At 66.3% G+C, this 55,567-nt stretch carries 56 protein-coding genes (1 of these 56 cut by a window edge); 28 read left to right on the forward strand and 28 right to left on the reverse strand.

Annotation, left to right across the window (positions count from 1 at the left end):
* The 9 genes from ACODSU_RS21715 to ACODSU_RS21755 all read right to left on the reverse strand — a co-directional run.
* On the reverse strand, positions 1-94 hold a 94-nt coding region (locus ACODSU_RS21715), incomplete at its 3' end, for a GTP-binding protein (RefSeq protein WP_005434227.1).
* A 142-nt stretch (positions 95-236) separates the two neighbouring features.
* Positions 237-2,339, reverse strand: a complete 2,103-nt coding sequence (gene fusA, locus ACODSU_RS21720; RefSeq protein WP_488844721.1) for an elongation factor G — start codon at positions 2,337-2,339, stop codon at positions 237-239.
* A gap of 147 nt (positions 2,340-2,486) precedes the next feature.
* Positions 2,487-2,960: a 30S ribosomal protein S7 gene (rpsG, locus tag ACODSU_RS21725; protein WP_005798541.1), complete on the reverse strand. Its 474-nt coding sequence runs from the start codon at positions 2,958-2,960 to the stop codon at positions 2,487-2,489.
* Between the two features lie 175 nt (positions 2,961-3,135).
* On the reverse strand, positions 3,136-3,513 hold the full coding sequence (gene rpsL / locus ACODSU_RS21730) for a 30S ribosomal protein S12 (protein WP_015012185.1): 378 nt from the start codon (positions 3,511-3,513) through the stop codon (positions 3,136-3,138).
* Between the two features lie 266 nt (positions 3,514-3,779).
* Positions 3,780-4,949: a D-alanyl-D-alanine carboxypeptidase family protein gene (locus tag ACODSU_RS21735; RefSeq protein WP_488844722.1), complete on the reverse strand. Its 1,170-nt coding sequence runs from the start codon at positions 4,947-4,949 to the stop codon at positions 3,780-3,782.
* A 97-nt stretch (positions 4,950-5,046) separates the two neighbouring features.
* On the reverse strand, positions 5,047-5,697 hold the full coding sequence (locus tag ACODSU_RS21740; protein WP_488844723.1) for an alpha/beta hydrolase: 651 nt from the start codon (positions 5,695-5,697) through the stop codon (positions 5,047-5,049).
* 87 nt (positions 5,698-5,784) lie between these two features.
* Positions 5,785-6,144 (reverse strand): (2Fe-2S) ferredoxin domain-containing protein, encoded by a 360-nt coding sequence (locus ACODSU_RS21745; protein WP_110960415.1) that lies wholly within the window; start codon positions 6,142-6,144, stop codon positions 5,785-5,787.
* A 98-nt stretch (positions 6,145-6,242) separates the two neighbouring features.
* Positions 6,243-7,346 carry a VanZ family protein gene (locus ACODSU_RS21750; RefSeq protein ID WP_488844724.1) on the reverse strand — a complete coding sequence of 368 codons (1,104 nt, stop codon included), beginning with the start codon at positions 7,344-7,346 and terminating at the stop codon, positions 6,243-6,245.
* A gap of 18 nt (positions 7,347-7,364) precedes the next feature.
* The gene (locus tag ACODSU_RS21755; RefSeq protein WP_015012180.1) at positions 7,365-7,793 is read right to left on the reverse strand and encodes a CopD family protein; all 429 of its coding nucleotides are present in this window, start codon (positions 7,791-7,793) and stop codon (positions 7,365-7,367) included.
* A 288-nt stretch (positions 7,794-8,081) separates the two neighbouring features.
* On the opposite strand from ACODSU_RS21755, the gene hemB reads away from it, so the two are divergent.
* Entirely contained in the window at positions 8,082-9,089 is a 1,008-nt protein-coding gene (hemB, locus tag ACODSU_RS21760; protein WP_056643000.1) for a porphobilinogen synthase, read from the forward strand.
* 58 nt (positions 9,090-9,147) lie between these two features.
* Positions 9,148-10,401: a magnesium transporter CorA family protein gene (locus tag ACODSU_RS21765; RefSeq protein WP_488844725.1), complete on the forward strand. Its 1,254-nt coding sequence runs from the start codon at positions 9,148-9,150 to the stop codon at positions 10,399-10,401.
* A 189-nt stretch (positions 10,402-10,590) separates the two neighbouring features.
* On the opposite strand, the gene ACODSU_RS21770 is transcribed toward ACODSU_RS21765, so the two are convergent.
* Positions 10,591-11,451 (reverse strand): amidohydrolase, encoded by an 861-nt coding sequence (locus ACODSU_RS21770; RefSeq protein ID WP_488844726.1) that lies wholly within the window; start codon positions 11,449-11,451, stop codon positions 10,591-10,593.
* 107 nt (positions 11,452-11,558) lie between these two features.
* Complete coding sequence (locus ACODSU_RS21775; RefSeq protein WP_488844727.1) at positions 11,559-12,248, reverse strand: dienelactone hydrolase family protein; 690 nt, start codon at positions 12,246-12,248, stop codon at positions 11,559-11,561.
* Positions 12,249-12,381: 133 nt separating this feature from the next.
* Here ACODSU_RS21775 and ACODSU_RS21780 point away from each other — a divergent pair, with 133 nt between their 5' ends.
* From ACODSU_RS21780 to creC, 4 genes are all read left to right on the forward strand, one after another.
* On the forward strand, positions 12,382-13,128 hold the full coding sequence (locus ACODSU_RS21780; protein WP_488844728.1) for an SDR family oxidoreductase: 747 nt from the start codon (positions 12,382-12,384) through the stop codon (positions 13,126-13,128).
* A 175-nt stretch (positions 13,129-13,303) separates the two neighbouring features.
* On the forward strand, positions 13,304-13,939 hold the full coding sequence (locus ACODSU_RS21785) for a MarC family protein (protein WP_055402029.1): 636 nt from the start codon (positions 13,304-13,306) through the stop codon (positions 13,937-13,939).
* Between the two features lie 6 nt (positions 13,940-13,945).
* Positions 13,946-14,650, forward strand: coding sequence for a winged helix-turn-helix domain-containing protein (locus tag ACODSU_RS21790; protein ID WP_488844729.1), 705 nt, complete (start codon positions 13,946-13,948; stop codon positions 14,648-14,650).
* Between the two features lie 66 nt (positions 14,651-14,716).
* Positions 14,717-16,183: a two-component system sensor histidine kinase CreC gene (gene creC / locus ACODSU_RS21795; RefSeq protein ID WP_488844730.1), complete on the forward strand. Its 1,467-nt coding sequence runs from the start codon at positions 14,717-14,719 to the stop codon at positions 16,181-16,183.
* Here creC and ACODSU_RS21800 read toward each other — a convergent pair.
* Complete coding sequence (locus ACODSU_RS21800) at positions 16,180-16,683, reverse strand: hypothetical protein (RefSeq protein WP_488844731.1); 504 nt, start codon at positions 16,681-16,683, stop codon at positions 16,180-16,182. The two genes, creC and ACODSU_RS21800, sit on opposite strands and share 4 nt — an antisense overlap.
* Before the next feature lie 194 nt (positions 16,684-16,877).
* Here ACODSU_RS21800 and creD point away from each other — a divergent pair, with 194 nt between their 5' ends.
* Entirely contained in the window at positions 16,878-18,314 is a 1,437-nt protein-coding gene (gene creD / locus ACODSU_RS21805; protein ID WP_488844733.1) for a cell envelope integrity protein CreD, read from the forward strand.
* Positions 18,311-18,673: a hypothetical protein gene (locus tag ACODSU_RS21810; protein WP_488844735.1), complete on the forward strand. Its 363-nt coding sequence runs from the start codon at positions 18,311-18,313 to the stop codon at positions 18,671-18,673. The genes creD and ACODSU_RS21810 overlap by 4 nt, the downstream gene beginning before the upstream one ends.
* Positions 18,674-18,780: 107 nt before the next feature.
* On the opposite strand, the gene ACODSU_RS21815 is transcribed toward ACODSU_RS21810, so the two are convergent.
* The 4 genes from ACODSU_RS21815 to ACODSU_RS21830 form a co-directional block, all read right to left on the reverse strand.
* Complete coding sequence (locus ACODSU_RS21815) at positions 18,781-19,827, reverse strand: GGDEF domain-containing protein (RefSeq protein ID WP_488844737.1); 1,047 nt, start codon at positions 19,825-19,827, stop codon at positions 18,781-18,783.
* Between the two features lie 184 nt (positions 19,828-20,011).
* Positions 20,012-20,548, reverse strand: a complete 537-nt coding sequence (locus ACODSU_RS21820; RefSeq protein ID WP_488844739.1) for a hemerythrin domain-containing protein — start codon at positions 20,546-20,548, stop codon at positions 20,012-20,014.
* A 184-nt stretch (positions 20,549-20,732) separates the two neighbouring features.
* Complete coding sequence (locus ACODSU_RS21825) at positions 20,733-21,314, reverse strand: hypothetical protein (protein WP_060985338.1); 582 nt, start codon at positions 21,312-21,314, stop codon at positions 20,733-20,735.
* 120 nt (positions 21,315-21,434) lie between these two features.
* On the reverse strand, positions 21,435-21,653 hold the full coding sequence (locus ACODSU_RS21830; protein WP_015012165.1) for a CsbD family protein: 219 nt from the start codon (positions 21,651-21,653) through the stop codon (positions 21,435-21,437).
* A 374-nt stretch (positions 21,654-22,027) separates the two neighbouring features.
* Between ACODSU_RS21830 and ACODSU_RS21835 the strand changes: the two genes are divergently transcribed.
* The 3 genes from ACODSU_RS21835 to ACODSU_RS21845 all read left to right on the forward strand — a co-directional run bounded on the left by ACODSU_RS21835 (position 22,028) and on the right by ACODSU_RS21845 (position 26,832).
* On the forward strand, positions 22,028-23,905 hold the full coding sequence (locus tag ACODSU_RS21835; protein WP_488844741.1) for a DUF1800 domain-containing protein: 1,878 nt from the start codon (positions 22,028-22,030) through the stop codon (positions 23,903-23,905).
* 8 nt (positions 23,906-23,913) lie between these two features.
* Positions 23,914-25,368 carry a DUF1501 domain-containing protein gene (locus tag ACODSU_RS21840; protein WP_488844743.1) on the forward strand — a complete coding sequence of 485 codons (1,455 nt, stop codon included), beginning with the start codon at positions 23,914-23,916 and terminating at the stop codon, positions 25,366-25,368.
* A gap of 87 nt (positions 25,369-25,455) precedes the next feature.
* The gene (locus tag ACODSU_RS21845; RefSeq protein WP_488844745.1) at positions 25,456-26,832 is read left to right on the forward strand and encodes an NAD(P)/FAD-dependent oxidoreductase; all 1,377 of its coding nucleotides are present in this window, start codon (positions 25,456-25,458) and stop codon (positions 26,830-26,832) included.
* A gap of 76 nt (positions 26,833-26,908) precedes the next feature.
* Here the strand turns inward: ACODSU_RS21845 and ACODSU_RS21850 are convergent, their stop codons facing one another.
* From ACODSU_RS21850 to ACODSU_RS21865, 4 genes are read right to left on the reverse strand one after another with little or no spacing between them, the layout of a single operon-like run.
* Positions 26,909-27,598 (reverse strand): ABC-type transport auxiliary lipoprotein family protein, encoded by a 690-nt coding sequence (locus ACODSU_RS21850; protein WP_488844747.1) that lies wholly within the window; start codon positions 27,596-27,598, stop codon positions 26,909-26,911.
* A gap of 56 nt (positions 27,599-27,654) precedes the next feature.
* The gene (locus ACODSU_RS21855) at positions 27,655-28,623 is read right to left on the reverse strand and encodes an MlaD family protein (protein WP_488844749.1); all 969 of its coding nucleotides are present in this window, start codon (positions 28,621-28,623) and stop codon (positions 27,655-27,657) included.
* Positions 28,623-29,498: an ABC transporter ATP-binding protein gene (locus ACODSU_RS21860; RefSeq protein ID WP_060987698.1), complete on the reverse strand. Its 876-nt coding sequence runs from the start codon at positions 29,496-29,498 to the stop codon at positions 28,623-28,625. Before ACODSU_RS21860 ends, ACODSU_RS21855 begins: the two co-directional genes overlap by 1 nt.
* Positions 29,495-30,619 carry an MlaE family ABC transporter permease gene (locus tag ACODSU_RS21865; protein WP_488844751.1) on the reverse strand — a complete coding sequence of 375 codons (1,125 nt, stop codon included), beginning with the start codon at positions 30,617-30,619 and terminating at the stop codon, positions 29,495-29,497. Before ACODSU_RS21865 ends, ACODSU_RS21860 begins: the two co-directional genes overlap by 4 nt.
* Positions 30,620-30,905: 286 nt before the next feature.
* Between ACODSU_RS21865 and ACODSU_RS21870 the strand changes: the two genes are divergently transcribed.
* Positions 30,906-32,597 carry a GMC family oxidoreductase gene (locus ACODSU_RS21870; RefSeq protein WP_488844754.1) on the forward strand — a complete coding sequence of 564 codons (1,692 nt, stop codon included), beginning with the start codon at positions 30,906-30,908 and terminating at the stop codon, positions 32,595-32,597.
* Between the two features lie 14 nt (positions 32,598-32,611).
* On the forward strand, positions 32,612-32,962 hold the full coding sequence (locus ACODSU_RS21875) for an antibiotic biosynthesis monooxygenase family protein (protein WP_488844821.1): 351 nt from the start codon (positions 32,612-32,614) through the stop codon (positions 32,960-32,962).
* A gap of 36 nt (positions 32,963-32,998) precedes the next feature.
* On the opposite strand, the gene ACODSU_RS21880 is transcribed toward ACODSU_RS21875, so the two are convergent.
* Both ACODSU_RS21880 and ACODSU_RS21885 read right to left on the reverse strand, forming a co-directional pair.
* A complete protein-coding gene (locus tag ACODSU_RS21880) occupies positions 32,999-33,328 on the reverse strand; it encodes a hypothetical protein (protein WP_116748640.1) in 330 nt (109 codons plus the stop codon).
* A gap of 78 nt (positions 33,329-33,406) precedes the next feature.
* Positions 33,407-34,759 carry an ammonium transporter gene (locus tag ACODSU_RS21885; protein ID WP_488844756.1) on the reverse strand — a complete coding sequence of 451 codons (1,353 nt, stop codon included), beginning with the start codon at positions 34,757-34,759 and terminating at the stop codon, positions 33,407-33,409.
* 351 nt (positions 34,760-35,110) lie between these two features.
* Here ACODSU_RS21885 and ACODSU_RS21890 point away from each other — a divergent pair, with 351 nt between their 5' ends.
* From ACODSU_RS21890 to ACODSU_RS21910, 5 genes are all read left to right on the forward strand, one after another.
* Positions 35,111-35,869 carry a sulfite exporter TauE/SafE family protein gene (locus ACODSU_RS21890; RefSeq protein ID WP_015012153.1) on the forward strand — a complete coding sequence of 253 codons (759 nt, stop codon included), beginning with the start codon at positions 35,111-35,113 and terminating at the stop codon, positions 35,867-35,869.
* Positions 35,870-36,130: 261 nt separating this feature from the next.
* Entirely contained in the window at positions 36,131-36,895 is a 765-nt protein-coding gene (locus ACODSU_RS21895; RefSeq protein WP_488844759.1) for an ABC transporter substrate-binding protein, read from the forward strand.
* Between the two features lie 131 nt (positions 36,896-37,026).
* Complete coding sequence (locus ACODSU_RS21900) at positions 37,027-37,809, forward strand: amino acid ABC transporter permease (protein WP_110960436.1); 783 nt, start codon at positions 37,027-37,029, stop codon at positions 37,807-37,809.
* On the forward strand, positions 37,806-38,561 hold the full coding sequence (locus ACODSU_RS21905) for an amino acid ABC transporter ATP-binding protein (protein ID WP_015012150.1): 756 nt from the start codon (positions 37,806-37,808) through the stop codon (positions 38,559-38,561). The genes ACODSU_RS21900 and ACODSU_RS21905 overlap by 4 nt, the downstream gene beginning before the upstream one ends.
* A gap of 79 nt (positions 38,562-38,640) precedes the next feature.
* Complete coding sequence (locus tag ACODSU_RS21910; RefSeq protein WP_488844761.1) at positions 38,641-39,528, forward strand: DMT family transporter; 888 nt, start codon at positions 38,641-38,643, stop codon at positions 39,526-39,528.
* Positions 39,529-39,612: 84 nt separating this feature from the next.
* Here the strand turns inward: ACODSU_RS21910 and mrdA are convergent, their stop codons facing one another.
* The 4 genes from mrdA to ACODSU_RS21930 form a co-directional block, all read right to left on the reverse strand.
* A complete protein-coding gene (gene mrdA, locus ACODSU_RS21915) occupies positions 39,613-41,553 on the reverse strand; it encodes a penicillin-binding protein 2 (protein WP_488844763.1) in 1,941 nt (646 codons plus the stop codon).
* Positions 41,554-41,625: 72 nt separating this feature from the next.
* The gene (gene mreD / locus ACODSU_RS21920; RefSeq protein ID WP_488844765.1) at positions 41,626-42,144 is read right to left on the reverse strand and encodes a rod shape-determining protein MreD; all 519 of its coding nucleotides are present in this window, start codon (positions 42,142-42,144) and stop codon (positions 41,626-41,628) included.
* 43 nt (positions 42,145-42,187) lie between these two features.
* A complete protein-coding gene (gene mreC / locus ACODSU_RS21925) occupies positions 42,188-43,111 on the reverse strand; it encodes a rod shape-determining protein MreC (RefSeq protein ID WP_488844767.1) in 924 nt (307 codons plus the stop codon).
* Positions 43,112-43,242: 131 nt separating this feature from the next.
* The gene (locus tag ACODSU_RS21930) at positions 43,243-44,286 is read right to left on the reverse strand and encodes a rod shape-determining protein (protein ID WP_008907364.1); all 1,044 of its coding nucleotides are present in this window, start codon (positions 44,284-44,286) and stop codon (positions 43,243-43,245) included.
* Between the two features lie 207 nt (positions 44,287-44,493).
* On the opposite strand from ACODSU_RS21930, the gene gatC reads away from it, so the two are divergent.
* The 3 genes from gatC to gatB are packed head-to-tail and all read left to right on the forward strand — an operon-like array spanning position 44,494 to position 47,749.
* Positions 44,494-44,793 carry an Asp-tRNA(Asn)/Glu-tRNA(Gln) amidotransferase subunit GatC gene (gatC, locus tag ACODSU_RS21935; RefSeq protein WP_015012145.1) on the forward strand — a complete coding sequence of 100 codons (300 nt, stop codon included), beginning with the start codon at positions 44,494-44,496 and terminating at the stop codon, positions 44,791-44,793.
* Between the two features lie 12 nt (positions 44,794-44,805).
* A complete protein-coding gene (gatA, locus tag ACODSU_RS21940; RefSeq protein WP_488844770.1) occupies positions 44,806-46,299 on the forward strand; it encodes an Asp-tRNA(Asn)/Glu-tRNA(Gln) amidotransferase subunit GatA in 1,494 nt (497 codons plus the stop codon).
* 1 nt (position 46,300) lies between these two features.
* Complete coding sequence (gene gatB / locus ACODSU_RS21945; protein ID WP_476016377.1) at positions 46,301-47,749, forward strand: Asp-tRNA(Asn)/Glu-tRNA(Gln) amidotransferase subunit GatB; 1,449 nt, start codon at positions 46,301-46,303, stop codon at positions 47,747-47,749.
* 110 nt (positions 47,750-47,859) lie between these two features.
* Here the strand turns inward: gatB and ACODSU_RS21950 are convergent, their stop codons facing one another.
* Entirely contained in the window at positions 47,860-48,558 is a 699-nt protein-coding gene (locus ACODSU_RS21950; protein ID WP_488844772.1) for a DUF4124 domain-containing protein, read from the reverse strand.
* A 5-nt stretch (positions 48,559-48,563) separates the two neighbouring features.
* Complete coding sequence (gene pyrE / locus ACODSU_RS21955; protein WP_060986588.1) at positions 48,564-49,262, reverse strand: orotate phosphoribosyltransferase; 699 nt, start codon at positions 49,260-49,262, stop codon at positions 48,564-48,566.
* A gap of 10 nt (positions 49,263-49,272) precedes the next feature.
* Between pyrE and ACODSU_RS21960 the strand changes: the two genes are divergently transcribed.
* From ACODSU_RS21960 to ACODSU_RS21990, 7 genes are all read left to right on the forward strand, one after another.
* Positions 49,273-50,076, forward strand: a complete 804-nt coding sequence (locus tag ACODSU_RS21960; RefSeq protein WP_488844774.1) for an exodeoxyribonuclease III — start codon at positions 49,273-49,275, stop codon at positions 50,074-50,076.
* A gap of 24 nt (positions 50,077-50,100) precedes the next feature.
* Positions 50,101-52,008 carry a GspE/PulE family protein gene (locus ACODSU_RS21965; RefSeq protein ID WP_488844776.1) on the forward strand — a complete coding sequence of 636 codons (1,908 nt, stop codon included), beginning with the start codon at positions 50,101-50,103 and terminating at the stop codon, positions 52,006-52,008.
* A 197-nt stretch (positions 52,009-52,205) separates the two neighbouring features.
* Positions 52,206-52,754 (forward strand): putative pterin-binding protein, encoded by a 549-nt coding sequence (locus ACODSU_RS21970; protein ID WP_488844778.1) that lies wholly within the window; start codon positions 52,206-52,208, stop codon positions 52,752-52,754.
* Positions 52,735-54,396, forward strand: coding sequence for a GGDEF domain-containing protein (locus tag ACODSU_RS21975; RefSeq protein ID WP_488844780.1), 1,662 nt, complete (start codon positions 52,735-52,737; stop codon positions 54,394-54,396). Before ACODSU_RS21970 ends, ACODSU_RS21975 begins: the two co-directional genes overlap by 20 nt.
* A gap of 23 nt (positions 54,397-54,419) precedes the next feature.
* Positions 54,420-54,782 carry a response regulator gene (locus ACODSU_RS21980; RefSeq protein WP_488844782.1) on the forward strand — a complete coding sequence of 121 codons (363 nt, stop codon included), beginning with the start codon at positions 54,420-54,422 and terminating at the stop codon, positions 54,780-54,782.
* Between the two features lies 1 nt (position 54,783).
* Positions 54,784-55,398: a chemotaxis protein CheC gene (locus ACODSU_RS21985; RefSeq protein WP_488844784.1), complete on the forward strand. Its 615-nt coding sequence runs from the start codon at positions 54,784-54,786 to the stop codon at positions 55,396-55,398.
* A gap of 168 nt (positions 55,399-55,566) precedes the next feature.
* Position 55,567 carries a 1-nt sliver of an MBL fold metallo-hydrolase gene (locus tag ACODSU_RS21990; protein WP_488844786.1) on the forward strand. It continues 638 nt past the right edge of the window, so a 1-nt sliver of its 639-nt coding sequence is all that appears in the window; the start codon is cut by the window's right edge — 1 of its three bases falls inside, at position 55,567; its stop codon lies off the right edge, out of view.

The following is a 55,567-nucleotide window of genomic DNA, read 5'->3' on the forward strand; positions in this document are numbered from 1 at the left end:
TAGCTGCCGTCAGCGTCGTCTTGCCATGGTCCACGTGACCGATCGTGCCCACGTTGACGTGGGGCTTGGTGCGTTCAAACTTACCTTTTGCCATTTCAATTCTCCAAAGAGCAATCCCTGTGTAGTGGTTTTACGTCTGCATCTGGTTGCTGATTCACTCCGCACAGGGAACAGAGTGGCACCGGATCGCAGACAAAACAAAGCCCGGACCAAAACGGCCCGGGCGAAATGCTTACTTACTTGGCGCGTGCTGCCATGATTGCTTCCGACACGTTGCGAGGTGCTTCGCTGTAGTGCTTGAATTCCATCGTGTAGGTGGCGCGGCCTTGCGACATGGAGCGCAGGGTCGTGGAGTAGCCGAACATTTCGGACAGGGGCACTTCAGCTTTGATGGCCTTGCCGCCACCGACCATGTCGTCCATGCCTTGCACCATGCCGCGACGGCTGGACAGATCGCCCATCACGTTGCCGGCGTAGTCTTCAGGCGTTTCCACTTCCACGGCCATCATGGGTTCCAGAATGACCGGACCGGCCTTCTTGCAACCTTCCTTGAAGCCGAAGATGGCAGCCATCTTGAACGCCAGTTCGTTCGAGTCAACATCGTGGTACGAACCGAAGTGCAGCGTGACCTTGACGTCCACCACGGGGTAGCCAGCCAGCACGCCTTGCGTCACGGCTTCGTTGATACCCTTTTCCACCGCTGGGATGAATTCGCGAGGCACCACACCGCCCTTGATCGCGTCCACAAACTCGATGCCCTTGCCGGCTTCGTTGGGTTCGATCTTGAGCACAACGTGACCGTACTGGCCCTTACCACCGGACTGGCGCACGAACTTGCCTTCGGCCTCTTCCACCGTCTTGCGGATGGTTTCGCGGTATGCCACCTGGGGCTTGCCCACGTTGGCTTCCACGCCGAATTCACGCTTCATGCGGTCCACGATGATTTCGAGGTGCAGTTCGCCCATACCACCGATGATGGTCTGGCCGGATTCTTCGTCGGTCTGCACGCGGAACGATGGATCTTCTGCAGCCAGGCGCGACAGGGCGATGCCCATCTTTTCCTGGTCGGCCTTGGACTTGGGTTCCACAGCCTGACGGATCACAGGCTCGGGGAACACCATGCGCTCCAGCGTCACCACGGCGGCGGGATCACACAGGGTTTCACCCGTGGTCACGTCCTTCAGGCCCACGCAAGCAGCGATGTCACCGGCACGGATTTCGTCCACTTCCTGGCGCTCGTTGGCGTGCATCTGCACGATACGGCCGATACGTTCCTTCTTGCCACGCACGGGGTTGTACACGGTGTCGCCCTTGGAGAGAACGCCGGAGTACACACGCACGAACGTCAGCTGACCCACGAACGGGTCGGTCATCAGCTTGAACGCCAGGGCCGAGAACTTCTCGTTGTCGTCCGCCTTGCGGGTGACTTCCTTGTCGTCTTCGTCGAAGCCGGGCACGGGAGGCACGTCCAGGGGCGAAGGCATGAGTTCGATCACGGCGTCCAGCATGCGCTGCACACCCTTGTTCTTGAACGCCGTGCCGCACAGCATGGGCTGGATTTCGCCGTTGATGGTGCGCATACGCAGGCCTTGGGTGATCTCTTCTTCCGACAGATCGCCCTCTTCCAGGTACTTGTTCATCAGGTCTTCGGAGGCTTCAGCAGCCGCTTCGACCATCTTCTCGCGCCATTCCTTGGCCACTTCGACCAGGTCAGCCGGGATGTCTTCGAAGGTGAACTTCATGCCCTGGGAGGCTTCGTCCCAGATGATGGCCTTCATCTTGCGCAGGTCGACCACGCCCTTGAAGTTGTCTTCGGCACCGATCGGGATCACGATGGGCACAGGGTTGGCCTTCAGGCGCAGCTTCATCTGGTCCACGACCTTGAAGAAGTTGGCACCGGTACGGTCCATCTTGTTCACAAAGGCCAGACGAGGCACCTTGTACTTGTTGGCCTGGCGCCAGACGGTTTCCGACTGGGGCTGCACGCCGCCCACGGCGCAGTACACCATGCAGGCGCCGTCCAGCACGCGCATGGAACGCTCCACTTCAATCGTGAAGTCCACGTGGCCGGGGGTGTCGATGATGTTGATGCGGTGCTCGGGGAAGGACATGTCCATGCCCTTCCAGAAGCAGGTGGTGGCCGCCGAGGTGATCGTGATGCCACGCTCTTGCTCTTGCTCCATCCAGTCCATGGTGGCCGCGCCGTCGTGCACTTCACCAATCTTGTGGTTCACGCCGGTGTAGAAAAGAATACGCTCGGTTGTGGTGGTCTTGCCAGCGTCAATGTGGGCCGAGATACCGATATTGCGGTAACGCTCGAGGGGGGTCTTGCGAGCCATGGTGGATCCTTGGATGGTTCGTGTTTTCGGGGGCGGGCCCAGCATTCTGGCGCTGCAACCCGTCAATTTTGTGACTGCCTGAAATCGACACAAGGCTGCAGGCAAAACGCCAGCAGCCTTGGGCCTATATCAGGGCAAATCCGCGTTTTAGAAGCGGAAGTGGCTGAATGCCTTGTTGGCTTCGGCCATGCGGTGCACTTCGTCACGCTTCTTCATGGCGCCGCCACGGCCTTCGGTGGCTTCCAGCAGTTCGTTGGCCAGGCGTTGGGCCATCGACTTTTCACCGCGCTTGCGGGCGGCTTCCTTGATCCAGCGCATGGACAGGGCCAGACGACGGACGGGACGCACTTCCACAGGCACCTGGTAGTTGGCACCGCCGACGCGACGGGACTTCACTTCCACCATGGGCTTCACGTTGTTGATGGCAACGGTGAAGGCTTCCAGAGGGTCCTTATCGGGGTGCTTCTTCTCGATCAGTTCCAGGGCGCCGTAAATGATGCGCTCTGCAACTGCCTTCTTGCCGCCTTCCATGATCACGTTCATGAATTTGGACAGCTCTACATTGCCGAACTTGGGATCCGGCAGGATTTCACGTTTGGGGACTTCGCGACGACGTGGCATTTTTTACCTCTATCTTTGCTTCAGTTGGCATCTTTTCAGACACCGCGAGAGCCAATCTCTGGACTCCCACTTACTCGACCCGCGCAGAACACCTGCGTTTGGGGTCACTACGCTGCAACTCCGCGCCACGCGGAAAAACAGCACCGAAAATTCTTCAGACCGGAAAAACCAGGGCTTACTTGGCCTTTGGCTTCTTCGCGCCGTACTTGGAGCGGGCTTGCTTGCGGTCTTTCACGCCTTGCAAGTCCAGCGAACCACGCACGATGTGGTAACGCACACCGGGCAAGTCCTTGACACGACCGCCGCGAACCAGCACCACGCTGTGTTCTTGCAGGTTGTGGCCTTCACCGCCGATGTAGGAGATCACCTCAAAACCGTTGGTCAGGCGCACCTTGGCGACCTTACGCAGAGCGGAGTTAGGCTTCTTAGGCGTCGTGGTGTACACACGGGTGCACACGCCACGGCGCTGTGGAGAGTTTTCCATCGCAGGGCTCTTGGACTTGGTCTTTTCGACCTCGCGCCCCTGACGGACCAGTTGATTAATGGTTGGCATGAAATACGTCCCTAAACGTGAATTTGCTTCGTGAAAGCGAAAACGTGAATCCCTTCGGAAATTCCGAAAAGCCTTCTAATGTAGCAGGACGCCCCCTGGAAGGCAAGCCTGCTGCGGCTTGCGGCGATCCAGGGCACCTGCTGCGATTCCGGTAACTGGCAGGTATTGGCTGCAAAAACAGAGGCCAAAACCAGGCCCGGCGCTTGCCGGACCTGCGCAGCCAGCTATGGTTTCAGAAGTGCCCTCTTAATTTCGGCAATCCAGCCTCACTTGATCCAGAGGCGGATGGCGTCCCAGGCGCGGCCCAGAATGCCGGCCTGCTCCACCGCCTCCAGCGCCACCAGGGGCACTTCGCCGATGGACTGGTCGCCCAGCATGACCTTGAGGGTGCCGATGGCCTGGCCCTTGGTGTAGGGCGCCACGAGCGGATCGGGGCGGGCGATCTGGGTGGTGATCTTGCCGGCGCTGCCTGCGGGCACGGCGACCACGATGGCTTCTTCGCGGCCGATCTTCAGCACACTGTCCTTGCCCTTCCAGACGGCAGGCGTCGCCACGGGCTTGCCCGCGTCAAACAGCTTGACCGCCTCGAACGCGGTGTAGCCCCAGTTCAGCAGCTTCTGGCTTTCGTTCGCGCGCGCGTTTTCGCTTGCGGCACCCAGCACGATGGACAGCAGGCGGCGCTGACCCACACCGGGGAATTCACGCTTGGACGTGGCCACCAGGCAGTAGCCCGCAGCGGCGGTGTGGCCGGTCTTGAGGCCGTCCACCGTGGGGTCGCGGAACAGCAGCGAATTGCGGTTGCTGCCATTCGATGCCGGGGTGCCCGGATAGCTGTACTGCTTGGTGGAGTAGTAATGCATGTACTCCGGGAAGTCTTTCATCAGCCGCATGGCCAGCACGGAGAGGTCGCGCGCCGTGGTGGTGTGGCCCGGTTCGGTCAGGCCTTCGGGGTTCTTGTAGCTCGTGCCCTTCATGCCCAGCGCCTGCGCCTGGTCGTTCATGAGCTTGACGAAGTTCTCGGCCGTGCCGCCCACACCTTCGGCCAGGGCCATGGTGGCGTCGTTGCCGGACTGCACGATCATGCCCTTGATGAGGTCTTCGACCGGCACCTGCATCTTGGGGTCGATGAACATGCGCGAACCGGGCATCTTCCAGGCGCGCACGCTCACGGGCAGCTTCTGGTCCAGCGAGATCTTCTTGGAGCGCAGCGCGTCAAACACCAGGTAGCCCGTCATGAGCTTGGTGAGCGAGGCCTGCTCCACCGGCGCGTCGATGTCCTTGGCGGCCAGCACCTGGTTGGCGGTGACATCCACCAGCATGTAGGTGCGCGCGGCGATTTCAGGCGGCTGGGGCGCCTGGGCAAAAGCGCCAAAGGCAGCCGGGGCCACCGCAGCAAAGACGGCCAGGGATCGCAACGCAGACAGGATTCGTTTCATGGGTCAGGAGGGGGCTGGAGAGGCTCGAAAAAAGGATGGGAGAAAAGGCGGGAGAGGGAGAACGGCAGACGGCCGGAGCCGGTCCGGGCGGCGCCCCTCAGGCGCCCGATTGCAGGTGGCGGACCACCAGGTTCTTCAGAAGCGGCAATTGTCCGTGAAAGAAATGACCGCCCGCGGGGACGACTGTGACAGGCAGTATCTGGGGCCGGGCCCAGTCCATCACGGCCGACAGAGGCACGGTGTCGTCCTGCTCGCCGTGCACGACCAGCGTGCGCAGGTGGGCGTCGGGCGGCACCGGGGCCACCGTGAAGCGGCTGGCAGCCGTGCCGACCAGCACGGCCTTCTCCACGCGCTGCGTGGGCCAGAGGGCCTCCAGGGCGTGGCTGGTGACAAACGCCCCGAAAGAAAACCCCGCCAGCGCCAGGGGTTGACCCACAGCGGCGGGAGCCACCTGCTCCACCACGGCCAGCAGGTCTTGCAACTCGCCCCGGCCTTCGTCATACACGCCAGCCGTGGCGCCCACGCCGCGGAAGTTGAAGCGCACCGCCGTCCAGCCACACTGCACAAACGCACGCGCCAGGGTCTGCACCACCTTGTTGTCCATGGTGCCGCCAAACAGCGGATGGGGGTGGGCAATGATGGCGATGCCACGGGGCGCCGCGCCATCGGCCAGGGTGGCGCTGTCGCGCACGGCCTCAATGGCGCCTGCGGGGCCGGACAGGGTCAGGCGTTCGGTCTGGGCATTCACGGATTTGCTACTCAATCAATAGCGGCAGGGGCATGATCCACTGGCGCCTGCTGCCAAAATCGTTCCAAGACAGGGATGGAGCCGCGCTCAGCGGCCAAGTTCCGCGGGCGTGACCAGGCGTTCCACCACCTGGCCGTTCTTGAGGTGCGATTCGACGATTTCGTCGATGTCCGCCGCGTCCACATAGGTGTACCAGGTGCCCTCGGGGTAGACCACAGCCACAGGGCCGCCCGCGCAGCGGTCCAGGCAACCGGCCTTGTTCACACGCACCTTGCCGGCACCCGCCAGCCCGGCGGCCTTGACCTGGGCCTTGCAGCGGTCAAAACCCGCCTGCGCGTTGTGGTGGGCGCAGCTGTCTTCACCGTTGGTGCGCTCGTTGAGGCAGAAGAAGATGTGGCGCTGGTAGTAACCGGGCGCTGCGGCCGGTGCGGTAGGGGTGTCGCTCATCCCCGCATTTTAAGGACACCCACCTTCCAGACCGGGCGGAGCGCAGCCCCAAACCCCTGGGCGGCCATACAGAACGCCAGAGGCCGTCGCCCGGTGAATCAGACTCCAGCGTCTCGCCGCGACACCCGAAACACCACGTACAGCAGCGTCACATAGGGCCACAGCCAGCCCAGCCACTGGCCCAGGCCATAAAAGCGGATGAACCGGCCCTGCTCCCAGATCTGCAGGGTCTGGGCAAAGTAGGCGCTGGTGGGCGCCTGGTTCAGCAGCGCCAGGTGCCAGGTCAACGCCAGCAGCAGCACGGCAGCGCAGGCCCGGCGCGGCAGGGCCATCATCAGCAGGGCCAGCCCCAGCGCCGCCCACACGCCCACGCGCACGGGCAGGTCCATCCACTCCCAGGCGTGCACGGGGCCCCAGCTGAGTGCGGCCGACAGTGCGGTCAGCACGATGCCCACCCCCACCACCGCCAGCGCAAACAGGGCGCGCCGCCCCATCTGGCGGATCACGCAATACCCCAGCAGGCAGGGAATCAGCAGCCCCAGGGTGACGCAGAGCAGCTCGCCGCTGGGCGACAGCGGGTCCAGCTCGGTCTCGCGCAGGGGCAGCCATTCCAGGAACGGCGTATCGGCCAGCAGGTCGATGAGTGCGGCCTCCAGCCGCTCCAGCACCTGGCCCAGGCCAAACGGCACGGCGGCCGGAAACAGCAGCGCCAGCGGCCACAGCGCCAGCAGCACCATGCCGCCCGACGCGTCGGACACAAACCAGCGCGCCCTGAAGTTGCTCCAGCGGTCCAGCGCGCCCAGTCGCTCCAGCAGTGCGGCGCTGAGCGCACCGGCCAGCGTGCCCAGCGCATTGAGCGCCAGGTCCAGGTTGGAAGGCACGCGCCGGGGCAGGTAGATCTGCAGAAACTCCATGCACAGCGACAGCAGCGTGCCCGCCAGCGTGGCCAGCGCCACCGCCCACAGCACATGCCGCCAGCCCGAGCGCAACAGGCCCAGCACCAGCAGGAAGCCCAGGGGCGCGTAGCCCACGAGGTTGGTCACCACGTCAAACCCCGTCCAGTACGGCGGGGGGATCCGCGCAAACAAAAAGACCAGGGGGTCAATGCCCTGTTCGCGCCACCCGTCAAACGGGAACAGGCTGGCAAAGACGATCAGCGCCGTGTACGTCAGCGCGAGCGGCCAGGCAGAGGTTTTGTGCATGCGCCCTCTGCGTCTCCGTCAGAAGGGCTTGACCACCACCAGCACCACGGCCACCAGCAGCAGCAGCACGGGTGCTTCGTTGAACCAGCGGAACCACACATGGCTGCGGCGGCTGGTGCCGTCGGCCAGCTTGCGCAGCAGCACGCTGCACGCGTGGTGGTAGCCGATGACCAGCACCACCACGGCCAGCTTGGCGTGCATCCAGCCATTGCCCGGGCCCCGGCCAATACCGTAGCCCAGCCACAGCCACAGCCCCAGTGCAATGGCGGGCACGGCCAGCAAGGTGGTAAAGCGCATCAGCTTGCGCGCCATGAGCAGCAGGCGGTCGCGCTCGGCGGCCGAGCCGGGCGCCACCATCGCCAGATTGACGAAGATGCGCGGCAAATAGAACAGGCCCGCAAACCAGCTGGCCACGAAAACGATGTGAAAGGCTTTGACCCAGAGCATGGGGGCAGTTTACGGGCCTACGCCACTCTGACGGGACAACCCCAAAAAAAAGCCCGGCAGATCCGCCGGGCCGGGAAAGCCTGTGCCGCATCGCTGCAGCCCAGGTCCCGCTCAGGGAGGAAAAGCGGGGGGCGGCAAGCCGCCCGGCCCCAATCTAGCACTGGGCCTGGGCGGTTACAAGCGGCTTTTCCACAGCGCGCCCGAAGCGCCAACCACCGCCGCCCGTCCTCCTGCCACCGGGGCGCGAGCCGGTGCACAGCGCCACAGGGAGGGATTCATAATCCGATGATGCACCTCCAAAGCCCTGCCCCCTTCCCCCAGAACCGCCCCCGCCGCCTGCGCCGCGATGCCTTCACCCGCCGCCTGGTGCGCGAGAACGTGGTCACCGCCGACGACCTGATCTACCCCGTGTTTGTGCACGAGGGCACCAACCGCAGCGAGGCCGTGACCTCCATGCCCGGCGTGGACCGCCTGAGCCTGGACCTGCTGCTGCCCGTGGCCGAGGACTGCGTGAAGCTGGGCATCCCGGTGCTGGCGCTGTTCCCGGCGATTGACCCGTCGCTCAAGACACCGGACGGCAAGGAAGCCCTGAACCCCAACGGCCTGATCCCCCGCGTGGTGCGGGCGCTAAAGAAAGAATTCCCCGACCTGGGCGTGATGACCGACGTGGCGCTGGACCCCTACACCAGCCACGGCCAGGACGGCGTACTGGACGAAACCGGCTACATCATCAACGACGAGACGGTGGAGATCCTCACCGGCCAGGCGCTCACGCATGCCGAGGCGGGCGTGGACATCGTCGCGCCCAGCGACATGATGGACGGCCGCATTGGCGCCATCCGCGAGGCGCTGGAGGTGCAGGGCCACATCCACACCCGCATCATGGCCTACAGCGCCAAGTACGCCAGCGCCTTCTACGGCCCGTTCCGCGACGCTGTGGGCACGCGCGGCGCTTTAGGCAAGGCCGACAAGAACGTCTACCAGATGGACCCGGGCAACAGCGACGAAGCACTGCGCGAAGTGGCCATCGACATCGCCGAAGGCGCCGACATGGTGATGGTGAAACCCGGCATGCCCTACCTCGATATCGTGCGCCGCGTGAAGGACGAGTTCAAGGTGCCCACCTTCGCCTACCAGGTGAGCGGCGAGTACGCCATGATCAAGGCTGCCGCCGCCAACGGCTGGCTGGACCACGATGCCGTGATGATGGAAAGCCTGCTGGCCTTCAAGCGCGCCGGCGCCGACGGCGTGCTGACCTACTTTGCGCGCGACGTGGCCCGCAAGCTGCAAAAATAATAGCTGTCAGCGCATATTCCACTAGCGCTACGGGCGCTTTTGACTGAAAACGGTGTCCATGCGCATCTTTCACATCCACAGCAGCGGCGTGCAGGAGCTCACCGCCCTGCCCGCCCAGATGCCAGCGCAGGGCTTTCTCTGGGTGGCCTGCGCCCGCCCGGCCTTCCAGGCGCGGCTGGCCGAGATACAGGGCCGCCTGCAGGCGCTGATCGGGCTGCAGCTGGTGGACCTGCATGTGTCCGACCTGCTCAATGCGCAGCTGCCCTCGCACTACGACTACACCTCGCAGTACGACCTGCTGGTGTTCCGCCGCCTGGCCACGGTGCAGGGCGATGCTGCGCCGCCCGAGCAGCTGGTGAGGACCGCACCCGCCGCACCAACCGTGGCTATCGAGACCGACAACCCCAACGCCGCCCCCGCCAAGCGCAGCGGCCCGCCCGTGCTGCGGCGCATCGACACCAGCCCCGTGGGGTTTGCGGTGTTTGACCAGCTGCTGCTGACCGTGCACCCCACCGACTGCGCGGTGCGCGATGCCTACGCGACGCGGCTGCTGGCAGCCACCCCGGCCAACGGCAACGGCAACGGCAATAGCAATGGCACCAACGCAACCGCCAGCCATGCTGCCGCCCACGGCAATGCCCACGCGGGCCCCGGCATGGGCGAAGGCCGCAGCAGCCCCATCTCGGGCTCGCGCCTGCCCACCAGCCCCGCCGACCTGATGCTGCGCGTGGTCAACCAGATGGTGGACGGCTACCTGGACCTGCGCCGCGAGCTCACCCGCCAGCTGGACCACTGGCAGACCGAGCTGCTCAAGCCCCGCGCCAGGTATGTGAACTGGACCTCGCTGCTTGAAGCGCGCCTGTCGCTGCACATGCTGGACGAGATCTGCGAAGACCAGCGCACCGCCGTGCAGGACTGGATCGACGCGCTGGAAACCTGGGCCCTGCCCGACACCCCCACGGGCCTGCGGGAGCTGGACCTGCTCAAGGTGCGCAGCCGCGACGTGCTGGAGCACATTGAGCGCGTGGTGCACCACGTGCGGCGCCTGGAGCAGAGCACCGAAACCGCCGTGCAGATGCACTTTTCGGTGCAGAGCAACCGCACCAACGACATCATGCGCACCCTCACGGCGCTCACGGCCGTGTTTTTGCCGCTGAACCTGATCGCGGGCATTTTCGGGATGAACTTCGAGTTCATCCCGCTGGTGCACAAGGCCGATGGCTTCTGGTGGGCCATGGGGTCGATGGTGTTCATCGCGGTGGCCCTGGTGCTGCTGTTCTGGCGCAAGCGGTATCTGGCGAGGACGCGGTGACATCCCCCTGAGGCGCTACGCGCCTTCCCCCTTCTCTCGACTCGCTGGCGCGATTCGGGAAGAGGGACACCGCCAGTGCGGCGGGGCGGCCCTTGCACGGCGGTCGCTGGTAGGGGCAGCGCCAGTTTCAATGGCTGCCAGCTAGAAGGCTGCCAGGGCACAAGCCTCAATGCACCGGCGATGGCCCACTCACGGCCTGGCCACCCCAAACAGCCCCGCCGCGTTGTCCCACGCCACCTTGCGGGCCACATCGGCGGGCAGGCCGCCCAGCCACTGGCGGTAGCCCTGCATCAGGCTTTCGTAGTGCTGCCACCGCTGGTTGACCCAGGTGTCCGAGCCGATCACAAAGCGTGTGGGGTACTTGAGCAGCAGCGCGCGCCAGGCGGGGCACAGCTGGTTGTCGTCGCACACCAGGCCGGGGCGGTACGAGAGTTCGCCCACCAGGCCGGGGTAGCGGGCCATCAGGGCGTCCACCCGCTCCACCGGCGCGCCGCCGATGCCGGTGTGGGCCCAGATCAGCCGGGCCTTCTGGCCTTGGGACGGGGTGTTGGCCATCAGCAGGTCGATGGCGGTGTCGTCCACATGGGCCAGCACCACCAGGTCCCGCTGCTCGGCCAGGGCCATGAGATTTTTGGCCACGGGGCCGTTGGCGTTGGCGCTGTCGTACAGGTGGAATTCGCCCAGGCCCCGGTAGGGGCCGGCGGGCGTGCCCCGGGCCAGTTCGGTCTGCACCATGTCGTAGATGGTGTCGTCGGCAAACCAGCCGGTGTAATCGGCGCGGTTGCGGTACAGCCGCACAAACGGCACCACCGTCACGCCGGCCTCACGGGTCTGCGGCAGGCCCGCCAGCGTGAGCGACCCGGCATTGGGCCGCGAGTTGGCCACGATGGCGCGCACGCCGCTGGCCTTCATGCGCGCCAGCACATCGGCGGGTGGGTGCGGGCCTGCTTTGCCGTCCCAGGCTTCCTCGTTGTAGTGCAGGTGGGCGTCGAACAGGGGGCCAGTGTAGTCGGCCGCGTGGGCGCTAGCGCACAGCGCTATCAAACCCATAGCTACCAGCGCATGACGGACTAGCGCTTGGGGCCAGAAACGCCTGAAATCCGCCATGGTCACCCCCGTTGGTCGTTCGCTATCGTGTCGCGGTCACCGGGGCGGTCTCAGCCCAGGTGCTTGGCAAAAAAGGCCAGGGTGCGCTCGCGGGCCGTGTTGGCGGCGGCCTCGTCATAGCTGCCGCGCTGGTCGCAGTTGAAGCCATGGTCGGCGGCGTACACGTGCACTTCGACCTCTGGGTGGGCCTTGCCGAAGGCCTGCACGCTGTCCAGTGGAATCCAGTGGTCGCGCTCGCCAAAGTGGGCCAGCACCGGCACCTTGGGGGTGCGGGCCACTTCTTCCGGCGTGGTCACGCCGCCGCCGTAGTACGGCACGGCGGCCGACAGGCCCTGCAGCTGGCAGGCCGAGCGCCAGGTCAGCAGGCCGCCCCAGCAGTAGCCCACGATGCCCACCTTGCCGCCGCTTTGCTGCGCGGCGTAGTCGATGGCGGCCTGGATGTCGGGCAACACGCCCGGAGCAGGCAGGGCCTCGACGGCGGCCTTCAGGCCCATGCCGGCCTGCATGTCGTCACCGGTGTAGCCCAGCTCCACCCCCTGCTGGACGCGGTGGAAGGTGGAGGGCGCCACGGCCAGGTAGCCGCTGGCGGCATAGCGGTCGGCCACTGAACGGATGTGCGAGTTCACGCCAAAAATCTCTTGCAGCACCACCACGGCGCCACGGGGGGTGCCTTCGGGCTTGGCGACCCAGGCGGGGGCCACAAAACCGTCACTCGATGTCAGATCAACAAACTGTCCCATGCTGAATGCTCCTTTGCTTTGGTAAATATGGCGCGTGAATGGGCCGCTAAAGGGCCGCAAAGTCGGCCAGGACCCTGCGCGGCGGGGCGCAGAACCTGTTCCAATGCGCCATTCTTGCAGGAGACCCCACCCCATGGAGAAGATCGCACTAATCACCGGCGCCAGCCGGGGCATTGGCGCCGCCACCGCACGGCTGGCCGCAAAACATGGCTGGGCCGTGGCCGTCAACTACCTCGCCAACGAGGCCGCCGCGCAGGCCGTGGTCGATGCCATCCGGGCAGACGGCGGCACCGCCATCGCGGTGCAGGGCGACGTGGCGAGCGAGGCCGACATCCTGGCCATGTTCCAGGCGGTGGACACCGAGCTGGGCCGCATCAGCGCCCTGGTCAACAACGCCGGGGTGGTGGACGTGACCGCCCGGGTGGACGCAATGAGCACCGAGCGCCTGCGCCGCATGTTCGATACCAACGTGATCGGCAGCATCGTCTGCGCCCGCGAAGCCGTGCGGCGCATGAGCACGCGCCATGGCGGCAGCGGTGGCGCCATCGTCAACGTGTCCAGCGCCGCCTCGCGCCTGGGCTCGGCACACCAGTATGTGGACTACGCGGCGGCCAAGGGCGCCATCGACACCTTCACCATCGGCCTGGCGCGCGAGGTGGCGGCCGAGGGCATCCGCGTGAACGCCGTGCGCCCGGGCCTGATCGAGACCGACATTCACGCCAGCGGCGGCCTGCCCGACCGCGTGCGCGACCTCTCGCACCAGGTGCCCATGTTGCGCGGCGGCACGGCCGACGAGGTGGCCGAGGCCATCGTCTGGCTGATGTCGCCCGCTGCGAGCTACACCACCGCCACCTTGATGGATGTGTCGGGCGGGCGCTAGGAGAGAAGGCCCGGAGCCACCCGTGGCAGGCACGCTGCAATGCAGCATGCTTGGCCGCCAAACGGCGCAGAAAACACCGCATACTCGCGCACAACCCGGGCTGCGCCACCCTCATCTGCCGTTGGCCTGAGCCCCCGAAGAACCACCCTGCCCACTTGCCCTTGGAAGCGCCCTCATGGACCTCAAACCCCTGATCACCCTGCTGGCCATCGTGAACCCGCTGGCCATCGTGCCGTTCTTCATCCACTACACGCAGGGCTTCTCGTACCCGCAGCGGCGCCGCACCATCCAGGTGGCCAGCTTCAGCGTGTTCTGCGTGATTGCCGCCTGTGCGCTGCTGGGCCTGCAGATCCTCGACTTCTTCAACATCTCGCTGCAGAGCTTTCAGGTGGGTGGCGGCATGCTGCTGCTCATCAGCGCGATGAACATGCTCAACGCCCAGCCCGCTGAGGCCAAGCCCAGCACCAACGAATACGAAGAAGGCGCCGAAAAAGCCGCCGCCGGCAGCAGCATTGCCGTGGTGCCGCTCACCATCCCGCTGCTCACCGGCCCGGCCAGCATGTCCACCGTGGTGATTTATGCCGACCGCGCCCAGACCTTCTGGCAGCACGCCGCGCTGGTGGGCTACGGCGTGGTCATCGCGCTGGCCACGGCCGTGTGCTTTGCGCTGGCCGACCCGATTGCGCGCGTGCTGGGCAAGACCGGCATCAATGTGATGACCCGACTCATGGGCCTGATCCTGGCTGCGCTGGCCGTGGAAGTGATGGCCGACGGGCTGGGCAAGCTGTTCCCCATCCTCGTCGCACGCTGACCCTCCATGTCCGCCCGCCTGCTGCTGCTCGAAGACGACCCCGCCATCGCCCGCACCGTGGCCTATGCGCTGGAGCGCGACGGCCTGACCGTCACGCACAGCCTGCTGGTGCACGACGCGCGCCAGCAGCTGCAGCGCGCACGGTTTGACCTGCTGGTGCTGGACGTGGGCCTGCCCGACGGCAGCGGCCTGGACCTGCTGCGCGATGTGCGCAATGCGCCGCCCACCGCCGTCCTGCCCGTGCTGATGCTCAGCGCCCACGGCGAAGAAATCGACCGCGTGCTGGGCCTGGAGCTGGGTGCCGACGACTACCTGACCAAACCCTTCAGCCCCCGCGAACTGGCCGCCCGCGTGAAGGCGCTGCTGCGCCGCGCGGGCCACGGAAACGGCAACGGCCACCCGGCAGCGCCCGCCGCCACGGCCGCCGCGCTGTTCCACGACGACGAGGCCGGCCAGCGCATCAGCCTGCGCGGCCAGGCCCTGCCGCTGACCCGGCGCGAGTACCGCCTGCTGTCCCACCTGCTGCGCGGCGCAGGACGCATCCATTCGCGCGACGCACTGCTGGCCGCCGCCTGGGGCGACGACAGCGAAAGCACCGACCGCACGGTGGACACCCACATCAAAACGCTGCGCGCCAAGCTGCGCGAGCTGGACCCGGCACGCGAATACATCAGCACGCACCGGGGCATGGGGTATTGCCTGGACATCTGAAGCCAAATTGGCTGCTAGCGCCCATCTAAAAAGCGCTGGCAGCTATTGTTTTTGAAGCAAAACACCATGCGCCTCGGCCTCCGCCTGCTGTTCGCCTTCTTCCTCATCAACGGCATCGCCGCGTTCTTTGTGCTGCGCGTGTTCATGGCCGAGATCAAGCCCAGCGTGCGCGAGGTGATGGAGGACATGATGGTGGACACGGCCAACATCCTGGCCGAGCTGGCCAGCGAGGACCTGACCGCCGGGCGGCTGGCGGCGGGGGCCGACAACAGCAGCACCAGCCCGTTTGCCCAGCATGTGCGGCGCTATGCCACGCGGCCCATTGATGCAGCGATCTGGGGCTTTTCCAAGCAGTCGCTGGACTACCGAATCTACGTGACCGACACCACGGGCCGCGTGCTGTTCGATTCGGAAAACCGCGCCGTGGGCGCCGACTATTCACGCTGGCGCGACGTGGCGCGCACGCTGCGCGGCGAGTACGGCGCGCGCTCCACCCGCGATGTGGAGGACGACGACACCAGCGGCGTGATGCATGTGGCCGCGCCCATCTACGTGAACAACCAGATCGCGGGTGTGCTCACCGTGGCCAAGCCCACGCGCACCGTGCAGCGCTTCATCGACCGGGCCGAGCGCAAGGTGTTCATGGGCGGGCTGCTGCTGCTGGCACTCTCCGCCGCCGTGGGCGTGGCCGTGACGCTGTGGATGGTGTGGAATGTGCGCCGCCTGCGCGACTACGCCCTGAGCGTGCAGGGCCCCGCCGATGGCGAGCACCACGACCCCGGCGCCCCGCCCCCCACAGCCCTGGCCGTGCCCGAGGTGCCCGGCGAGCTGGGCGACCTGGCCCGCGCCATGGACCGCATGCGCGCGCGGCTGGAGGGGCGCGACTACATCGAGGGTTATGTGCGCGCCCTCACGCACGAACTCAAAAGTCCCGTAGCCGCCATCCGGGGCGCCGGCGAGCTGCTGCAGGAAGAGCTGCCCGCCGCCGACCGCGCCGAGTTTGCGACCCAGGTGGTGCAGCAAAGCGAACGCCTGCAGCGCATCATCGACCGGCTGCTGGAACTGTCCAAGCTGGAGCAGCGCCAGCACGCCGAAGGCCGCGCGCCCGTGGCGCTGCAAGGCTGCGCCGAGGCCGCCATTGCCCAGACCCGCGCCCGCGCCGGGCAGCGCGGCATCACCCTGGCGCTCAGCGGCCACGGCACCAGCGGCCCGTGGGAGGCCGAGCTGGTGACGCTGGCGCTGACCAACCTGCTGGACAACGCGATCGACTTTGCGCCCGCAGGCAGCACGGTGCGGGTGGAACTGGACGGCGCCACGGTGGCCGTGCAAGACAGCGGCCCCGGCGTGCCCGACTACGCGCTGCCGCGCCTGGGCGAGCGCTTTTTCACCACCGCGCGGCCGGGCGGCGAGCGCAGCGGATCGGGCCTGGGGCTGGCGATTGTGCAGCGCGTGATGGCGCTGCATGGCGGGCAGATGGTAGCGCGCAATACGGCGCCGGGGCTGCGGGTGGCGCTGGAGTTCCGTAGAGCCTAGGAGCCTGTCGGGAGGCGGGGCTGGGCCTGGAGAAATTCGACCAGATCGCCCACCGTGGTCACTTTGCCGAACAGGGGGTTGGCCGATGTGTCGGCCAGGCTGCGGCGGGCCCGCTGTGCCATGTCTGCGACCAGGTCATCCAGGTCGTCAGCGTCCAGACGCAGGTCGCTCTGGAGGTTGTCGGTCAATCTCAAAGGCACGGCAACTGCGGCAGACAGGCTGCGCTGCAGTTCCTCGTACACCGCGCGCACCACCCAGGTGTCCACCCGGCGGCAGTCGATGGAGCGGGCAAACTGGCAAATCGACTCCCCCGCACGGCCTTGCGCCATACGGGCCAGGCGCAGGGCCTCGCGCCGGCTCAGGACGGCCACCAGGCTGCCGAGCGCCAGGAGCGAGCCGCCCACCGCCACGGGGTGCTTCCAGAACACGGCCATGAAGGCCACCGCCATCACGGCCAGAAAGCACCGCGCCGGCCAGCGCAAGGGCGGGCGGACAGCCACCGGGGGTATGAAGCGGGACGCTGTATTTCGCATGGCACTCCCCAGGTGGATGACACAGGCGGTCGATTCTGCCAGCGCCCCACTTCGCACTTCGCACGTCACCCCCGCCACTTCACACTGGCCTCACAAACTTCATAGCGCCCTCACAGCGCGCCACAACACTGCCCCCACAACAGTCACTTGTGGAGGATCTTTTGTTCAAACACCCCTTGTTCACCAAGCTGGCGGCGCTGACCGCCATCACCGTGTTGCTGCTCTTTGGCCTGGGCCTGATCGAAGACGTGGTGCGCGACCGGCTGCGCTACCGCAGCATCACCGCGCAAAGCGTGGCCGAGAGCCTGGCCGGGCCGCAGACGCTGATGGGCCCCATGATCCACAGCGCCTGCGTGGAAAGCTGGGATGAAGAAGTCGGCAAGGGCGACGAGCGCCGCATGGTCGAAAAGCGCCGCGAGTTCATCCTGACCGCCATGCCCGAGCAGCTCAAGCTCACCACCGGCGCCGCGATGGAAGAACGCGCACGCGGCCTGCACAAGGTGAACACCTACAACCTCAAGGCCAACGTGACGGCGCAATGGGGGTCGCTGGCCAGCCTGCTGCCGCAGAGCAGCATGAAGAATTCGCGCATGCACTGCGGCGCGCCCATCGTGATGATGGCCGTGGGCGATGCGCGCGGCATCCGTACCGCGCAGTTCACCATGGGCAGCCAGGCGCTGGCGCTCAAGCCCGGCACCTTCCACCCCACCTACAGCCGGGGCCTGCATGCGGTGCTGCCCGAATCCGTGCGCGGCAAGGCCGACGGCCTTACGGCCACCTTGGACCTGGAGCTGGTGGGCACCGAGCGCCTGGCCATCGTGCCGCTGGGCGGCAACACCGAAGTGCTGATGACCAGCAGCTGGCCCCACCCGTCGTTTGCCGGGCGCTTTCTGCCATCGGAACGCGAGGTCAAGAAGACCGGCTTTTCGGCCCAGTGGCGCCTGTCGTCGCTGGCCACCACGGCGCAGGCCGACATTGCGAATGGCAAGCGCATCTGCCTGGGCGCCGATGAGGGCAGCGACTATGCACACAGCGGGGCCACGCCGGGCGACTGCGCCGACAGCTTCAGCGTGGCCTTCATCGACCCGGTGAATCCCTATTCCCTCTCTGACCGCGCCACCAAATACGGCGTGCTGTTCATCGCTCTCACCTTCGTGGCCGTGGGCCTGTTTGAGCTGATGAAGAAGCTGCGCGTGCACCCAGTGCAGTACCTGCTGGTGGGCAGCGCGCTGTGCAGCTTCTTCTTGCTGCTGGTGAGCCTGTCGGAGCACCTGCCGTTTGGCATCTCGTACGCGGTGGCCGCCAGCGCGTGTGTGCTGCTGCTGGCCTACTACGCCAGCCACATGCTGGGCGGGCTGACGCGCGGCATTCCGCTGGGGGCGGGCATTGCGCTGCTGTATGGCCTGCTGTACGTGTTGCTGCAGCTGGAGCAGACGGCGCTGGTGGTGGGGGCGATTGCACTCTTCCTGGTGCTGGCGGCGGTGATGGTGCTGACGCGCAAGGTGAACTGGTACGGCCTGGCTTCTGGCGGCACGCCCCCGCGCCCCACCATGCCATCGGTGCAGCGCCCCGCAGCGCCCCGCACGGAGGCCGCATGAACCCCACCGCCACCCACACCACGCGCTGGGCCCAGTACCTGGCGCAGGCCCAGGCCCTGACGCCGCCCGCCAGCACCGGCCCCGCTAGGGGCACCGCGCTGACTGCTGCTGAGGCGGCCCGCGTGCAGCGCCACCGCGACCAGTTGATGGCGGCCCTGCGGTCGCAAGACCGGCTGGCCTTGCACTGTGCCAAGCAGCAGGTGCTGGACGCAGCCTTTTGCCCCCGCCGCCCCGAGGCGGACCTCGACCACGGAGCGGCGGGGGGCGGAGCTGCAGATTCGCCCGCCCTGCGCCGGGCGCTGCGCGACCTGGCGTGGCGCACAGCGGCCTTGCTGTTGCTGCGCCGCCCGGAGTGCTGAAGGTGTGCCAGGGGGCCTTCTTGCGCAGGTCCCTGGGCACAATTTTTAATAGAAATGGCCGGTAGCGCCAGTGCAATATGCGCCAGCAGCTATCAAAAACAGAGCACCTATACCACCACGGTGCGGCTGCGCCCCTCGCGTTTGGCGGTGTAGAGCGCAGAGTCGAGCAGGCGCAGGGTGATGTCCAGCGGCCGCAGCGGGTCGAACAGCGTGAGCCCCATACTGACCGACAGCACCAGCGCCGGCTCGATACCGGGCAGCGGGTGGGCGGCCAGCGCCGCATGCACACGCTCGGCCACCACCTGTGCCTGGTCGAGCCCGGTGGCGGGCAACAGGGCCAGAAACTCCTCGCCGCCCCAGCGCCCCAGCACGTCGGCCGCACGGAAGACATCGCGGCAGAGGGTGGCAAACAGCTGCAGGGCCTGATCGCCCACATGGTGGCCGTACACGTCGTTCACGCGCTTGAAGTGGTCCAGGTCCATCATCAGCAGGCAGGCCGGCTCATTGCCCCGCTGCAGCAGTGCCCATTCCTGGCGCAGGCGGTCGGTGAACGAGCGGCGGTTGGCCAGGCCAGTCAGCACATCGGTGTGTGCCAGCACGTCCATCTGGTGGCGGGCCGCCTCCAGCTCCACCAGCATCTGGCCCTGGCGGTCGTTGGCGCGCTTGAGCTCCAGCAGCCGGATCACCTGGCGCGCCAGGGCACTGAGCAGGTCCTGCACCTTGGCAGACAGCTCGCGCGGCCGGTGGTCCAGCACGCACAGCGTGCCCAGCACAAAACCGTCCGGCGTGACCAGCGGCGCCCCGGCGTAAAAGCGCAGCGGGTTCTTTTGCGTGACGATGGCGTAGTGCGCAAAACGCGGGTCTTGCGCCAGGTCAGGCACGATGAAGACGCCGGACTGCCGGATGGCGTAGCGGCACACGGACTCGTTCAGCGGGGTCTCGCGCAGTGCAAATCCGCGCGCGGCCTTGAACCACTGGCGCTGGTTGTCCAGCAGGCTGATCAGGGCCACGGGGGCTTCGCAGATGTAACCCGCCAGGTCGGCCAGCTCGTCGTAAGCGGGCTCCATGGGGGTGTCAAGAATGCCGTAGCGCTGCAGGGCTTGCAGGCGGTCGGTGTCGTCGCAGGGGTCGTCAGAAGGGGTGGTGTCGGCCATGACGCGAAGCGGCCGCGCCGCCCCCATTTGCCTTGAGATGGGGCAGCATGCCATACAAGCCACACGCTTGCATGGGTGTAAGCCCGATGGCCCGCATGGCTTCGTCCGGCGGAACGCTTACCCTGCTGCTCTGGTGCAGCGTTCGGTGTGCCCGCTGCAGCGGACAGTCGGTCAATCTATGGAGTCAGGCTGCCACGGCAGGCGCAGCATCACGCTGGGTAGCGGGCTCGTCGGACCCGGGCGCGCCGGAGTCTGAGCAGGTGGCGCCACCGCATCCGTGGATCAATGCCTCGGGCAGCGCTGTGGGAGCGTGCACCACGCCCGTGGCGGGGTCAAAGCCCACGCGGCGCAGGTGCAGGGCCAGCGAGGCATCCATGCTCTGCGCGTGCTGCGGAAACCACAGCGCCAGTTCGCTGGCCATCACGCGCAGCACCTTCAGGTCGCCCTGCTCGGCGCGGGCCGTGCCTTCCCGCATCACCTGCAGCACCACCTTGTGCTGCATGCTGTGGCAGTTGCCCGAGGCAAAGCGGGTGGAGGCCATCCAGTCGTCTTCCTGGCCGAAATGCTGCTCGGTGTGCTCCACCAGCGTACGCCAGCGGGGCAGCAGTTCCGCATCGCTGGCCTGGTCCACGGCGGCCAGCAGGTCGACAAACTCCCGGTGGGTGTCATCCATCAGGGGCAAGTCGAGGTTCAGTGCATCAGACCATTCGAGGTGGGCCATGGGACTCCTTGGGCAGGCGGCAGATCAAACGAAGCTGCGAGCTTAGGAGCCCCGGCCCGGCCGGGTGTTGATGCAGGTCATGGCATCCCCATACGCAGCCAGGCCCTGCGCCGCGCGCAGCGGGCAGGGCCTGGTACAGCCTGTTAGAGCAAGGGATCAGGTCAGGCGCTCAGCGCCCGGCCGATCAGCTCTGGCCGTACATGCGCTTGGCGTCGTCCACACACTTGGACTTGAGGTCGCCGCTCATGGCGTCGCAGCGCTCCTTGGCGGCCTTGTAGTTGGCTTCGTTCTTCTCGGCGGTGGCATCCTTGCGGGCCTCGGCCACGTTGGCAGCCTTCTCGGCGGCCGTGTCTGCAGGCTTGGCCTGGGCGGCGGCCACCTTGGCGTTTTCCTTGGCCTTCACGTGTTCGGCCTTGGCATCCTTCACGCACACGTCCTTGGCGTTGCCGGTCAGGTCGTCGCACTTTTCCTTGGCGACGGCGTAAGCGGCATCGGCGCGGGCTTCAGCCACCTTCTGGCTGGCCTTGGCGCTGGGCTTGTACTGGGCTTCAAGCTCCGCCTTGGCCACGTCTTCCGCGCCCTTGGCTTCCTTCACGCAGATGTCCTTGGCGTTGGCCTTGAGGGCATCGCACTTTTGCTTGTTCATCTTGTAGTCTGCCGAGATGCTTTCCTTGGCGGCCTTGTGTTCCGCAGGGGTCATGGCAAAAGCGGTGGTAGCCATCAGACCCGCTGCGCAGGCGGCGATCAGGGTGCGTTGGAATGTCATGGTTTTCTCCTCGATGAAATTGAATGCAATGGGTGTGAATTTTTGGGGGGCGGTGCGCCAGGAGTGGCCTGGCGGGGCGCGGGGCGAAGGCCCCGCAGCGCGGTCACGCTGTTTGCGCTATCAGTCGTTGAAGCGGAAGTCAGGGTGGCGGTCTTGCCATTCCTTGAGCTGCTTTTCAGCCGCATCGCGTGCGATGCCCTGGCGCTCTTGCAGCTTGCCCAGGAACTGTTCGCGCTTGCCGTCGATGACATCGAAGTCGTCGTTCGTGAGCTTGCCCCACTGCTCGATCATCTTGCCCTTGAACTGCTTCCAGTTGCCCTTGATGGTGTCTTCATTCATGGTGTGACTCCTTGTGCGAATTTCGCTTCAGCCATCCACTCGAAGTGCGTGGAACCTTTGCGTGATGCGATGGAGTTCACTGTAAAAATGATCTGGCGCCGACGCCGTAGTCCGCGCCACGCAGCACGCGTCAGCACAGGACTACGGGCGTGACGGACATCGCCGATGCAGTGGCTCTGGCCCTCTGGCGAAGGGCCAACACCGCCCCCGCAAGGTACAAAGTGTTGCAATGGCCCATCGTTCAGACCCTGGGCGCGGCAGGCATTGCAGAGGCGTGTTTCGCTTGGTAACACTTGTGTTTGCAAGTGATCGCGGCATGTGATTAAGTGATGCCCTGCGCACTCCACTTTGCGGGCATTTCCATCTCAATCACCATGACCAATTCATATGCGGCGACTCAGACGACTGGTGTCGCAGAGAAAGCAGAGGGCGCGGCCTTCACCCCCGATTCTTTATCGCCTGAAAAAGGCAATCGCATCGCTCCAGCAGTGGCCGCACTAACCACGGCCAGCGCCCTGAGTGCGTGCGGGGGCGGAGGCAACGAGCCTCTTCAAGCCGCCCAAGCCTCTGGCCCCGATGCTATGCCGAAGCCCGCTTTTGAAGGTTTTTCCTACCCGGCTCCCACATCAGACGCTGAGGCAGCGCGCTTCCTGCTACATGCGCAGTTCTCGGCCTCAACGGAAGAAATCGCATCGCTCCGATCGACGACATATGTCGATTGGCTAAACCGCCAGTTCGATGCGAGCCCAGGAGTCACTGGCTGGGACTGGCTGAACACACGGGGCTACGCCGCTATCAGCAATGACACGGCGTACTACGACAACTCATACCCTGCTGACTACATGATCTGGTACCAGCTCATGAAGTCGCCAGACGGACTGCGCAAACGTATCGCATTGGCATTGTCCGAAATTTGCGTGGTCTCTCTCAGCGGCGTAGACGTCAATTGGCGCTGCCATGCCATGGCTTGGTATTGGGACCAATTAGTGAACAACGCATTCGGCAACTACAGAAATGTGCTTCAGGACGTGACCCTCAACCCAGCCATGGGGTACTACCTGAACACACGAGGCAACCAAAAAGAAAATCCTGCGACGGGCAGACAGCCCGATGAAAACTATGCGCGGGAAGTTATGCAGCTCATGTCTATCGGCTTGGTTGAGCTGAATCTCGATGGTACGCCCAAGCTCGATAGCCATGGGAAGCCTATCGATAGCTACACCATGAACGACGTGACTAACCTTGCGCGGGTGTTCACTGGATACGACTTCGACCAATCTCAGAACGTACCGACCACCGTGCCAGGGACTACACGGGTGGTTCCTAACACCACATACACAAGGCTGCCGATGGCGCTTAACGCATCGCGCCACTCCACGCTTGCAGCAACCTTTCTGGGCACAACCATCCCCGCAAACACACCCGGGACGACAGCTCTCAATATGGCGCTGGATACACTTTTCAACCACCCCAATGTGGGGCCCTTCGTGTGCAAGCAACTCATCCAGCGCCTGGTAACAAGCAACCCCACCCCAGGCTATGTAGCGCGCGTCGCATCTGTATTCAACAATAACGGTACAGGTGTTCGAGGCGATATGCGCGCGGTGATCACCGCCATATTGTTGGATGATCAGGCCCGAGCGCCAACAGGCTTGACCCGTTTGACTTTTGGAAAATTGCGCGAGCCCATGCTGCGCTTTGTGCAGTGGGGCCGCACCTTCGGCATCAACTCGGCACAGGGCAGCTGGAAGATCGGCGACCTGAGCGACCCCGGCTCGCGCCTGGGTCAGAGCCCGCTGCGTTCACCCTCGGTGTTCAACTTCTTCCGCCCGGGCTACATCCCTCCGTCCACGGCGTTGGCGACATTAGGCGCCGTAGCTCCCGAATTCCAGCTGGTCAACGAAAGCAGCGTGGGGGGCTACCTCAACTACATGCAGGGCGTGATCCGCAACGGCATCTACGTGAACGCCCCCGAGCTGCCCAACAACGCCAGCACCTCCAACAACGGCTACGACATCAAGGCCAGCTACACCAACGAACTGGCCATCGTGACCGATGCCGACGCGCTGGTGGCCCGCATCAACCTGCTGATGTGTGCAGGCCAGCTGTCTGCCGCCACCGTCAAGCTCATTGCGGACGCACTCAAGGCGACGCCCGTCACCAACGCCAGCACCGACTCCGTCAAGCTCGACCGCGTGGCGGCCGCCGTCTTCCTGGTCATGGCTTCGGCCGAATACCTCGTTCAAAAGTAAGCCCTGCCATGCACCTGCTTCAACCCGAACTCCACACCCGCCGCGCGTTCCTGCGCCGCTCCACCCAGCTGGGCCTGGCGGGCACGGCCCTGCCCTTTGCCCTCAACCTGGCCGCCATGGGCGAGGCGGCGGCCTTCAATGCCACCGACTACAAGGCGCTGGTATGCGTGTTCCTGTACGGCGGCAACGACTACGCCAACACCGTGGTCACCTACGACGATGACAGCTACAACCGCTACAACACCATCCGGGGCGGTGGCGCAGGCCAGACGGCCGGCGGCATCGCGCTGGCCAAGGCAGCCCTCACCCCGACGCTGCTGACGCCCACCACGCCGCTGCCGGGTGGTCGCCAGTACGCGCTGCACCCGGCCATGACGGGGCTGGCTGGCCTGTTCAACAGCGGCAAGGCGGCCGTGCAGCTCAACGTGGGCCCGCTGGTGGTACCGCTGACGCGCGCCCAGTACAACAGTGCCGACCGCGCCACCTACCCCGTGCCGCCCAAGCTGTTCTCGCACAACGACCAGCAGTCGGTGTGGCAGTCATCCTCGCCCGAGGGCTCCACCGTGGGCTGGGGTGGCAACATCGGCGACCTGGCGTTGTCCTCCAACGGCAATTCGCTGTTCACCTGCATCTCGGTCACGGGCAATGCGGTGTTCCTGTCGGGCGACTCGGCGCTGCAGTACCAGGTCAGCACGAACGGGGCCGTGGCCATCAACGGTGTGAAGAACCGGGTGTACGGTTCTTCTGCGGTGCAGAGTGCGCTGGCGTCGCTCATCCAGCAGCCACGCACGCAAACGCTGGAGAACGAATACAACCGCGTGACCACCCGCGCCGTGACAGCCGAAAGCCAGATCACCAACGGGATCGCGGGCGTGACGCTGGCTACCACCTTCCCCAACAACAACTCCCTGGCCAACCAGCTCAAGATGGTGGCGCGCCTCATTGGCGCGCGCACCAGCCTGGGCAGCAAACGCCAGGTGTTCCTGGTGTCGCTGGGGGGCTTTGACCTGCACGACAACCTCATCGCGCAACAGCCAGTGCTGATGCAGCGCGTGAGCGAGGCCATGACCGCGTTCTGCAACGCCACGGTGGAGTTGGGAGTGGCCGACAAGGTCACGGCGTTCACCGCGTCCGACTTTGGCCGCACGCTCAGCTCCAATGGCGATGGCTCAGACCACGGCTGGGGCAGCCATCACCTGGTGGTCGGCGGCGCCGTCAAAGGCAAGGCCTTCTATGGCAGCGCGCCGCCGGTCAGCATCACCAACACGGCAGCCCCCGAAGACCAGTGGCACGTGGGCCAGGGCCGCCTGCTGCCGTCCACCTCGGTGGACCAGTACGCCGCCACCCTGGCCAAGTGGTTTGGCGTGGCCGACAACGAAATGGCGGGAGTGCTGCCCAACATCACGCACTTTGGCGCAGCGGCGGGGCGGCCGGACTACCCGGTGGACCTGGGGTTCCTGTAACTCGATGGAGCCCCCGTGACCCGGGGGCCTGCAGGTCGCGACCACGGCAAGGGCCTGGGGCCTCCACGGCTCCCCAATAATGGCAGCATGACGACTCCCTCTGCTCCCCCGCTTCGCCCGCGCGTGGTCATCATCGGTTGCGGGTTCGGCGGCCTCGAAGCCGCCCGCGCCCTGCGGGGCGCGGCGGTGGATGTGACCCTGGTGGACAAGACCAACCACCACCTCTTCCAGCCCCTGCTCTACCAGGTGGCCACGGCCGGACTGTCGGCCCCGGCCATTGCGGCGCCCATTCGGCACCTGTTCCGGCAGCAGCGCAACGTGACCACCTTGCTGGGCGAGGTCACCCGCATCGACGTGGGCCAGCAGTCCGTGCATCTGGCAGACGGCGCCACGCTGCCGTATGACCACCTCATCGTGGCCGCCGGTGCCACGCACAGCTACTTTGGCCGCGACGACTGGGCGGCCTATGCGCCTGGCCTCAAGACGCTGGACGATGCGTTCGAGATCCGCCGCCGCGTGCTGCTGGCGTTCGAGGCGGCCGAGAAAGAGCCCGACCCCGCTCGCCGCGCAGACTGGCTCAACTTTGTCGTCGTGGGCGCGGGCCCCACGGGCGTGGAAATGGCCGGCACGCTGGCAGAGATTGCGCGCCACACGCTGCCTGGCGAGTTCCGCCACATCGACCCCGCGAGCGCGAAGATCATCCTGCTCGAAGGCGGTGCACGCGTGCTGCAGGCCATGCCCGAGACCCTGAGCCAGCGCGCCAAGGAGCAACTGGAGAAGCTGGGCGTGGACGTGCGCCTGGGCGCGCGTGTCACCGCCATCGACAGTGATGGATTGAAGGTCGAATCACCCGCAAGCGCTAGTACATCCAGCGTAAATAGCTATCAAATAAATAGCAAATGCATTGTGTGGGCAGCGGGCGTGGCCGCATCACCCCTGGGCCGCCACCTGGCAGACACCACAGGCGCCAGCACCGACCGCGCGGGCCGCGTGGTAGTGGAGCCCGACCTGACATTGACGGGCCACCCCGAGATCAGCGTGATTGGCGACCTGGCAGCCGCCAAGAGCCACGCCCCCGGTCACGAGCCCACGCCCGTGCCCGGCGTGTCGCCCGGCGCCAAGCAGATGGGCCGCGCCACCGCAGCCAACATCCTTCGCCGACTGGCGGGCCAGCCCACGCAGCCGTTTCGCTACCGCGACTACGGCAATCTGGCCACCATCGGCCGCAACTCTGCCGTGGTGGACCTCACCTCGCCCGCCGGGCCAGTGCGGTTCTCCGGCTACTTTGCGTGGCTGTTCTGGCTGTTTGCCCACGTGTACTTCCTGATCGGCTTTCGCAACCGGCTGGTGGTGTTGCTGGACTGGGCCTGGGCGTACTGGAGCTTTGCGCGCTATGCGCGGGTGGTGACAGGCATTGAACGCCATGAGGCCACGCCCCCATCCCCTTCCCCGCCCGGCTCCTGACGGCCAGCCGCGCTGCGTGGCGCCACGGCCAAGGCTGGCGCCCGCTGGCAGATGCGGGCTACATAGACCTGGGGCGTTACTGCCCCACCTGCTCCACCCAGGCCGCCAGCTCCCCGGCCAGCTGGCTTGACGCCGCTGCCAGCGCGGCCACGCCGCCCGCCGCATCGGCCGACTTGGCAGGCTGCTGCACGATGAACACGCGCTGTCCGCGCAGGGATTCGCCTGACGGAGTCAGCTCGACCACCGTGGCGCGCAGGCGCACCACGCCCGCGCTGTCGCTGGGGCTGGTGAACAGGTGGCTGAACTCCTCCAGCTCGGTGCGCAGCACCAAGGGCAGCTTGTTGCCCTGGGCGGGTTCGCGGGCCTGGGCGGCGCCGTCGTCGGCCTTGAGCACGGCGCGGCGCAGGCCCAGTTGTTCGCGCAGGCGCTGCTGCAGCAGTTGCGCGGGCGGCTGGCTCCAGCGGGCCTGGCTGTAGGGGCGCAGCTGCTGGGCGTCGGCATAGGCCAGGCGGTACAGCACGGCGTTGCCGCCCTCGGGCAGGCCGGGCGCATCCATGTCGGCCAGCGCCAGCGGCGCCAGGGGCGCGCGCCGGTCGGTGGGCACGGTGGCCAGCGGGCCGGGCCCAAAGTCATACAGCACGGGGCGGGTGGGGGCAGCCGGCAGGGCCGAGCAGCCCGTGAGTACCAGCACTGCGGCCAACCCACAACCCCACAGGGCGGTAGCGCCAGATGTATATGCCTTGGTTGCTATTTTTTTGATAGTCATCACATTCATTCCTCACAAGGCCCACGCTGCCCATGCGGCGCGGTCAGAGACACCCCTCATCGGCCACTACCAAAACCGGGCTCACCCGGCCCGGGCGGGATGCGGCCCGAGCCGTAAATGAACAGCTGCGGGTTGTCGCTGATGCCCCCCGCCGCGCGGCCCATCTGGCGGGCGGCGCGGGCCGTGTCGTCGGCCGCGCGGTTCACCCGTGGCAGGGTCGCGGTGCTGAACTGGTCCGCCGCCCGCGCCAGGGACTGGGTGCCAACGGTGATCTGGTCGATGGCGCCGCCCTCGGCATTGAGCCGCTGGTTGGTCTTGCCCAGGTCCACCGCCAGGGCGGACACGCTGGCACCCGCCTGCTGCAGCGACTGCAGCGTCTGGCGCGCGTCGCTGGCCAGGGGCGGCAGCGCGGCCAGGGCCGGGTCCAGGCGCTGGGACACGGTGGCATCGAGCCGCTGGGTCAGGGTGTTGACGCTGCCTGCGGCCTGGCCGATGTTGGACAGCGCCTCGGTGAGCTTTTGCTGGTTGCCGTCGCCCAGCAGCTGGTTGATGCGGCGCGTGGCCTCTTCGACCTGGCCCAGGATGGCCGGCGCCTGTTCGGCCAGCTTGCCAAACGGCGAGGGCTTGAGCGGCAGGCGTGGCAGCCCGCTGGGGCCGGGGGGCAGCTCGGGGTAGGGCTGCTCGGCGTCGTCCAGCAGCACATGGGCCAGGCCGGTGACGCCCTGGTAGCCCAGCACGGCAAAGGTGGTGGGGCTGATGGGCGCCTGCTCGTTGACGGCGATGCGGATCAGCACGTTGCCGTTGACCTGCGGATCAAAGCCGATGCGCGTGACCTTGCCCACGGCCACGCCCTTGTAGCGCACGGCGGCCTGGGGCTGCAGGCCGCTCACGCCATCGCGGGTGGAGAGTTCGTACTGCTCGTAGTTGGCGTTGTCGCGCGTGAGCCAGACGGCCAGGCCCGCCAGCATAGCGGCGACCACCAGCACAAAGATGCCTGCGGCGAGGGCGTGGGATTTGTTTTCCATCAGGGGTGTTCCTTGTGGGGCGCGGGCGGTGTGGCGACCTGCGCCGGAGCCTGCTGCACAGAAGGCACGGGCGCCATGGCCCGTTGGCCACGTTCGCCCATGAAGAAGTGCTCGATGAACGGGTGCGAAAAGTGCGCCACCTCGTGCGGTGGGCCGGTGACGATGACCTTTTTATCGGCCAGCACGGCCACGCGGGTGCTGAGTGCAAACAGCGTATCCAGATCGTGCGTGACCATGATGACCGTCAGCCCCAGCGCTGCACGCAGCTCGCGCAGCAGCGCGCAAAAATCGTCGGAGCTGCTCGGGTCCAGGCCCGCCGTGGGCTCATCGAGCAGCAGCAGCGGCGGATCCATGATGAGCGCACGGGCCAGTGCCACACGCTTGACCATGCCTCCCGACAGGTCGGCCGGCATGCGCGTGGCGTGCTCGGGCTTCAGCCCCACCATCTGCAGCTTGACCAGTGCGGCGTCGCGCACCAGTTCGGGCGGCAGCGTGCCCTGCTCGCGCAGCGCAAAGGCCACGTTGTCGAGCACGTTGAAGGCCGAAAACAGCGCGCCGTGCTGGAACAGCATGCCCACCCGGCTGGCCGCGCCCTCGCGCCCCATCTCGGACGCAGGCCGGCCCAGCACCGTGACCTGCCCGCGCGTGGGCCGGGCCAGGCCCAGGATCTGTCGCAGCAGCACCGTTTTGCCTGTGCCCGAGCCCCCCACCAGCGACAGCATCTCGCCGCGCTGCACGGTGAAGTTCAGGTCCTGGTGCACGGTGAAGGTTTCATCGCCCTTGCCAAACTGCGTCCAGAGGCCTTGCACGTCCACGATGGGCGGCTCGCCGGGCGCGACGGCGATGTGTTCGGGCTTGGCGATGCGCTCAGTCATATGCCAATGTTCTTGAAGGCGACCGCAAACAGCGCGTCCACGATGATCACCATGGTGATGGACGACACCACCGACGCCGTCGTGCCCTCGCCCAGGCTCTGGGTGTTGGGCTTGACGCGAAGGCCCCAGTGGCAGCCGATGAGCGCAATGAACGCGCCAAACACCACCGACTTGGCCATGGCCAGGCCCAGGTTGCCGATCTTCACCGCAGCAGGCAGTGCCTGCACAAAGTACGACGGCGAGATGTCCATGGAGATGTCGGCCGCCAGCATGCCGCCTGCCAGCGCGGCCAACGTGGTCCACACGCTGATGAGCGGCATGGCCAGCGCCAATGCCAGCGTGCGCGGCATCACCAGCCGGAACCCGTGCGGGATGCCCATGACGCGCATGGCATCGAGCTCTTCGGTCACGCGCATCACACCGATCTGCGCGGTAATGGACGAGCCCGAGCGGCCCGCCACCAGAATGGCCGCCAGCATGGGGCCCAACTCGCGGATCAGCGAGATGCCCAGGATGTTGACGATGAACGACTCGGCACCAAACTGCCGCAGCTGCAGGCTCATCAGATAGGCCAGCACCACCCCGATGAGGAAGCCCACCAGCGCCGTGATGGGCAGCGCCGTGGCGCCCATGCGGTACAGGTGACCGGACACATCACGCCACGGCCCCTTGCGCGGCGCACGCGCCAGGCGGCCCAGGTCCAGCACCAGCTGGCCCACCATCTCCAGCAGGTGGCGGGCGTGGTCCACGCCATGCAGCACCAGCACGCCCAGGTGGTCGATCTGTTCGCCCAGGCGCCAGGGCTCGGGCGGCGGTGCCACGCAGGTGAACTGGGCCACGCGCGTGAGCATGGTGCGCTGGCTGTCGGTGCAGGCCAGCTGGGCGGGCCAGGCGTGCTGCCAGTGGTTCCACAGCAGCTGCGCGCCCACATGGTCCAGCCACTGCAGCTCTCGCAGGTCCCAGCCCAGAGTAGGGGCAGGCGGTGCGTCACGCAGCTGGTCCGACACGGCCTGCCACTGCTTCGCATTGCCCAGCTCGGCCGCGCCCCAGCGCCCACGCAGCTGCGCGCACGGCCCTTGGGGCGTATCGGCGCGAACGATGTGGGGGGCGTGGTCGGTCATGGGTCAGGCCACCAGGGCAGTCGCAGGGATAGGGTCGTCAAGAAGCAGCAAGGAAGAGCGTGCATGGTAGCGGAGCGAATCCTGCACGCGCTGTCGGACACCAGCCTGTCAAGCACAGACAGGCGGCGAAGCGTGTAATTATTATCAAATCGACGCCAAGCGCAATTACTACAAGCACCAGCAGCTACTAAAAATGTAGCAATAGGCACACACCCTATCGACAGGGCCTGCCCCATCCGCACAATGGCCCACCGTTACCACCCTTGATCGGCACCGCCCCTTCTCCATGAGCGACACCACGTTTGACACCATCATCATCGGCGGGGGCACGGCCGGCTCCCTGCTGGCCAACCGCCTGAGCGCCGACGGCCGCCACCGCGTGCTGCTGATCGAAGCGGGCCGCAAGGACGACTACCACTGGATCCACATCCCCGTGGGCTACCTGTACTGCATCGGCAACCCGCGCACCGACTGGCTCTACAACACCGAACCCGACGCGGGCCTGAACGGCCGCACCCTGCGCTACCCGCGCGGCAAGACGCTGGGCGGCTGCAGCAGCATCAACGGCATGATCTACATGCGCGGCCAAGCACGCGACTACGACCAGTGGGCCGAACTGACGGGTGACGCCAGCTGGCGCTGGGACAACGCCCTGCCCTACTTCCGCCGCCACGAAGACCACTGGCGCCTGGACCAGCCCGGGGGTGTGAACGAAAATTTCAAACGCCTGCACGGCAACAAGTCCACCGGCAGCACGGGCGAATGGCGGGTGGAAAAACAACGCCTGCGCTGGGATGTGCTCGACGCCTTTGCCCACGCCGCGCAGCAGGCCGGCATCCCGGCCACCGACGACTTCAACAGCGGCAGCAACGAAGGCGTGGGTTATTTCGAGGTCAACCAGAAAAGCGGCTGGCGCTGGAACACCGCCAAGGCGTTTTTGCGGCCCACCTGCTACGGGCGCCCCAACTTCGAGATGTGGACCAGCGCACAGGCGTCCAAGCTCATCCTCGAAACCCAGCCCGACGGCAGCCAGCGCTGCACCGGCGTGCTGGTGTGGGACGGGCACGAGATGGTCACTGCCCGCGCAACGGGTGAGGTGATCCTGAGCGCAGGCGCCGTCAACTCGCCCCAGCTACTGCAGTTGTCGGGTATCGGCCCCGCCGCGCTGCTGCGCCAGCACGGCGTGGAGGTGAAGGTGGACCTGCCCGGCGTGGGCGCCAACCTGCAAGACCACCTGCAGATCCGCGCAGTGTTCAAGGTGCAGGGCGTGCAGACGCTCAACACCATGGCCAGCTCGCTGGTGGGCAAGGCCAAGATCGGGCTTGAGTACGCGCTCAAACGCAGCGGGCCCATGAGCATGGCGCCCTCGCAGCTGGGCGCTTTCACCCGCAGCAGCCCTGACCAGCCCTACCCGAACATCGAATACCACGTGCAGCCCTTGTCGCTCGATGCGTTTGGCGAGCCGCTGCACAGCTTTCCGGCGTTCACAGCCAGCGTGTGCAACCTCAACCCCACCAGCCGGGGCACGGTCAACATCAAGAGCGCCGACTTCAAGGCCGCCCCAGCGATTTCGCCCAACTACCTCAGCACGCCCGAAGACCGCCAGGTGGCGGCCGACAGCCTGCGCGTCACGCGCCGCATCGTGGCCCAGCCCGCGCTGGCCAAGTACCAGCCGCAGGAGTGGAAGCCCGGCGTGCAGTTTGAAAGCGACGAAGACCTGGCGCGCCTGGCGGGCGACATTGCCACCACCATCTTCCACCCCGTGGGCACCACGAAGATGGGCCGCGACGGCGACCCGATGGCCGTGCTGGATGCGCAACTGCGCGTGCGCGATGGGCGTGGTGGTGTGGTGGCCGGCCTGCGCGTGGTGGATGCGGGCGCCATGCCCACCATCACCAGCGGCAACACCAACTCGCCCACGCTGATGATGGCGGAGAAGGCGGCGGAGTGGATCATCCAGGCACGGCGGGCGGCGTGAGTACCATCGCGCCGATGTATTCCTCCACCTTCATCTTTGCGGCCAAGCAGTTCGACGACGCCTTCCACCGTCTGGACGAGGCCATCGCCACCGCCGCACGCGCTATCGACGGCTACCTGGGCGAGGAGTCGTGGACGGACACCGGCAACGGCCTGGTATCCAACGTGTACTACTGGCAGTCGCTGGAGGCGCTGCAAACGCTGATGCAGCACCCCGCGCACCTGAAAGCCAAGGCCGCGCAGGCGCAGTGGCTCAATGGCTACCAGGTGGTGATTGCTCAGGTGCTGCGCACCTACGGAGACAACCAGCTCGCCGGGCTGCTGCCCACGGCCGCGCTGTTCACACAGGGCACTGCGCCCCACTAGTTTTTTCAAGTCGCGGCGCAGAAGCCGCTTGGCAGGTCAGCGGATGCCACCCACATAGCGCGGCACCTCGGGGGCTGGCTCGGGGGGCGGTGCGGGGCGCGCACGCACCGCCTGCGCCGCGGCGTCCAGCAGCGGTCGGCGCTGAGCGGCCGGCGGGCTGGCGTGCAGGGCGTGCTCCAGGCGGTCGGCCCATTCGGCCAAGTCGGGCGCGTTGTCTTCGGTGGCGCGCTGGCGCGCAAACCGCACGATCTCCTGCGCGTAGTCCGCGTTGGCCGCCATCCATTCGGTATCGGTCACGCGCCCTGTCTTGCGCCGCAACAGCACATGCAGGTGGGCGGCAATCGCCAGCTTGTCGGAATCGGACATGTTCGGCTCCTTACTGCATTGGGGTCATCCATCGGACTGCATTCGCTGGCCCGCACATCACAGGACGCGGCGACACATTCAGCCGCCCAGGCGCTCGCGGTGCTGGGCAATGTCCAGCCCGGTCTGCTCGCTTTGCTCGTCCACCCGCAGGCCCATCGCAAAGTTGACGACCCACAGCAGCGCGGCCGTCACCACCAGGCTGTAGGCCGCCACGGCGCCCACGCCGATGGCCTGGGTCAGCAGGCTGCCCGCAGCGCCTCCCACGGTCTTGCTGGCCAGCACGCCTGTCAGCAGCGACCCCACGATGCCGCCAACGCCATGCACGCCAAATACGTCGAGCGAGTCATCCACCCGCAGCAGCCGCTTGAGCCCCGTGGCGCCCCAGTAGCAGGCCAGCCCGGCCACCAGACCAATCACGACGGCCGAGCGCAGCGTGACAAAACCGGCGGCGGGCGTGATGGCCACCAGCCCCGCCACCAGGCCGGAGCACAGCCCCAGCAGCGACGGGCGCCCGCGCACCACCCACTCGCCCAGCATCCACGACAGCGCCCCGGCTGCAGCGGCCAGGTGCGTCACGGCCATGGCCAGCCCGGCGCGCCCATCGGCCGCCACCGCTGAGCCTGCGTTGAAGCCAAACCAGCCCACCCACAGCATGCCCGCGCCCGCCATGGTGAGCCCCAGGTTGTAGGGTTCAAACGGCTCGCGCCCATACCCCGCGCGGCGGCCCAGAAACCAGGCGCACACCAGCCCTGCCACGCCCGCATTCACGTGCACCACCGAGCCGCCCGCAAAGTCCAGCGCGCCCATCTGCGCCAGCCAGCCCCCGGGCTCCCACACCCAGTGCGCCACGGGCGCGTACACCACCAGCGTCCACAGCCCAATGAAGACCAGCATGGCCGAGAACCGCATGCGCTCCACAAACGCGCCCACCAGCAGAGCGGCCGTGATGATGGCGAAGGTGAGCTGGAACATGGCGTACACCGACTCGGGAATCAGCGGCGCAATGTGGCTCACGGCCAGCTTGCCCGCCTCCAGCTGAAAGTCGAGCCCGGCAAAGCCGGCGCGGTCCCAGCCCCCTAGCCAGGCACTGCCGGGTGTGAACGCCAGCGAATACCCCGCCGCAAACCACAGCAGACTGACCAGCCCCGCGATGGCCACCACGCAGGCCATGGTGTTGAGCACGTTCTTTCTGCGCACCATGCCTGCGTAGAACAACGCAATGCCGGGCAGCGTCATCAGCAGCACCAGAGCAGTGGAGGTCATCATCCAGCCGGTGTGGGCCGCATTCACCGTGTCCTGGGCCACCAGGGCGGGGCGTGTGAGGGGCGCCGCTATGGCGGGAGCCTCTGGCACGCTCTGGGCCAGCGCGCAGGTGCACAGCCCCAGACACAACGACACGACCGCAAACACCCGGTGGTTGACTGCACGCATGCACGCTCCCTTTCGCAATTTGTTACAAGCGCGTTGCACGAGCCATGCCAGCCGGTTGCCACCGAATCGGGGCAGAGCAAGCCCCCAAAAGCCGTTCGGCGCCCAACAACGGGGGGCGGGAAACCCCCAATGCACCAGCAGGGTGCAGCCGTTACAGTTGCGGCACTCGAAAGCGCGCTTCGGTGTGCCAAGCGAGGGGCCCGAGGAGACAACCTTTCTACCAACAATACAGTCCAAACACCCAACGAGGTGTACACCCTTTCAGGCGCTGGCGATCCCAGCGCCTTTTTCTTGCCCGCTCGATCCCGAGCGGTCCTGAATCGATAGCAGGCCCGGTGCGACAATCCTGCGATGGAATGGATTTTGATGACCCTGGCCTCGCTGCTCGCGGGCTTTGTGGATGCGATCGTGGGAGGCGGTGGACTGGTGATGGTGCCCGCGCTGTTTGCGGCTTTTCCGGGCGCGCCCCCGGCCACGCTGCTGGGCACCAACAAGGCGGCCTCGGTCTGGGGCACCGCCATGGCCACCTGGCAATACAGCCGCAAGGTGCAGATCCGCTGGTCGGCTATGCTGCCGGCCGCAGCCGCCGGTTTTGCCGGGTCGTTCGTGGGCGCGTGGGCCGTCACCGTGGTGTCGGCCGACTTCCTGCGCAAGCTGCTCCCCCTGGTGCTGCTGGGCGTTCTGCTCTACACCCTGGCCAAAAAGGAGCTGGGGCGGCACCACACCCCCCGGTTTGCCGGCCGGGCCGAGGTGATTGCCGCGTGCCTGATTGGCGTGCTCATCGGCTTTTACGACGGGTTCTTTGGCCCGGGTACGGGCAGTTTCTTCGTCTTCTTGTTCGTGCGGCTGCTGGGCTACGATTTTCTCAATGCATCGGCCTCGGCCAAGCTGCTCAACTGCGCCACCAACATTGCTGCCATTGCGCTGTTTGCCGCCAAGGGCCATGTGTGGTGGCACTTTGCGGTGACGCTGGCCGTGGCCAACGTGCTGGGCAGCCTGCTGGGCACACACATGGCGCTCAAGCATGGCACCGGCTTTGTGCGGGGCATCTTCATCGTGGTGGTGAGCACGCTGATACTGAAGACGGGGTACGACGCCTTCCTGCGGTAGGCCTGCTCTTCACGCTCCAGGCGTCGCTTGCCAGGGTGGCACCCAACTTGCAAAGCGCTGCACGGCCTACCACCAGGGCGCCCCGAGGTCATCGGGGTTGCCCTGCATGGCCCGAATGTGAACGCGCGTCCTATAATTTCCGCACGTTTCCGTTTGATGACGAGGCCCATCGCCAATGGCGATGTCCGCATCCACCCGCTCCGGCCTGCCTACCCGCAGGCCGGATTTTTTGTACCTGAACCACCCCCACAGGAACCTGTCATGCAATTTTTCAAGTCTGCCGTTGTCACCGCCGTGGCGCTGTGCGCTGCCCTCGCCGTCCAGGCCCGCACGCTGGACGAAATCAAGAAGGACGGCAAGATCATCGTGGCCACCGAGGGCCAATTCGCCCCCTTCAACTACTTTGAAGGCACCAAGCTCACAGGTTTTGAGGTGGAAGTGGCGGAGCTGGTGGTCAAGAAGATGGGCCTGAAGCTCGAATGGAAGACGCTGGGCTTTGACGCCCTGCTGACCGGCCTGGGCCAGAACCGCTGGGACGCCGTGATCGCCTCGCACGGTGTGACCGACGAGCGCTCCAAGGCCGTGACCTTTGCCAACCCCCACTACTGCTCGGGCGGCATCATCGTGGCCATGGACGACAAGATCCGCAACGCCAAGGACCTGACCGGCAAGGTCGTGGCCGTGCAAACCGGCACCAGCTACCTGGAGCAGGTGAAGAAGGTCAGCGGCGTGAAGGAGGTGAAGAACTTCCCGCAAGACACCGACGCCCAGCGTGCCCTGATCTCCAAGCGCGTGGACGCCTGGGTGAGCGACAAGTTCGTGGCCAAGGAAGCCGCCGCCAAAAACGCCAAGGCCGGCTTCAAGCTGGGCGACATGCTGTTCATCGAGCGCATCGCCCCCGCCATGGCCAAGGGCAACACGGGCCTGGCCGATGCCTGGAACAAGGCCTTTGCCGAAGTGCTGGCCGATGGCAGCTACGCCGCCGTCTCCAAGAAGTACTTCAACGAAGACGTGCGCTGCAACTGATGTAAAAACGCGTCACGGGGTGCGCAGAGGGCCCAGGCCTGCTGCGCACCCTTTGCCGTTTCTGGTGGCGGGTGCATGATCGCCCCGCACCCAGTCCGATTTCCAACCAAGACCGTATGGTCGTCTGATCCATGCTTCTCGCTCTTTGGCCACAAGGCTGGTCCCGACAGCAGCGCAGCAATGCCACGCTGGTCGCTGCACTGGTCGTGATGGTGCTGGCCCTCTCGCTGCTGGGCCAATTGCTGTCGTTCTTTCCTGACCCCATCGGCCCCAACGCCCAGGCGTTCTCTGAAGGTGCGCGCACCACGCTCTGGCTCACGCTGGTCAGCGGGGCCGTGGGCCTGGTGCTGGGCACGGCCGCGGCGCTGGCCCGCACGGCCCGCTGGACGCCCGTGCGTTGGATTGCTGGCGTGTACATCTGGGCCATTCGCGGCACCCCGCTCTTGGTGCAGATCCTGTTTGTGTACTTTGCCCTGCCGGTGCTGGTGCCCGGGTTGAACCTGCCAGACTTTGCCGCCGCCGTCGTGGCCCTGGGGCTGAACGTGGGCGCGTACAACGCTGAAGCGCTGCGCGCCGGGCTGCTGGCCGTGCCACGCGGCCAAACCGAGGCCGCCCGGGCGCTGGGCCTGGGCCGCATGCATGTGTTCATGGATGTGGTGTTTCCGCAGGCGTTCAAGATCTCGCTGCCGCCGCTGGTGAGCAACTTCGTGGCGCTACTCAAGGACTCGTCGCTGGCCTACGCTATTGGTGTGGTGGAGCTGACCAACGTGGGCAACCGCATCCAGTCGGCCACCTTCCAGCCCATCGCCACGCTGACCACGGTGGCCATCACCTACCTGCTGCTGACCACGCTGGTCACGCAGATCTCCAACGCCGTCGAATACCGCTTTGACGTGGAAGGGCGCAACCGATGACCGCGACGACGAACCAGCCCAAGCCCTACATCGTGGCCGAGCGGGTGTGCAAGTCGTTTGGCGCACACCAGGTGCTCAAGGACGTGTCCACCGTGTTCCACACCGGCGAGGTCACGGTGATCATCGGTGCCTCCGGCTCGGGCAAGAGCACGCTGCTGCGTGCCATCAACCGCCTGGAGCCCCACGACAGCGGGCGCATCACCATTGACGGCGTGGAGGTGAGCGACGACCACGCCACCCTGCAGCGCCAGCGCTGCGAGGTGGGCATGGTGTTCCAGCAGTTCAACCTGTTCGGCCACATGAGCGTGCTGGACAACGTGACGCTGGCGCCGCGCCGCATTCGCAAAACACCGCGCCCTCAGGCCAACGACGAAGCCATGCAGCTGCTGCGCCGCGTGGGCATGCAGGACCACGCGCACAAGTACCCATGGCAACTGTCGGGCGGACAGCAGCAACGGGTGGCCATTGCCCGGGCGCTGGCCATGCAACCCAAGGTGATGCTGTTTGACGAGCCCACCTCGGCGCTGGACCCCGAGATGGTCAAGGAAGTGCTGGACGTGATGCGCAGCCTGGCCCGTGGCGGCATGACCATGATCGTGGTCACCCACGAAATGGGCTTTGCGCGCGAGGTGGCCGACCGCGTGATGTTCTTCGACCAGGGCCGCATCGCGCACGATGCGCCGCCGCAGGAGTTCTTCAGCAACCCGGCCAACGACCGCATCCGCGCGTTCCTGGGCCAGGTCAGCCACTGATCAGAATCCGCGCCGCACTGCAAAGGCCGCCCGGGCAACCGGCGGCCCTTTTTTCTTTTTGGTATTGAGGAATTTGTCGATGCGCACTGAACGCTGGGGCCTGATGGCCCTGCTGGCCGTGACCGTGGTGTGGGGCACCACCTTCCCGGCGATGAAACTGCTCTCGGCGCACCTGGACGCGCTGCAGATCATCTGGCTGCGCTTTGTGATTGCGCTGCTGGTGCTCGCACCCCTGTGGCGCGGCATGCTGCGCCACGAGCGGCGCTGGGGCTGCGCACTAGGCTTGCTGCTGTTCCTGGCGTTCTGGCTGCAGATCGAGGGCCTCGCGCGCACCAGCAGCAACCGCAACGCGTTTGTGACCGGCCTGAACGTGCTGGTGGTGCCGCTGATTGCCATGGCAGCGCTGGGGCGTCGCTATGGCTGGCGCCTGTGGGCCGCCTGCGGGATGGCACTGGCAGGCATGGCCCTGATGTTCCACGAGAACGAGCCATGGAACCTGGGCGATACGCTGACGCTGGCCAGCACCGTGTTCTATGCGCTGTACATCCTGGCGCTGGAAGAATGCGCGCGCCGCACGGCCGCACAGCCCCTGCGCGCCACCCGCATGGCCGCCGCCCAGGCCACGGTGATGGCATTGGCCTCCACCGCGCTGCTGCTGGTGCAAAGCGGCAACATGGACTGGGTACGTGCTGTCGCTCATCTGCCGGCGGATGCCTTGGTGGCCCTGCTGTACCTGGGCCTGCTGGCCAGCGTGGTGGTGGTGACGCTGCAGGCCTGGGGCCAGCAGCGTGTGGACGCCATGCGCAGCGCCATCGTGTTCGGGCTGGAGCCGGTGTTTGCCGCGCTCACGGCGTGGGTGTTGCTGGGCGAACAGCTGGGCTGGGCCGGGCTGAGCGGGGCGGCGCTGATTGTGGCAGCGCTGGTGTTCAGCCAGCTCCAGCCGTCACCGCGCACCGTCAGTGCTTAGGGTCCCTCTGCAAACAAAAACAGCCGGTAGCGCCAGTGGATATTGCGCCAAAAGCTATTATTTTGAGAGCAATCTAGCCCCTATTCACGGCGCCACCAGCGGCACCTCGCTGGCTTTGCGGGGCTTGCCGATGGGCGCACTGGCCTGGCCCTTTTGTACGGCCGCAATGTCTTCTTCGCTGGGGTATTCGCCCATCAGCCAGTAGTCAAACACGCGCCGCGCAATCGGGGCCGCATGGGCGGCGCCAAAGCCGGCGTTCTCCACAATGGCCGCCAGGGCGATGGTGGGGTTTTCGGCCGGGGCGAACGCCGCGAACAGCGAGTGGTCGCGCTGGTGTTCTTCGAGCGCCTTGGCGTTGTACTTCACGTTCTGGCCGAGGCTCACGGCCTGGGCGGTGCCCGTCTTGCCCGCCGAGGTGTAGGGCGCGCCCATGAACACCCGCGTGCCCGTGCCGCCCTTGTTCACGGCCACCAGGGCATTGCGCACCAGTTCCACGTTCTTGGGCAGGTAGCCCAGGTTGACGCCGGGGGGCTGCACGATTTCGGTGATCGCGCCAGTGACCGAGTTCTTCACCGCCTTGGCCATGTGCGGGCGGTAGCGGATGCCGCCGTTGGCCAGCGTGGCCTCGGCCAGCGCCAGCTGCAGCATGGTGAAGTTGTTGTAGCCCTGGCCAATGCCCAGCGACACGGTTTCGCCCGGGAACCAGCGCTTCATGTCGGCCCGCTTGTAGGTGTTGCGCTTCCACTCGGTGCTGGGCAGCGTGCCCCGCACTTCGCCGTTGAGGTCGATGCCCGTGGACTGGCCGAAACCCAGCGGCTTCATGAAGTCGTGGATGGCATCCACGCCCATGTCCACGGCCAGCGAATAAAAGTAGGTGTTGCTGGAGAACTGGATGGCGCGGTGCATGTCCACGCCCCCCAGCCCGCCCTCGTGGCTGCGGAAGGTGTGGCCGCCGAAGGTGTAGAAGCCGGGGTCGTTCACCACCAGGCTGGGCGAGCGCTTGTTCAGCTGCAACGCCGCCAGCGCCATGAAGGGCTTGTAGGTGGAGCCGGGCGGATAGGTGCCGCGCAGGGCGCGGTTGAGCAGCGGCTTGTCGATGGACTCATTGAGCGCGGCCCAGTTTTCGGCGTCAATGCCTTCGACAAACAGGTTGGGGTCGAAGGTGGGCTTGCTCACCAGCGCCAGGATTTCGCCATTGCGCGGGTCGATCGCTACCAGCGCTCCGCGGCGGCTGCCATACAGCTCTTCGATGAGTTTTTGCAGCTTGATGTCGATGGACAGCATCACGCTGTCGCCGGGGGTGGCGGCGTGGCTGGAGAGCTTGCGCACGGCACGCCCACCCGCCGAGGTTTCCATCTGCTCCACGCCCGTGGCGCCATGCAGGGCCGACTCGAAGCTGTGCTCGATACCCAGCTTGCCGATGTACTCCGTGCCCCGGTAGTTGGCCTCGTCTTCCGAGTCTTGGATGCGTGCCTTCTCGGTCTGGTTGATGCGGCCGATGTAGCCGATGGCATGGCTGGCCACGTCGCCCAGCGGGTAGTTGCGGAACAGCCGCGCCTTGATGTCCACGCCCGGAAAGCGGTAGCGCTGGGCGGTGAAGCGCGCCACCTCCTGGTCGGTCAGGCGGGTGCGGATGGGCAGGGACTCGAAGTTGCGCGACTCTTCCATGAGCCGCTTGAATCGGCGGCGGTCGCGCGCCTGGATGTCCACCACCTTGGACAGGGCGTCGATGGTCTCGTCCAGCACCCCGGCGCGCGAGGGCGTGATCTCCAGCGTGTAAGCCGAGTAGTTGGTGGCCAGCACCACACCGTTGCGGTCCAGGATGAGCCCCCGGTTGGGCACGATGGGTACCACGGCCGTGCGGTTGCTTTCGGCCTGGGCCGCCAGGTCCTCATGGCGCACCACCTGCAGGTACACCAGGCGCGCCGCCACCATGCAGAACGCCGCCATCACCACCAAGCCCACCACCACGGCGCGGACCCGGAACCGCGAGGCGTCGGCTTCGCTGCTGCGCACCTCGGTCATGCGCCGACTCCCCGGCGCCAAAAAGGCGCAGCACAGCACAACGACGCGAAGCAGCTCAAACGGTAAGTCATGTCACAAAGGCCGGTTTTGGTCTTTGTCGGGTGGCCGGCGCTGGGGCGCCAGCAGCACCCAGCTGGCCAGAGGCCACAGCAGCGCCTCCAGGAACGGGGCCAGAAAGCTCCAGAACCCCGGGAAAATTCCGCCGGCCGCCATGCGCAGCATCAGCTCGATGGCATGGGCTATCGCAAACAGCGGAAACACCTGCAGCGCCTGCGACGGCACGCTGAACCACAGCAAACGGCGGTGGATGGCGATGGCGCCGAACGACAGCACGGTGTAGGACAGCGCATGCTGCCCCAGCAGCGCAGACTGGCTCACGTCCATGCACAGGCCCAGCACAAACGCCGCGCCCATGCCAATGCGCAGGGGCTGGTGCACGCCCCAGAACACCAGCAGCACCATCAGCAGATCGGGCATCCACACCACGCGGCCCAGCGGCAGCATGTTGATGGCCAGGCCCGCAGCCAGACTGGCCCAGATGAACACCGGGTTCACCGGCATCAACAGGGGCTCACCCCGCGGCATGATCATCGCGGGCCTCCTTGTGTGGGGGTCATCAGGGTGAGGCAGAGGCTCATTTGCGGCCTCCGCGTTTGGTCGCAGGCGCGCCCGGGGCCGCATCCGGGCGGGGCAATTCGTTGTCGCCCAGCGGCTTGAGCACCACCACGTGGCGCGCGCCCTGCACCTGGGCCAGCGGAGCGCAGTAGATGCGCGCAAAGGCAGAGTCGGCCCGGCGCTCCACCTTCACCACACGCGCCACGGGCAGGCCGGGGGCGTACAAGCCATCCACGCCGCTCGTGGTCAGCAGGTCGTCTTCGCGGATGTCAGCATTGGCGGGCATGAAGCGCAGCTCCATGCCGCCACCATGGCCCGCCACCGGGTCGCCGTAGGCCACGCCCCGCACGCCGGTGCGGATGTTCAGCACCGGAATCGCCTGGTCACGGTCCACCAGCAGCGTGACTTCGCTGACCAGCGGAAACACGCGGGTGACCTGGCCCAGCACGCCCGCTTCGTCCATCACGGGAGCGCCCAGCTCCACGCCGCCCAACTGTCCCCGGTCCAGCACCACGCGGCGCGTGTAGGGATCGGCGGTGTCGTAGATCACCTCGGCCGCCTGCGCAGGGGTCTGCAGCCGGTCGCGCAGCTCCAGCAGTTTGCGCAGCCGCTGGTTTTCCATGGCCAGCTGGTCGGCCTGGTTGGCGCGCTGGCCCATCACGGTCATCTTCTTGCGGGCGGCATCCAGGTCTTCCTGCGCGGTTTGCAGCGACTGAAAATAGCTGCGCCCGTGGCTCGCAAACTCCACCGGCTGCAGCATGAGCCACTGCACGGGGTACAGCACCGTGGCCACAGCCTGGCGGAAGGGGCCAGTGATCTGGAAGCGCGCGTCAGCCACCATGAGGAACAGTGCCAGCGCGCTGAACACGGCCAAACGCGACAGGGCCGAAGGGCCCTGTTTGAAGAAAGGGGGAGCGCTGCGCTCCAGAGTACCCAGGGGCATGGTGCGCAGCGGTCAGTGTCTGCCGCGGGGAGCGGGCTCCACGGGCGGGTGCTCAGAAACAAGCATTGGAGCAGGGGCAGTCATGCAATTCGGAGCGCAAAAAAGTGCCTGCAGCATACAGGCCTGCCGACTTACTCGCTCGTGAAAATGCTGCCCAGGCGGTCCATGCGCTCAAGGGCGATGCCGCAGCCGCGCACCACGCAGGTCAGCGGGTCTTCGGCCACCAGCACGGGCAGGCCGGTTTCTTCGGCCAGCAGGCGGTCCAGGTCGCGCAGCAGTGCGCCGCCACCGGTGAGCATCATGCCCCGGTCGGCAATGTCGGCGCCTAGCTCGGGGGGGGTTTGTTCCAGCGCGTTCTTCACGGCCGAGACGATCTGATTCAGCGGGTCGGTCAGGGCTTCCAGCACTTCGTTGCTGGAGATGGTGAAGCTGCGTGGCACGCCTTCGGACAGGTTGCGGCCCTTGACTTCCATCTCGCGCACTTCGGAGCCGGGGAAGGCCGAGCCGATGTTCTTCTTGATGGCTTCGGCCGTGGGCTCACCGATCAGCATGCCGTAGTTGCGGCGGATGTAGCTGATGATGGCTTCGTCGAACTTGTCACCGCCCACGCGGACGCTGCCCTTGTAAACCATGCCGCCCAGCGAGATCACGCCCACTTCGGTCGTGCCACCGCCGATGTCCACCACCATGGAGCCCGAGGCTTCCGACACGGGCAGACCAGCGCCGATACCGGCCGCCATGGGTTCTTCGATCAGATAGACCGCCGTGGCGCCTGCGGCCTCGGCTGCGTCCTTGATCGCGCGGCGCTCGACCTGGGTGGAGCCGCAAGGCACGCAGATGATGATGCGCGGGCTGGGGGTGAACAGCGTGCGCGGGTGCACCATCTTGATGAACTGCTTGATCATCTGCTCGGTGATCACGAAGTCGGCGATCACGCCGTCCTTCATCGGGCGGATGGCTTCGATGTTGCCGGGCACCTTGCCCAGCATGGCCTTGGCTTCGTGGCCTACGGCCTGGATGACTTTCTTGCCGTGGGGGCCGCCTTCGTGGCGGATGGCGACGACGGAGGGTTCGTCGAGGACGATGCCTTTGTCGCGGGCGAAGATGAGGGTGTTGGCTGTGCCAAGGTCAATGGCCAGGTCGGTGGAGAAGTACCGACGGAAAGCTCCGAACATTCAAAAGTCCTCTCGGGCACGGCATGCGCGTCGGCCTGCCATCGCCAGGTATTTCAGGGGGTGTTTATTGGCTTTTTTCACGCAATTGACTCCCATTCCGGGAGCTTTGCGGCAAAGCCGGGATAATACCCCATCCCCTGTGAATAACTCCCTCCGGCGCGGGCCGGATCACAGCTTTACGTCTGGTTTCTTTAGATTTTCCTCCCTATGGCACTGACCCCCCAGGACATCGGCCGCATTGCCAACTTGGCGCGGCTTGAGCTGACACCTTCCGAAAGTGAGCGCATGCTCACCCAGCTCAACGGCTTCTTTGACATCGTGGAACAGATGCGGGCTGTGGATACTTCGGGCGTCACGCCCCTGGCCCACCCCGTGGCCGCCATCCAGGACGTGCAGCTGCGCCTGCGCGACGACGTAGCCAGCGAGCCCAACCAGCGCGAAGCCAACCAACAAAGCGCCCCCGCCGTCGAACGAGGCCTGTTCCTCGTGCCCAAAGTGATCGAGTAAGAACCCCGCCGCATGACTTCCACCGCATTGCATGACCTGGGCGTGGCCCAGCTGGCCACCGAACTGCGCGAGCGCCGCGTCTCGGCCGTCGAGGCCGCCCAGCATTTCCTCGCCCGCGCGCAGGCCCACCAGAACCTGGGCGCCTACGTGGCCGTGAACCCGGACATCACCCTGGCCCAGGCCCGCGCCCAGGACGCCGCCATTGCCGCAGGCACGGCCGGCCCCCTAGCGGGCGTGCCAATTGCGCACAAGGACATCTTTGTCACCAAAGGTTTCCCCAGCACCGCAGGCTCGAAGATGCTCGCGGGCTACCAGTCGCCCTTTGATGCCACCGTGGTCACCAAGCTGGCCGACGCTGGCGCCGTGACGCTGGGCAAGCTCAACTGCGACGAGTTCGCCATGGGCTCGGCCAACGAAAACTCGGCCGTCGCCCCCGTGGGCTTTGATGCCCCCGCCCCCGTGCGCAACCCCTGGGCCACCGACCGCATTCCGGGTGGCTCGTCTGGCGGCAGCGCCGTGGCCGTTGCCGCGCGCCTGGCCCCGGCCGTCACCGGTACCGACACCGGCGGCTCCATCCGCCAGCCCGCATCGTTCTGCGGCATTACCGGCATCAAGCCCACCTATGGCCGCGCCAGCCGCTACGGCATGATTGCTTTCGCCTCCAGCCTCGACCAGGCGGGGCCCATGGCCCGCTCGGCCGAAGACTGCGCGCTGCTGCTATCCGCCATGTGCGGCCCGGACCCGGACCGCGACTCCACGTCGCTCGATGTGCCTGCCGAAAACTTCAGCGCCAAGCTCAACGACAGCATCGACGGCCTGCGCATCGGCATCCCCGCCGAGTTCTTTGGCGAAGGCCTGGCACCCGATGTGCGTGCTGCCGTGGACGGTGCCCTGAAGGAATACGAGAAGCTCGGCGCCAAGCTCGTGCCCATCAGCCTGCCGCGCACGCAGCTGTCCATCCCGGTCTACTACATCATTGCCCCAGCCGAGGCGTCGTCCAACCTGAGCCGCTTTGACGGCGTGAAGTTCGGCCACCGCGCCAAGGACTACACCGACCTGGTGGACATGTACAAGAAGACCCGTGCCGAAGGTTTTGGCGACGAGGTCAAGCGCCGCATCATGATCGGCGCCTATGTGCTGAGCCACGGCTACTACGACGCCTACTACCTGCAGGCGCAGAAGATTCGCCGCATGATCGCCGACGACTTCCAGAACGCGTTCAAGGAGTGCGACATCATCGCCGGCCCGGTGGCCCCCACCGTGGCCTGGAAGCTGGGTGACCACGGCAACGACCCGCTGGCCGACTACCTGGCCGACATCTTCACGCTGCCCGGCTCGCTGGCCGGGCTGCCCGGCATGAGCGTGCCCGCCGGTTTTGGTGAGGGCGGCATGCCCGTGGGCCTTCAGCTGCTGGGCAACTACTTCCAGGAAGCCCGCCTCCTGAACGCTGCGCACCGCCTGCAGCAAGCCACCGATTTCCACCTCCGCCGTCCGGAGGGCTTCTGACATGACCGCCAAACTGATCCATGGCTACGAAGTCGTCATCGGCTTCGAAACCCACACCCAGCTCGCCACCCAGAGCAAGATTTTCAGCCGCGCCGCCACCGCGTTTGGCGCCGAGCCCAACACCCAGGCCTGCGCCGTGGACCTGGCCCTGCCCGGCACCCTGCCCGTGATGAACCGCGAGGCCGTGGCCTGTGCTATCAAATTGGGACTGGCCCTTGGCTCCCACATTGCGCCCGTGAGCATTTTTGCGCGCAAGAACTACTTCTACCCCGACCTGCCCAAGGGCTACCAGATCAGCCAGTTCGAGATCCCGGTGGTTCAAGGCGGCGAGGTGTCGTTCTTTCTGGGCGACGAAAAGAAGACCGTGCGCCTGGTGCGTGCCCACCTCGAAGAAGACGCAGGCAAGTCGCTGCACGAAGACTTCATCGGCCAGTCGGGCATCGACTTGAACCGCGCCGGCACGCCCCTGCTGGAGATCGTGACCGAGCCCGATATCCGCAGCAGCGAAGAGGCCGTGGCCTATGCCAAGGAACTGCACAAGATCGTGACCTGGATCGGCATCTGCGACGGCAACATGCAGGAAGGCAGCTTCCGCTGCGACGCCAACGTGTCGGTGCGCAAGCCCGGCCAGCCGCTGGGCACGCGCCGCGAGATCAAGAACCTGAACTCGTTCAAGTTCATGCAGCAGGCCATCGACTACGAGATCCGCTGGCAGATCGAGCAGATCGAAGACGGCCACGCGATCCAGCAGGCCACCGTGCTGTTCGACCCCGACACGGGCGAAACGCGTGCGATGCGCACCAAGGAAGATGCTGCGGACTACCGCTACTTCCCCGATCCCGACCTGCCTCCGCTCCACATTTCAGAGCAGTGGGTGCAGGAAGAACGGGCGCAGATGGCTGAATTGCCCCGCACCATGGCGGCACGTTTTGTGGCGGACTATGGCCTGCCCGAGTACGACGCCACCACGCTCACGCAGAGCAAGGCGATGGCGGCGTACTTTGAGGCGGCAGCCAAGGCCTGCGGCCAGCCCAAGTTGGCCAGCAACTGGATCATGGGCGAGGTGTCGCGGCGCCTGAACATGGCGGAGACCGGTATCGAGCAGGCTCCTGTGACTGCAGCACAGTTGGCCGCATTGATCGGCCGCATCGCCGACGGCACCATCTCCAACAACGCCGCCAAGCAGGTGTTTGATGCGCTGTGGACCGGGGAGTCGAACGACGTGGACGCCGTCATCGAATCCAAGGGCCTCAAGCAAATGAACGACTCAGGCGCGCTGGAGAAGATCATCGACGAGGTGATTGCCGCCAACCCCGATAACGTGGCGCAGTTCCGCGCGGGCAAGGACAAGGCGTTCAACGCTCTGGTGGGCCAGATCATGAAAGCCAGCAAGGGCAAGGCCAACCCGACGCAGGTCAACGAGCTGCTGCGGGCCAAGCTGGCGGGCTGACGCACGCCGACTGGCAACAACACCAACAACAAAGGGCCGCGAGGCCCTTTGTTGTTTGGATCTTCTGGTGAATGGCGTAGGTCAAGGGAGCGCTCTCAGCGCATGGCCCTCTACCGCGTGGCGGCTGGTGCAGCGGCATCGCTGGCGGGCGCAGTGCCCGGCAGGGGCATGCGCTGCGCATCCCACAGCTTGCGCAACTGGGCCAGCTCCACGTCAAAGCGCTGGTGCACGCGGCGCTTTTCCTGGTCCTGCCCGGCAATGAACCGTTGCTGCTCGGCAATGCTGTCTTCGTTCTCGGCAATCTTGCGGCGCAGGGCCATGGGCGCCTTGTTGGGGTCCTTCTTGTAGAACTCCATCTCGACGTCAAAGGCCTTGCGCTGCTGTGTGAGTTCGACCAGGCGCTTTTCGGCGGTGGCGGTCACATCGTCCACCAGCTGGATGGCCGCAGCGCGCTCTAAATCGTGTGCTGCCTTGTCCGGGTAACGGGCGGTCAGCGCGCGTTCGCGGCGGCGCTCCTCCAGCTCGCGGGCACGGGCTTCGGCCTCCTTGCGGCGCTGGGCCTCTTGCGCAGCGCGCTCCTGCTCGGTCAGCGAGGGGCCAATTTGCCGCCGCACAATGCCCGAGGGCCCGAGTTCGCGCTGCTCGCGGTCCAGACATTCAGCAATCGGACGGTCGGCCGTCAGACGCCGGCCATTGCGATCCACGCACGTGTAGATGCCACCCGACGGACTGGGGGCTTGCGCCCACGCCAAATCAGCGCCCAGGGTGGCCAACAGAACCCCGCCCACGATCCACGCCGATTTGCTCAATCCGTCTACCCCTCGTTGACGCCGTATCGCTGGCGGTAGGCCAGCACCTTTTCGTGATGGGAACGCATCCCCTCTTCCCCGTTTTGCTCCAGGAAGAGCAATAAGTCTGCCAGCCGTGCAATGGCACACACCTGCATGCCCAGCTGGTTGCGCACGTACTGCACCGCGCTGTGGTCCACGTCCTGGCCATTCTCGGTGGCTTTTTCCTGGCGGTCCAGCGCAATGGCCACTGCATGGGGCGTGGCGCCTGCCGCCTTGATGATGGCGATGGACTCCCGGGCGGCGGTGCCGGCCGACATCACATCGTCCACGATGAGCACCCGGCCCTTGAGGGGCGCGCCCACCAGGGTGCCGCCTTCGCCATGGTCCTTGGCCTCCTTGCGGTTGTAGGCAAAGGGCACGTTGCGCCCCAGGCGCGCCAGCTCCACGGCCACGGTGGCAGCCAGCGGAATGCCCTTGTAGGCGGGCCCAAACACCATGTCGAATTCGATGCCGCTGGCCAGCAGGGCTTTTGCATAGAATTCCGCGAGCCGGCCAATCTTGCGGCCATCGTCAAACAGTCCGGCGTTGAAAAAATAGGGGCTCAGGCGCCCGGCTTTGGTCTTGAATTCGCCAAACCGCAGCACGCCCGACTCCACCGCAAAACGCACGAAATCCTGCGCCAGCTGGCCCTGTTCGGGGGTTTGCACGCCAACATCCACCATGGGGAAATCCTTGTTCAAGTTAACCAGCCTCAATCTCAATGGCATCCGCTCTGCCACCAGCAAAGGCGTGGAAAGCTGGATGGCAGCCACGCGGCCGGATTGTATTTGCGTGCAGGAAGTGAAGGCTCAGGCGGCCGACATGGCCAACCGGTTCGAGCGCCTGGCAGACCTGCAGGGGCACTTTCACTTTGCCCAGAAAAAGGGCTATTCGGGCGTGGGCATCTACACGCGGCACGAGCCGTCGGATGTAGTTATTGGCTATGGGTCTGCCGAGTTCGATGCAGAAGGCCGATATGTCGAGCTGCGTTTTGACACGCCCGAGCGCAAGCTGTCGATCATCAGTGCCTACTTTCCGAGCGGCTCGTCGGGCGAAGAGCGCCAGCAGGCCAAATTCCGCTTTCTGGCCGAATTCCACCCCCACCTCATGCGCCTGAAGGCCGAGCGCGACTTCATCCTGTGCGGCGACATCAACATTGCGCACCAGCAAATCGACCTCAAAAACTGGCGCAGCAACCAGAAGAACAGTGGTTTTTTGCCCGAAGAACGCGCCTGGATGACAAAGTTGTTGCACACAACTGATGAAGGCGGCGGCATCATAGACGTTTACCGTCAGTTACAACCTACCGCCACCGACACCGCCTACACCTGGTGGAGCAACCGCGGGCAGGCCTATGCCAACAACGTGGGTTGGCGGCTGGACTACCACCTGGCCACCCCTGCGATCGCGGCGCTGGCGCGCGCTGAACATATTTACAAGGGCGAAAAGTTCTCGGACCACGCACCCATCACGGTGGATTACGCACTGACCCTATAAGCCCCGCCCCAGCCCCTTGCCCCGATGACCGACGCCAGCACCTCCGCCCCGCCTCCCGCCCACAGTTTCCGCCCCCAAAGCGCCGAGGCGCTGTGGCGCCAGATCTCCACCCCCCACCCCACGGTGGGCAAGGCGCGGCACCTGGGCGAGGCGCTGGTGCACGCGGGGCTGCTGTCCACACCGGACCTTGCAGAGGGCCTGCAGGCGCAGCAGGAGGAGCGCGGCAACGGCGTGCAGCGGCCCATCGGCCAGATACTGGTGGACCGGGGAGCGCTCACCCAAGACCAGCTGCGCAGCGTGATTGCCACCTGGCTGGGCGAATACACCGTGCACCCCGGCGACATCACACCCGAAGCGTCGGCCCTGGCCCTCATCCCCCGCGCCGTGGCGGAGCGGGAATCCGTGCTGCCCCTGATCGCGCGCGATGACGCCCTGGTGCTGCTGATGGCCGACCCCTGGGACCGGGTGCTGATCGACGAGATCCGCTTTCTGACCCAACGGCGTCTGATTCCGCTGCGGGCATCGCCCGGCACGCTGATGCCCGCCATCCACAAGGCCTACCGCACCCGCCCTGCCGACGCGGGCGGAGCGGCAGCCGGCGCACGTGCCACCTCGCAGGAGCTGCTGACCAACCTAGCCACCGCGTCGCCGGACGCCGATACCGAGCAGGCCGACGTGATCAGCGAGTCGGACAACACCCTGGTGCGACTCATCAACTCGGTGATCGACGAGGCCATCAGCCACCGCGCGTCGGACATCCACATCGAGACCGAACCCGCCCCGCACAACGTGCGTGTGCGCTTGCGCATCGACGGCGATCTGGTGCCTTACCTGGAGCTGCCCGCGCGCTACCGCTTTGCGATGGTGGCGCGCATCAAGATCATGGCCAGCATGGACATCTCGGAGCACCGCAAACCGCAGGACGGCAAGATCGACTTTGCGCGTTTTGGGGGCCCGCCCGTGGAGCTGCGCGTGGTCACAGTGCCCACCTCGCGCGGGCTGGAGGACGTGGTGCTGCGCCTGCTGGCGGGTGCCAAACCGCTGCCGCTGGAGAACATCGGCCTGAGCCAGCCCAACCTGCTGGCGCTGCGCGCAGTGGTCCAGAAAAGCTATGGCCTGGTGCTGGTGTGTGGCCCCACGGGCTGCGGCAAGACGACCACACTGCACTCGGTGGTGCGCGACATCAACACCGCCGGGCGCAAGATCTGGACAGCCGAAGACCCCATCGAGATCACCCAGGAGGGCCTGCGCCAGGTGCAGGTGAACCCACGCATCGGCTGGACCTTTGCCGCCGCCATGCGCACCTTTTTACGCGCCGACCCGGACGTGATCATGATCGGCGAGATGCGCGATGAAGAGACGGCGCGCATCGCCATCGAGGCCTCGCTCACCGGGCACCTGGTGCTGTCCACCCTGCACACCAACTCCGCGCCCGAAAGCATTGCGCGCCTGCTCGAAATTGGCCTGGACCCGTTCAACTTCTCAGACTCATTGCTGGCCATCCTGGCGCAGCGCCTGGTGCGCCGCCTGTGCACCTCTTGTCGCGAGCCGCGCGTGGCCGACGAAGAGATGCTGACGGGCCTGGCGTCGCAGTACCTGGACAGTGGCACCCACAACACCGCCGAAGCGCGCCAGGCGCAGATCGGGCGCTGGCGCCAGCAGTACGGCGGCACCCAAGGCGAGCTGCGGATGTGGCGCCCCGTAGGCTGCGCCAAATGCGAAGGCCACGGCTACCACGGCCGTCTGGGCATCCACGAGCTGATGATGAGTGACGAAACCATTCGCCAGCACATCCGCCACCGGGCCCCGGCCTCGGACATCCGGCACTCCGCCCTCACCGCCGGCATGCTCACCCTGCGCCAGGACGGCATCGAAAAAGTGTTGCAGGGCCTGACCGACATGAGCGAAGTGGTAGCCGCCACCAACCTGTAGCCCCGACAGCGGCCCACAGGCCGCCAACCCACCGGCAAATACCATCAACAATTGTCAAAACCACCCATCTCGCGGCAATTTTCCGTTGGACGGCGGTCGGTTTTCCTGCTTTCACGGGCATAGTCAAGCCGTGCCAGCCGCCGTACCTGGAGCCATTCCGGGCCCTGGCGCGCTGGTGGGATGTGAAAGTGGTGACGATGTTGTTCCGATTTCTGGCGGCCCTGCGGGCCCGCACAGGCACTGTCCTGGTGGCCCTGCTGGGCCCCTTGAGCCTGTGCCTGCCGCTGTGGGCCCACCCCGCTCCGGTGTGCCCAGCCCCCCAGGGCCGCGGCGTGCTGCAACTGCAGCCTGCGGGCAACGGCCCGGCACAGGCCTGCGACCTGCAGGCCCTGGAACGGCTGCCAGCGCGCGACATCACCACCACCTTGCCCCCTGCGCTGGGCCTGGCGGGCGAACACCGCTGGACCGGTGTGCCGCTGCGCCACCTGGTCGAGCAGCTTGGCGGTGGCGAGCGCAGCCGCATCGTGCTGACGGCCCTGAACGACTATGCCGTCGAGATCCCCTGGAGCGACCTGCTCCGCTACAACCCCGTGCTGGCCTACCGGCGTGACGGCCAGCGCATGGGCATCCGCGACAAGGGTCCGCTGATCCTGATCTACCCGTTCGACGCCCATCCTGCCCTGCAGCAAGGGCAGGACTACGTCAACCGCACCATCTGGCAGGTCCATGCAGTCTCCGTCCGCTAAGCCGCAGGCGCCCACCACCGGCAGCCCCCGCACGGCCTACCGGCTGCTCGCCCTGGTGGTGGCCATGGCCGTGGGCACGTCGGTGGCCCTGTGGTGGACGCTGCGCCAGGCGCAGGACCTTGCGCAGCCTCACCAGCAAAACGACCTCTGGTACATCGCCAGCGTGCACAACGAGCTGGCGCGGGTGAGCCTGCTGGCACGCCAGCTGCGGGCCCGGGAGGCCAGCGCGCAAGACCTGATCGACCGGCTGGACGTGCTCTACAGCACGCTGGACACCACAGGCCGCGGGCCGCATGTGAGCACCCAGCTGCGCGACGCACTGCCGGACACCGCACAGGGCCTGGACAACTTGCGCACCCAGGTCGAGCGCTGGTCGGCGCTGGCCAGCGCGAACGCGAACGCCAAGCACCACGAATCCGGCAGCACCGCAGCGCGGCGCACAACCGCCACCGCCACACCACCTCAAGCGCTGCGCGTGGCCGAGGACATCACCCGCCAGTCCGACGCATTGCTGGAGCGCCTGCGCCAGGCGGTGGCCACCGTGCACCTGTTCAGCACCCAGCAGACAGACCAGGCGCGCCGGCAGCTGCACCAGCGCTTCATCGTGCTCAGCGTGGTGCTCAGTGCCCTGCTGGTGGGCACCACGCTGCTGATTGCGCGGCTGGTGCAGGACGCACGCGCCGCCGCCGCCGCATCGCGGCAACTGGCGCAGACCAACCGGGAGCTGGAAGACCGCGTGGCCCGCCGCACACGCAAGCTTGAAGAAAGCCGTGCGCTGCTGGGCTTCATCCTGGATACCAGCCCCAGCGATGTGCTGCTGGCTGAGGTGGAGAGCGGCCGCGTGCATTTCATCAACCACCGGCTGACCGAGCGGCTGGGCCTCAAAGCTGCGCCCCAAACCCTGTTCCTGCCCGACCTGCTGCACGACCCCGATACCCGCCAGCGCTTCATGCAGACGCTGGACCAGTACGGCCAGGTCGATGCCATGGAGGCCCAGATCGGCACCCATGCTCCGCGCTGGAGTTCGCTTTCGGCACGCCTCATCGATGTCGAGGGACGGCTGGCCCACCTGCTGTGGGGCTTCGACATCAGCACCCACAAGGCCCTGGAGGCCCAGCTGCGCGAGCTGGCCACACGCGATGCCCTCAGCGGTCTGCTGAACCGCCGGGCGTTCATGGAGCGCAGCACGGCCTTGTTCGACCACTGCCGCCGCCACGGGCAACCGTGCACCGTGCTGATGATCGACATCGACCACTTCAAGCGCATCAACGACCAGCATGGGCACCAGATGGGCGACACCGCCATCCGCGCCTGCGCCGACGCCATCGGCCAGGCCCTGCGTGAGGCAGACCTGCTCGGCCGCCTGGGGGGCGAGGAATTTGCCGCGCTCCTGCCCCACGCCAATGCCGACAGCGCCCGCCAGGTGGCCGAGCGCATCCGGGGCGCCATCGCGCAGCTGGGGCTGGTGTCGCCATCCGGGCATCCGGTCACGTTCACCATCTCCATCGGCATGGCTGCCAGCGAGCGCCACCATACAGGCATCGAACCGCTGCTAGCCGATGCCGACGCGGCGCTGTACCGCGCCAAGGCCACCGGCCGCAACCGGGTGCTGGCCCACGAAGCCGCCCTTCCCGCCCATTGATCCCTACCCACGACACAACGACCATGAGCCTTCGCCTTTTGATAGTGGATGACAGCCGCATGTCCCGCCTGATCCTGCAGGGTCTGGTGCTGCAGGCCCACCCCGACTGGACCATCGTGCATGCCAGCAGCGGCGAAGAAGCCCTGCAGCAGGTGCGCGAGAGCCCTGTGGACCTGGTTTCCATGGACTTCAACATGCACGGCATGAACGGCCTGGAAGCCGCCCTGGCGCTGCGCCAGCTGCTGCCCCAGGTGCCCATTGCCATCCTCACAGCCAATGTGCAGACTGCGGTGCAGGAGCGCATCGAAGAAACGGGCATGGTGTTCATCGCCAAGCCCATCACCGCGCAAGCCGCCCAACAGCTCGCCGCCCTCGCAGGAGCCTGACATGCCCATTCAGCTAGACGCCGAACAGATCGATGCCCTGAGCGAGATCTTCAACATCGGCGTGGGCAAGGCCGCTGCCGCCATGGGCAGCCTGCTGCGCGACGAAGTGCTGCTGTCGGTGCCGCATGTGAGCGTGTTCACCGTGAGCGAGGCGGCGCAGCAGCTGGGCACCCAGGGCCACCCCATGTATGGCGTGCGGCAGCCGTTTCGCGGCGTGCTCAATGGCGATGCCTTGCTGATCTTTCCGGGGCATCGCAGCCTGGAGATCGTGCGCATCGTCGCCGGGCAGAACGTGCCGCGCGAAGACCTGAGCGCCATCGAGCAGGATGCGCTGACCGAGGTGGGCAATGTGATGCTCAATGCCTGCATCGCCGCCTTGTCCGACCTGCTGGGCCACGAGTTCGAGCTGAGCCCGCCACGGTTCGACATGGGCGACAGCCGCACCATCCTGGGCACCCGCATCCAGAACCACCTGGTGGTGTTCCTGCACATCCGCTTTGAGCTGCTCAGCAGCCAGATCGAGGGCTTTGTGGTGTTCGTGCTCAACACCACGTCGCTGGAAGGCCTGCGCATCGCCGTGAACCGGCTGCTGGGCCGTCCTGTGGACGCCGACTGAGGCCCGAAGCGGCCAAGCGGCCGCCAACGGGCGCCGGGCGCTGCACAGGCCCTGTGCGAAACTCGCGGCTGTTGCCTTCCGGCCCTGCCGTCACCTCGCCAGCCCGCTGCCCCCTGTGGTGGATAGCGGCCCTGGCGTGACGGGCGCTGGGCTTACTGCCGCCATCCCA

It is taken from the genome of Acidovorax sp. FG48, from assembly GCF_057809085.1.

What these genes read in the sequence shown, in the direction of transcription:
- rpsL (WP_015012185.1), bottom strand. Translation starts at nt 3,513, where the DNA reads ATGCCAACCATTAATCAACTGGTCCGTCAGGGGCGCGAGGTCGAAAAG.
- ACODSU_RS21765 (WP_488844725.1), top strand. Translation starts at nt 9,148, where the DNA reads ATGCGCATCTTTCACATCCACAGCAGCGGCGTGCAGGAGCTCACCGCC.
- ACODSU_RS21930 (WP_008907364.1), bottom strand. Translation starts at nt 44,286, where the DNA reads ATGTTCGGAGCTTTCCGTCGGTACTTCTCCACCGACCTGGCCATTGAC.
- ACODSU_RS21870 (WP_488844754.1), top strand. Translation starts at nt 30,906, where the DNA reads ATGAGCGACACCACGTTTGACACCATCATCATCGGCGGGGGCACGGCC.
- ACODSU_RS21755 (WP_015012180.1), bottom strand. Translation starts at nt 7,793, where the DNA reads ATGCTCTGGGTCAAAGCCTTTCACATCGTTTTCGTGGCCAGCTGGTTT.
- gatB (WP_476016377.1), top strand. Translation starts at nt 46,301, where the DNA reads ATGACCGCCAAACTGATCCATGGCTACGAAGTCGTCATCGGCTTCGAA.
- ACODSU_RS21905 (WP_015012150.1), top strand. Translation starts at nt 37,806, where the DNA reads ATGACCGCGACGACGAACCAGCCCAAGCCCTACATCGTGGCCGAGCGG.
- ACODSU_RS21810 (WP_488844735.1), top strand. Translation starts at nt 18,311, where the DNA reads ATGAACCCCACCGCCACCCACACCACGCGCTGGGCCCAGTACCTGGCG.
- ACODSU_RS21875 (WP_488844821.1), top strand. Translation starts at nt 32,612, where the DNA reads ATGTATTCCTCCACCTTCATCTTTGCGGCCAAGCAGTTCGACGACGCC.
- ACODSU_RS21820 (WP_488844739.1), bottom strand. Translation starts at nt 20,548, where the DNA reads ATGGCCCACCTCGAATGGTCTGATGCACTGAACCTCGACTTGCCCCTG.
- ACODSU_RS21890 (WP_015012153.1), top strand. Translation starts at nt 35,111, where the DNA reads ATGGAATGGATTTTGATGACCCTGGCCTCGCTGCTCGCGGGCTTTGTG.
- rpsG (WP_005798541.1), bottom strand. Translation starts at nt 2,960, where the DNA reads ATGCCACGTCGTCGCGAAGTCCCCAAACGTGAAATCCTGCCGGATCCC.
- ACODSU_RS21970 (WP_488844778.1), top strand. Translation starts at nt 52,206, where the DNA reads ATGTTGTTCCGATTTCTGGCGGCCCTGCGGGCCCGCACAGGCACTGTC.
- ACODSU_RS21910 (WP_488844761.1), top strand. Translation starts at nt 38,641, where the DNA reads ATGCGCACTGAACGCTGGGGCCTGATGGCCCTGCTGGCCGTGACCGTG.
- ACODSU_RS21825 (WP_060985338.1), bottom strand. Translation starts at nt 21,314, where the DNA reads ATGACATTCCAACGCACCCTGATCGCCGCCTGCGCAGCGGGTCTGATG.
- ACODSU_RS21895 (WP_488844759.1), top strand. Translation starts at nt 36,131, where the DNA reads ATGCAATTTTTCAAGTCTGCCGTTGTCACCGCCGTGGCGCTGTGCGCT.
- ACODSU_RS21745 (WP_110960415.1), bottom strand. Translation starts at nt 6,144, where the DNA reads ATGAGCGACACCCCTACCGCACCGGCCGCAGCGCCCGGTTACTACCAG.
- mrdA (WP_488844763.1), bottom strand. Translation starts at nt 41,553, where the DNA reads ATGACCGAGGTGCGCAGCAGCGAAGCCGACGCCTCGCGGTTCCGGGTC.
- ACODSU_RS21845 (WP_488844745.1), top strand. Translation starts at nt 25,456, where the DNA reads ATGACGACTCCCTCTGCTCCCCCGCTTCGCCCGCGCGTGGTCATCATC.
- hemB (WP_056643000.1), top strand. Translation starts at nt 8,082, where the DNA reads ATGCACCTCCAAAGCCCTGCCCCCTTCCCCCAGAACCGCCCCCGCCGC.
- ACODSU_RS21785 (WP_055402029.1), top strand. Translation starts at nt 13,304, where the DNA reads ATGGACCTCAAACCCCTGATCACCCTGCTGGCCATCGTGAACCCGCTG.
- mreC (WP_488844767.1), bottom strand. Translation starts at nt 43,111, where the DNA reads ATGCCCCTGGGTACTCTGGAGCGCAGCGCTCCCCCTTTCTTCAAACAG.
- ACODSU_RS21985 (WP_488844784.1), top strand. Translation starts at nt 54,784, where the DNA reads ATGCCCATTCAGCTAGACGCCGAACAGATCGATGCCCTGAGCGAGATC.
- ACODSU_RS21850 (WP_488844747.1), bottom strand. Translation starts at nt 27,598, where the DNA reads ATGACTATCAAAAAAATAGCAACCAAGGCATATACATCTGGCGCTACC.
- ACODSU_RS21835 (WP_488844741.1), top strand. Translation starts at nt 22,028, where the DNA reads ATGACCAATTCATATGCGGCGACTCAGACGACTGGTGTCGCAGAGAAA.
- ACODSU_RS21815 (WP_488844737.1), bottom strand. Translation starts at nt 19,827, where the DNA reads ATGGCCGACACCACCCCTTCTGACGACCCCTGCGACGACACCGACCGC.
- ACODSU_RS21855 (WP_488844749.1), bottom strand. Translation starts at nt 28,623, where the DNA reads ATGGAAAACAAATCCCACGCCCTCGCCGCAGGCATCTTTGTGCTGGTG.
- ACODSU_RS21735 (WP_488844722.1), bottom strand. Translation starts at nt 4,949, where the DNA reads ATGAAACGAATCCTGTCTGCGTTGCGATCCCTGGCCGTCTTTGCTGCG.
- ACODSU_RS21790 (WP_488844729.1), top strand. Translation starts at nt 13,946, where the DNA reads ATGTCCGCCCGCCTGCTGCTGCTCGAAGACGACCCCGCCATCGCCCGC.
- fusA (WP_488844721.1), bottom strand. Translation starts at nt 2,339, where the DNA reads ATGGCTCGCAAGACCCCCCTCGAGCGTTACCGCAATATCGGTATCTCG.
- gatA (WP_488844770.1), top strand. Translation starts at nt 44,806, where the DNA reads ATGACTTCCACCGCATTGCATGACCTGGGCGTGGCCCAGCTGGCCACC.
- ACODSU_RS21885 (WP_488844756.1), bottom strand. Translation starts at nt 34,759, where the DNA reads ATGCGTGCAGTCAACCACCGGGTGTTTGCGGTCGTGTCGTTGTGTCTG.
- ACODSU_RS21965 (WP_488844776.1), top strand. Translation starts at nt 50,101, where the DNA reads ATGACCGACGCCAGCACCTCCGCCCCGCCTCCCGCCCACAGTTTCCGC.
- creC (WP_488844730.1), top strand. Translation starts at nt 14,717, where the DNA reads ATGCGCCTCGGCCTCCGCCTGCTGTTCGCCTTCTTCCTCATCAACGGC.
- ACODSU_RS21770 (WP_488844726.1), bottom strand. Translation starts at nt 11,451, where the DNA reads ATGGGTTTGATAGCGCTGTGCGCTAGCGCCCACGCGGCCGACTACACT.
- ACODSU_RS21830 (WP_015012165.1), bottom strand. Translation starts at nt 21,653, where the DNA reads ATGAATGAAGACACCATCAAGGGCAACTGGAAGCAGTTCAAGGGCAAG.
- gatC (WP_015012145.1), top strand. Translation starts at nt 44,494, where the DNA reads ATGGCACTGACCCCCCAGGACATCGGCCGCATTGCCAACTTGGCGCGG.
- ACODSU_RS21865 (WP_488844751.1), bottom strand. Translation starts at nt 30,619, where the DNA reads ATGACCGACCACGCCCCCCACATCGTTCGCGCCGATACGCCCCAAGGG.
- ACODSU_RS21900 (WP_110960436.1), top strand. Translation starts at nt 37,027, where the DNA reads ATGCTTCTCGCTCTTTGGCCACAAGGCTGGTCCCGACAGCAGCGCAGC.
- pyrE (WP_060986588.1), bottom strand. Translation starts at nt 49,262, where the DNA reads ATGGTGGATGTTGGCGTGCAAACCCCCGAACAGGGCCAGCTGGCGCAG.
- ACODSU_RS21980 (WP_488844782.1), top strand. Translation starts at nt 54,420, where the DNA reads ATGAGCCTTCGCCTTTTGATAGTGGATGACAGCCGCATGTCCCGCCTG.
- ACODSU_RS21860 (WP_060987698.1), bottom strand. Translation starts at nt 29,498, where the DNA reads ATGACTGAGCGCATCGCCAAGCCCGAACACATCGCCGTCGCGCCCGGC.
- ACODSU_RS21775 (WP_488844727.1), bottom strand. Translation starts at nt 12,248, where the DNA reads ATGGGACAGTTTGTTGATCTGACATCGAGTGACGGTTTTGTGGCCCCC.
- ACODSU_RS21880 (WP_116748640.1), bottom strand. Translation starts at nt 33,328, where the DNA reads ATGTCCGATTCCGACAAGCTGGCGATTGCCGCCCACCTGCATGTGCTG.
- ACODSU_RS21780 (WP_488844728.1), top strand. Translation starts at nt 12,382, where the DNA reads ATGGAGAAGATCGCACTAATCACCGGCGCCAGCCGGGGCATTGGCGCC.
- ACODSU_RS21750 (WP_488844724.1), bottom strand. Translation starts at nt 7,346, where the DNA reads ATGCACAAAACCTCTGCCTGGCCGCTCGCGCTGACGTACACGGCGCTG.
- mreD (WP_488844765.1), bottom strand. Translation starts at nt 42,144, where the DNA reads ATGATCATGCCGCGGGGTGAGCCCCTGTTGATGCCGGTGAACCCGGTG.
- ACODSU_RS21840 (WP_488844743.1), top strand. Translation starts at nt 23,914, where the DNA reads ATGCACCTGCTTCAACCCGAACTCCACACCCGCCGCGCGTTCCTGCGC.
- ACODSU_RS21975 (WP_488844780.1), top strand. Translation starts at nt 52,735, where the DNA reads ATGCAGTCTCCGTCCGCTAAGCCGCAGGCGCCCACCACCGGCAGCCCC.